Origin of the sequence: Brochothrix campestris FSL F6-1037 (genome assembly GCF_000525915.1) — a bacterium.
Lineage (GTDB): Bacteria > Bacillota > Bacilli > Lactobacillales > Listeriaceae > Brochothrix > Brochothrix campestris.
In genome coordinates this window covers 1-51,773 of the sequence record NZ_AODH01000044.1, presented here as the reverse complement: position 1 = coordinate 51,773, position 51,773 = coordinate 1, and the positions used below count along the sequence as shown (strand labels likewise).

At 42.5% G+C, this 51,773-nt stretch carries 50 protein-coding genes, 5 pseudogenes and 1 riboswitch; of the genes and pseudogenes, 4 read left to right on the top strand and 51 right to left on the bottom strand.

The features are described from left to right. Window positions 1-370: 370 nt before the first annotated feature. The 24 genes and pseudogenes from rny to BCAMP_RS09660 form a co-directional block, all read right to left on the bottom strand. Window positions 371-1,933 (bottom strand): ribonuclease Y, encoded by a 1,563-nt coding sequence (gene rny / locus BCAMP_RS09765; protein ID WP_035315285.1) that lies wholly within the window; start codon window positions 1,931-1,933, stop codon window positions 371-373. A gap of 373 nt (window positions 1,934-2,306) precedes the next feature. After that, window positions 2,307-3,353 (bottom strand): recombinase RecA, encoded by a 1,047-nt coding sequence (recA, locus tag BCAMP_RS09760; RefSeq protein ID WP_035315284.1) that lies wholly within the window; start codon window positions 3,351-3,353, stop codon window positions 2,307-2,309. 160 nt (window positions 3,354-3,513) lie between these two features. After that, a pseudogene (locus BCAMP_RS09755) lies at window positions 3,514-4,739 on the bottom strand (competence/damage-inducible protein A). A gap of 144 nt (window positions 4,740-4,883) precedes the next feature. Further along, on the bottom strand, window positions 4,884-5,465 hold the full coding sequence (gene pgsA, locus BCAMP_RS09750; protein ID WP_035315282.1) for a CDP-diacylglycerol--glycerol-3-phosphate 3-phosphatidyltransferase: 582 nt from the start codon (window positions 5,463-5,465) through the stop codon (window positions 4,884-4,886). A gap of 54 nt (window positions 5,466-5,519) precedes the next feature. Beyond that, window positions 5,520-6,164, bottom strand: coding sequence for a DUF4115 domain-containing protein (locus BCAMP_RS09745; RefSeq protein WP_084038778.1), 645 nt, complete (start codon window positions 6,162-6,164; stop codon window positions 5,520-5,522). Window positions 6,165-6,175: 11 nt separating this feature from the next. After that, a pseudogene (locus tag BCAMP_RS15115) lies at window positions 6,176-6,370 on the bottom strand (helix-turn-helix domain-containing protein); the annotation flags it as partial. 448 nt (window positions 6,371-6,818) lie between these two features. Then, on the bottom strand, window positions 6,819-8,060 hold the full coding sequence (locus BCAMP_RS09740) for a M16 family metallopeptidase (RefSeq protein ID WP_035315277.1): 1,242 nt from the start codon (window positions 8,058-8,060) through the stop codon (window positions 6,819-6,821). A 1-nt stretch (window position 8,061) separates the two neighbouring features. Beyond that, a complete protein-coding gene (locus tag BCAMP_RS09735; protein ID WP_035315276.1) occupies window positions 8,062-9,318 on the bottom strand; it encodes a M16 family metallopeptidase in 1,257 nt (418 codons plus the stop codon). 11 nt (window positions 9,319-9,329) lie between these two features. Next, a pseudogene (locus BCAMP_RS15110) lies at window positions 9,330-10,754 on the bottom strand (DNA translocase FtsK); the annotation flags it as partial. Window positions 10,755-11,899: 1,145 nt separating this feature from the next. Beyond that, on the bottom strand, window positions 11,900-13,945 hold the full coding sequence (locus BCAMP_RS09725) for an HAD-IC family P-type ATPase (RefSeq protein ID WP_232217973.1): 2,046 nt from the start codon (window positions 13,943-13,945) through the stop codon (window positions 11,900-11,902). Then, entirely contained in the window at window positions 13,878-14,228 is a 351-nt protein-coding gene (locus BCAMP_RS14455) for a hypothetical protein (RefSeq protein ID WP_232217972.1), read from the bottom strand. The genes BCAMP_RS09725 and BCAMP_RS14455 overlap by 68 nt, the downstream gene beginning before the upstream one ends. Before the next feature lie 459 nt (window positions 14,229-14,687). Continuing rightward, window positions 14,688-15,761, bottom strand: coding sequence for a histidinol-phosphate transaminase (hisC, locus tag BCAMP_RS09720; RefSeq protein WP_035315287.1), 1,074 nt, complete (start codon window positions 15,759-15,761; stop codon window positions 14,688-14,690). Window positions 15,762-15,792: 31 nt separating this feature from the next. Beyond that, window positions 15,793-16,113 (bottom strand): phosphoribosyl-ATP diphosphatase, encoded by a 321-nt coding sequence (gene hisE / locus BCAMP_RS09715; RefSeq protein WP_035315275.1) that lies wholly within the window; start codon window positions 16,111-16,113, stop codon window positions 15,793-15,795. Then, a complete protein-coding gene (gene hisI / locus BCAMP_RS09710) occupies window positions 16,100-16,453 on the bottom strand; it encodes a phosphoribosyl-AMP cyclohydrolase (RefSeq protein WP_035315273.1) in 354 nt (117 codons plus the stop codon). Before hisI ends, hisE begins: the two co-directional genes overlap by 14 nt. Continuing rightward, on the bottom strand, window positions 16,450-17,208 hold the full coding sequence (gene hisF, locus BCAMP_RS09705; protein ID WP_035315271.1) for an imidazole glycerol phosphate synthase subunit HisF: 759 nt from the start codon (window positions 17,206-17,208) through the stop codon (window positions 16,450-16,452). Before hisF ends, hisI begins: the two co-directional genes overlap by 4 nt. Further along, window positions 17,198-17,923 carry a 1-(5-phosphoribosyl)-5-[(5-phosphoribosylamino)methylideneamino]imidazole-4-carboxamide isomerase gene (gene hisA / locus BCAMP_RS09700; RefSeq protein WP_035315269.1) on the bottom strand — a complete coding sequence of 242 codons (726 nt, stop codon included), beginning with the start codon at window positions 17,921-17,923 and terminating at the stop codon, window positions 17,198-17,200. Before hisA ends, hisF begins: the two co-directional genes overlap by 11 nt. After that, a complete protein-coding gene (hisH, locus tag BCAMP_RS09695) occupies window positions 17,896-18,522 on the bottom strand; it encodes an imidazole glycerol phosphate synthase subunit HisH (RefSeq protein ID WP_035315267.1) in 627 nt (208 codons plus the stop codon). The genes hisA and hisH overlap by 28 nt, the downstream gene beginning before the upstream one ends. Then, on the bottom strand, window positions 18,522-19,106 hold the full coding sequence (hisB, locus tag BCAMP_RS09690; protein ID WP_035315265.1) for an imidazoleglycerol-phosphate dehydratase HisB: 585 nt from the start codon (window positions 19,104-19,106) through the stop codon (window positions 18,522-18,524). Before hisB ends, hisH begins: the two co-directional genes overlap by 1 nt. A 4-nt stretch (window positions 19,107-19,110) precedes the next feature. After that, window positions 19,111-20,397 carry a histidinol dehydrogenase gene (gene hisD / locus BCAMP_RS09685; protein ID WP_035315264.1) on the bottom strand — a complete coding sequence of 429 codons (1,287 nt, stop codon included), beginning with the start codon at window positions 20,395-20,397 and terminating at the stop codon, window positions 19,111-19,113. Continuing rightward, window positions 20,394-21,035, bottom strand: a complete 642-nt coding sequence (hisG, locus tag BCAMP_RS09680; RefSeq protein ID WP_035315262.1) for an ATP phosphoribosyltransferase — start codon at window positions 21,033-21,035, stop codon at window positions 20,394-20,396. Before hisG ends, hisD begins: the two co-directional genes overlap by 4 nt. A gap of 11 nt (window positions 21,036-21,046) precedes the next feature. Next, window positions 21,047-22,213: an ATP phosphoribosyltransferase regulatory subunit gene (hisZ, locus tag BCAMP_RS09675; RefSeq protein ID WP_035315261.1), complete on the bottom strand. Its 1,167-nt coding sequence runs from the start codon at window positions 22,211-22,213 to the stop codon at window positions 21,047-21,049. A gap of 278 nt (window positions 22,214-22,491) precedes the next feature. Continuing rightward, on the bottom strand, window positions 22,492-22,935 hold the full coding sequence (locus tag BCAMP_RS09670; protein ID WP_035315260.1) for a C40 family peptidase: 444 nt from the start codon (window positions 22,933-22,935) through the stop codon (window positions 22,492-22,494). Window positions 22,936-23,066: 131 nt separating this feature from the next. Beyond that, window positions 23,067-23,774: a hypothetical protein gene (locus tag BCAMP_RS09665; protein WP_035315259.1), complete on the bottom strand. Its 708-nt coding sequence runs from the start codon at window positions 23,772-23,774 to the stop codon at window positions 23,067-23,069. Between the two features lie 83 nt (window positions 23,775-23,857). Then, a complete protein-coding gene (locus BCAMP_RS09660; protein ID WP_035315258.1) occupies window positions 23,858-24,466 on the bottom strand; it encodes a helix-turn-helix domain-containing protein in 609 nt (202 codons plus the stop codon). Window positions 24,467-24,664: 198 nt separating this feature from the next. Here BCAMP_RS09660 and BCAMP_RS09655 point away from each other — a divergent pair, with 198 nt between their 5' ends. Continuing rightward, the gene (locus BCAMP_RS09655; protein WP_035315256.1) at window positions 24,665-24,880 is read left to right on the top strand and encodes a KTSC domain-containing protein; all 216 of its coding nucleotides are present in this window, start codon (window positions 24,665-24,667) and stop codon (window positions 24,878-24,880) included. Between the two features lie 135 nt (window positions 24,881-25,015). Here the strand turns inward: BCAMP_RS09655 and BCAMP_RS09650 are convergent. After that, window positions 25,016-25,947, bottom strand: a pseudogene (locus BCAMP_RS09650) (L-lactate dehydrogenase). Window positions 25,948-26,355: 408 nt separating this feature from the next. On the opposite strand from BCAMP_RS09650, the gene BCAMP_RS09645 reads away from it, so the two are divergent. Continuing rightward, complete coding sequence (locus tag BCAMP_RS09645) at window positions 26,356-27,993, top strand: lactate permease LctP family transporter (RefSeq protein ID WP_035315254.1); 1,638 nt, start codon at window positions 26,356-26,358, stop codon at window positions 27,991-27,993. A gap of 667 nt (window positions 27,994-28,660) precedes the next feature. Here the strand turns inward: BCAMP_RS09645 and BCAMP_RS09640 are convergent. From BCAMP_RS09640 to BCAMP_RS09540, 22 genes and pseudogenes are all read right to left on the bottom strand, one after another. Then, complete coding sequence (locus tag BCAMP_RS09640) at window positions 28,661-29,113, bottom strand: cupin domain-containing protein (RefSeq protein WP_035315253.1); 453 nt, start codon at window positions 29,111-29,113, stop codon at window positions 28,661-28,663. A gap of 14 nt (window positions 29,114-29,127) precedes the next feature. Further along, the gene (eutH, locus tag BCAMP_RS09635; protein WP_035315252.1) at window positions 29,128-30,219 is read right to left on the bottom strand and encodes an ethanolamine utilization protein EutH; all 1,092 of its coding nucleotides are present in this window, start codon (window positions 30,217-30,219) and stop codon (window positions 29,128-29,130) included. Next, window positions 30,209-30,523, bottom strand: a complete 315-nt coding sequence (locus BCAMP_RS09630; RefSeq protein WP_035315251.1) for a EutN/CcmL family microcompartment protein — start codon at window positions 30,521-30,523, stop codon at window positions 30,209-30,211. The genes eutH and BCAMP_RS09630 overlap by 11 nt, the downstream gene beginning before the upstream one ends. A 16-nt stretch (window positions 30,524-30,539) precedes the next feature. After that, the gene (locus BCAMP_RS09625) at window positions 30,540-31,160 is read right to left on the bottom strand and encodes a hypothetical protein (protein WP_035315250.1); all 621 of its coding nucleotides are present in this window, start codon (window positions 31,158-31,160) and stop codon (window positions 30,540-30,542) included. Continuing rightward, on the bottom strand, window positions 31,160-31,801 hold the full coding sequence (eutD, locus tag BCAMP_RS09620; protein ID WP_035315247.1) for an ethanolamine utilization phosphate acetyltransferase EutD: 642 nt from the start codon (window positions 31,799-31,801) through the stop codon (window positions 31,160-31,162). The genes BCAMP_RS09625 and eutD overlap by 1 nt, the downstream gene beginning before the upstream one ends. Window positions 31,802-31,890: 89 nt before the next feature. Next, on the bottom strand, window positions 31,891-32,166 hold the full coding sequence (gene eutM, locus BCAMP_RS09615) for an ethanolamine utilization microcompartment protein EutM (RefSeq protein ID WP_156921215.1): 276 nt from the start codon (window positions 32,164-32,166) through the stop codon (window positions 31,891-31,893). Window positions 32,167-32,232: 66 nt separating this feature from the next. Continuing rightward, window positions 32,233-33,681 (bottom strand): acetaldehyde dehydrogenase (acetylating), encoded by a 1,449-nt coding sequence (locus BCAMP_RS09610; RefSeq protein ID WP_051457024.1) that lies wholly within the window; start codon window positions 33,679-33,681, stop codon window positions 32,233-32,235. After that, window positions 33,678-34,169 (bottom strand): BMC domain-containing protein, encoded by a 492-nt coding sequence (locus tag BCAMP_RS09605; RefSeq protein ID WP_035315245.1) that lies wholly within the window; start codon window positions 34,167-34,169, stop codon window positions 33,678-33,680. The genes BCAMP_RS09610 and BCAMP_RS09605 overlap by 4 nt, the downstream gene beginning before the upstream one ends. Before the next feature lie 15 nt (window positions 34,170-34,184). Then, the gene (gene eutL / locus BCAMP_RS09600; protein ID WP_035315244.1) at window positions 34,185-34,838 is read right to left on the bottom strand and encodes an ethanolamine utilization microcompartment protein EutL; all 654 of its coding nucleotides are present in this window, start codon (window positions 34,836-34,838) and stop codon (window positions 34,185-34,187) included. An 18-nt stretch (window positions 34,839-34,856) separates the two neighbouring features. Beyond that, window positions 34,857-35,618: an ethanolamine ammonia-lyase subunit EutC gene (eutC, locus tag BCAMP_RS09595; RefSeq protein WP_408605192.1), complete on the bottom strand. Its 762-nt coding sequence runs from the start codon at window positions 35,616-35,618 to the stop codon at window positions 34,857-34,859. A gap of 162 nt (window positions 35,619-35,780) precedes the next feature. Further along, the gene (locus BCAMP_RS09590; protein WP_035315241.1) at window positions 35,781-37,145 is read right to left on the bottom strand and encodes an ethanolamine ammonia-lyase subunit EutB; all 1,365 of its coding nucleotides are present in this window, start codon (window positions 37,143-37,145) and stop codon (window positions 35,781-35,783) included. Window positions 37,146-37,166: 21 nt separating this feature from the next. Beyond that, complete coding sequence (gene eutA, locus BCAMP_RS09585; protein WP_035315240.1) at window positions 37,167-38,597, bottom strand: ethanolamine ammonia-lyase reactivating factor EutA; 1,431 nt, start codon at window positions 38,595-38,597, stop codon at window positions 37,167-37,169. Window positions 38,598-38,684: 87 nt separating this feature from the next. Then, window positions 38,685-40,094, bottom strand: coding sequence for a sensor histidine kinase (locus BCAMP_RS09580; RefSeq protein ID WP_035315239.1), 1,410 nt, complete (start codon window positions 40,092-40,094; stop codon window positions 38,685-38,687). Further along, window positions 40,087-40,659 carry an ANTAR domain-containing response regulator gene (locus BCAMP_RS09575; RefSeq protein WP_035315238.1) on the bottom strand — a complete coding sequence of 191 codons (573 nt, stop codon included), beginning with the start codon at window positions 40,657-40,659 and terminating at the stop codon, window positions 40,087-40,089. The genes BCAMP_RS09580 and BCAMP_RS09575 overlap by 8 nt, the downstream gene beginning before the upstream one ends. Window positions 40,660-40,693: 34 nt before the next feature. Next, a complete protein-coding gene (locus BCAMP_RS09570) occupies window positions 40,694-41,020 on the bottom strand; it encodes a BMC domain-containing protein (RefSeq protein ID WP_198015770.1) in 327 nt (108 codons plus the stop codon). A gap of 206 nt (window positions 41,021-41,226) precedes the next feature. Then, a pseudogene (locus BCAMP_RS09565) lies at window positions 41,227-42,359 on the bottom strand (1-propanol dehydrogenase PduQ). A gap of 132 nt (window positions 42,360-42,491) precedes the next feature. Further along, window positions 42,492-42,671, bottom strand: a complete 180-nt coding sequence (locus tag BCAMP_RS13595) for a hypothetical protein (RefSeq protein WP_198015769.1) — start codon at window positions 42,669-42,671, stop codon at window positions 42,492-42,494. Then, window positions 42,663-42,807, bottom strand: a riboswitch (adenosylcobalamin (AdoCbl) riboswitch). It overlaps the preceding gene by 9 nt. A 66-nt stretch (window positions 42,808-42,873) precedes the next feature. Continuing rightward, window positions 42,874-43,437, bottom strand: a complete 564-nt coding sequence (locus BCAMP_RS09560) for a cob(I)yrinic acid a,c-diamide adenosyltransferase (protein ID WP_035315235.1) — start codon at window positions 43,435-43,437, stop codon at window positions 42,874-42,876. Further along, the gene (locus tag BCAMP_RS09555) at window positions 43,421-43,873 is read right to left on the bottom strand and encodes a EutP/PduV family microcompartment system protein (protein WP_035315234.1); all 453 of its coding nucleotides are present in this window, start codon (window positions 43,871-43,873) and stop codon (window positions 43,421-43,423) included. Before BCAMP_RS09555 ends, BCAMP_RS09560 begins: the two co-directional genes overlap by 17 nt. Next, on the bottom strand, window positions 43,870-44,592 hold the full coding sequence (locus BCAMP_RS09550; protein WP_035315233.1) for an ECF transporter S component: 723 nt from the start codon (window positions 44,590-44,592) through the stop codon (window positions 43,870-43,872). The genes BCAMP_RS09555 and BCAMP_RS09550 overlap by 4 nt, the downstream gene beginning before the upstream one ends. After that, complete coding sequence (locus tag BCAMP_RS09545; protein WP_035315232.1) at window positions 44,586-46,208, bottom strand: ABC transporter ATP-binding protein; 1,623 nt, start codon at window positions 46,206-46,208, stop codon at window positions 44,586-44,588. Before BCAMP_RS09545 ends, BCAMP_RS09550 begins: the two co-directional genes overlap by 7 nt. Next, entirely contained in the window at window positions 46,187-46,957 is a 771-nt protein-coding gene (locus tag BCAMP_RS09540) for a CbiQ family ECF transporter T component (protein ID WP_269479288.1), read from the bottom strand. The genes BCAMP_RS09545 and BCAMP_RS09540 overlap by 22 nt, the downstream gene beginning before the upstream one ends. 366 nt (window positions 46,958-47,323) lie before the next feature. Between BCAMP_RS09540 and BCAMP_RS09535 the strand changes: the two genes are divergently transcribed. Further along, entirely contained in the window at window positions 47,324-47,722 is a 399-nt protein-coding gene (locus tag BCAMP_RS09535; RefSeq protein WP_035315230.1) for a DUF4430 domain-containing protein, read from the top strand. Window positions 47,723-48,171: 449 nt separating this feature from the next. Here BCAMP_RS09535 and BCAMP_RS09530 read toward each other — a convergent pair whose 3' ends face one another. The 4 genes from BCAMP_RS09530 to BCAMP_RS09520 form a co-directional block, all read right to left on the bottom strand. Next, window positions 48,172-49,599 carry a 6-phospho-beta-glucosidase gene (locus BCAMP_RS09530; protein WP_035315229.1) on the bottom strand — a complete coding sequence of 476 codons (1,428 nt, stop codon included), beginning with the start codon at window positions 49,597-49,599 and terminating at the stop codon, window positions 48,172-48,174. A gap of 130 nt (window positions 49,600-49,729) precedes the next feature. Next, window positions 49,730-50,404: a MurR/RpiR family transcriptional regulator gene (locus BCAMP_RS09525; RefSeq protein WP_051457023.1), complete on the bottom strand. Its 675-nt coding sequence runs from the start codon at window positions 50,402-50,404 to the stop codon at window positions 49,730-49,732. Between the two features lie 68 nt (window positions 50,405-50,472). After that, window positions 50,473-50,649, bottom strand: coding sequence for a hypothetical protein (locus tag BCAMP_RS13590; RefSeq protein WP_156921213.1), 177 nt, complete (start codon window positions 50,647-50,649; stop codon window positions 50,473-50,475). A gap of 14 nt (window positions 50,650-50,663) precedes the next feature. Then, window positions 50,664-51,326, bottom strand: a complete 663-nt coding sequence (locus BCAMP_RS09520) for an HD domain-containing protein (protein WP_035315228.1) — start codon at window positions 51,324-51,326, stop codon at window positions 50,664-50,666. A 190-nt stretch (window positions 51,327-51,516) separates the two neighbouring features. Here BCAMP_RS09520 and BCAMP_RS09515 point away from each other — a divergent pair. Then, window positions 51,517-51,773, top strand: a 257-nt coding sequence (locus tag BCAMP_RS09515) for an ROK family protein (RefSeq protein ID WP_035315227.1), incomplete at its 3' end; no start/stop codon positions are given.

Genomic DNA, 51,773 nt, shown 5'->3' with positions numbered 1-51,773 from the left:
GTTTGGTTACCGTAACTTTTCAAATTTCAGAAACAGGATTCTACTCGGATTCAATCATAAACGCATCGCTCCCAACTCGTAATTAATTGACTCTTTTACTGTCTTTTAATACGCGAAAACCTCAATAATAAACGTGCAGCGTCATGACGTTTGTGAAGGCGACTCTAGCGGGAAAAGTGCCCGCTGAATACCCCAAGCGGAGCGCAGAAGATGAAGGGTCACCCGCAGAAAGCGTCCTTCACATTAGGAATGACTACAAAAAAAAGCAGCTACCAAAAAAGGTAGCTGCAAAAATGACTTATTTTACTAAATTTTGAATAACAACACTATCTGACATAGAGCCATTTTTAAATGGGGTCTTTTTCATATCTTATTTAGCGTATTCAACCGCTCTCGTTTCACGAACAACTGTCACCTTAATGTGACCTGGATAATTCAATTCATTTTCGATTGATTTACGAATGTCACGTGCCAGACGAATCGATTCTAAATCATCGATGTCTTCTGGCTTAACAATGACCCGAATTTCACGACCAGCTTGAATCGCAAACGCTTTTTCGACTCCTTTGAAACTTTCTGGAATCGCTTCAAGACGCTCTAAACGATGAATGTAATTTTCTAACGTTTCACTACGCGCACCCGGACGAGCTGCTGATAAAGCATCAGACGCTGCCACAAGGATAGAGATGATTGATGTTGGCTCAGTATCACCATGATGCGAGGCAATCGCGTTGATAACTGTTTCATGTTCTTTATACTTAGTGGCAAGTTCGACACCAATTTCAACATGACTGCCTTCAATTTCATGGTCAATCGCTTTCCCGATATCATGGAATAAACCAGCTCGTTTAGCAAGCGTAACATCTTCGCCTAACTCACCCGCTAAAATCCCACTTAATCGTGCGACTTCAATTGAGTGATTCAAGACGTTTTGACCATAACTTGTACGGTAACGAAGGCGACCTAAAATTTTAATAAGGTCAGGATGAACTGCGTGTAACCCAAGCTCAAAGGTTGCTTGTTCTCCGAGTTCACGAATGTGTTCGTCCACTTCTTTCCGTGCTTTATCAATCATTTCTTCGATTCGAGCAGGATGGATACGACCATCTTCTACTAATTTTTCAAGCGCGATACGGGCAATCTCACGACGGACCGGATCAAAACCTGATAAAATAACAGCTTCGGGTGTATCATCAATGATTAAGTCGATCCCTGTTAATGTTTCAATCGTACGAATGTTACGACCTTCACGCCCAATAATACGTCCCTTCATTTCATCGTTAGGTAGGTTAACAACCGATACTGTTGTTTCTGATACAAAATCAGCAGCAGAACGTTGAATCGCTAACGATAATAAATCTTTGGCTTTCTTATCGGCCGTTTCTTTCGCATCATCTTCGCTTTCCTTAATCATCACAGCCATATCGTGTGATAACTCTTTTTCTGTTAGCGTTAAGATTTCATCTTTAGCTTGGTCTTTCGTTAAAGCCGAAATGCGTTCAAGTTCTTGGCGTTCATTTTCGACCAATTGTTCAACTTGAGCTTTTTTCTCTTCGATTAGTTGTTGTTTCTGAGTTATTTTTTCCTCTTTGCGTTCAATTGTTTCCTCTTTATTTTCTAAGGACGTGGTTTTACGATCAAGGATTTCTTCACGTTGTAATAAACGCGTTTCTTTTGTTTTAATTTCAAAACGACGTTCGCGAAGTTCAGTCTCAGTTTCAGTTCGATAGCGTTGATTTTCTTCTTTAGCTTCTAAAAGCGCCTCTTTCTTCAAAGTTTCAGCTTCTTTTAGCGCATCCGCTTTAATGTGCTCCGCCGTTTTACGGTTAGCTTCCATATCACGTTGATTCGAATTATTCGCTATTTTTCTTCCTACAACAAGACCAATGATCAAGAAAAGGAATACGAGGATGATGTCAATTACGTAGGTCATACATTCACCTCCATTCTTATTCTTTTTATAATTCATGTCAAATTGTCGGCTGACTTATTGTACAGCGCACTACATTAATGATTAGCTATGTAAAATAATTTAGCTTTAAATTATCTTACAATTTACATTATACCGATAAAAAGGTAATTTGTGAAATAAATAATGCTATTTATCTCTTAGTTTTACCTTTTTTTTTTGAAATAGTTTCTTTGTCTGACTCAAATGCATTTAATATTAGTATTTTACGACGATGAAACCGCTTAACATCGCCTTTTTTTAAAAAATTTCAGATGAAATACTCGTTGTCCAAATATAACTGATAAATACAAAAAAGAGTGTCGTAAATCACGACACTCTCAGCTAGAGAATCAGCTTATTCGTCATCTTCCGTTGCGTCGGTCTCATCTTTACCTGTCGCAGCTTCTGGCAACTCAGCACCGATACCATATGCATCACGCACTTTTTCATAAATCGCTAAACGATCTTCAGTATGTTCACGTAAATATTGCTTCGCATTTTCACGACCTTGACCAATACGTTCGCCTTCATATGAGTACCACGAACCACTTTTAACAATAATATCGTGTTCAGCGGCCATATCAACGATTTCACCTTCGCGTGAGATTCCTTGTCCGTAGACGATGTCAACTTCGGCAATACGGAATGGCGGAGCGACCTTGTTTTTGACAACTTTAATACGCGTCTTATTACCGATGATGTCAGTGCCTTGTTTTAATTGCTCTGCACGACGTACTTCTAAACGAACAGATGCGTAGAATTTAAGAGCACGTCCACCGGGTGTAATTTCAGGGTTACCAAACATAACACCGACTTTTTCACGAATTTGGTTGATGAATAAAGCAATTGTTTTTGATTTATTGATTGAACCAGATAATTTACGAAGGGCTTGAGACATTAATCGCGCTTGTAAACCAACGTGCGAATCACCCATCTCGCCTTCGATTTCTGCTTTAGGCACTAAGGCTGCCACGGAATCGATAACAACGATGTCAATTGCACCTGAACGAACAAGTGCCTCACAAATTTCGAGCGCTTGCTCACCCGTATCAGGTTGAGATAACAGTAATTCATCAATGTTCACACCTAGTTTTTTTGCATAAGCTGGATCAAGGGCATGCTCTGCATCGATAAAAGCAGCTGTACCACCTTTTTCTTGTACTTCTGCAATGGCATGGAGAGCAACCGTTGTTTTACCAGAACTTTCTGGACCATATACTTCAATGACACGGCCACGTGGGTAACCACCAACACCTAATGCCACATCAAGTGCTAACGAACCACTTGGAATTGTTTTTATATTTGTATCAGTTTTTTCACCTAATTTCATAATAGAACCTTTACCAAATTGTTTTTCAATTTGTTTCAATGCCTGATCTAAGGCCGCTTGACGATTATCCAACCTATTTCCTCCTTCGTATAAAAACGAAATTTGTTTTGCTATACCTTTAACTATAAACGTTTTCACTTTTAATTACAAGCAAAAAACGAACGTATATTCGCTTTTTTGAAATATATCGGCAATTAAAATGATGATTCCCTGTTTTAAATATGTCATTGCCTTAAGAGAAACGCTGATTCAAGAGCCAAAAGGCTTGTTTTACAGCCCGCTCACGATTAGACTGGCGGTCGCCATTGAAGTGATATAAATGAGCAGTCGTCTCTGTTTTTGTACTAATAGCAAGCCAAACCGTTCCAGCTGGGTGTCCATCTTGGCCACCTGGACCAGCGACACCGGTGAAACTAACACCGATATCCGCTGGGTGCGAAGACGGATTTGCTCTGCCATTGCTTGCGCACACCCTTTGCTAACGACACCCTCACGCGCAATCAATGCTGCATCCACCCCTAATAAGTCGGTTTTCAAGGATGTTGCATAGGTGACCATCCCCCCTTTAAAAATAGTAGAGACACCTGCATGATTAGCAATGGTCGCTTGAAACAAGCCTGCCGTTAAACTTTCAGCAGCCGATAGCGTCAGTTGCTTCTGTTTTAATTGCTCGATAACACGCGCTTCCAGACCTGTTTCGCCATAGCCATAAAAGAAGTTGCCGACTAGCGCTTGCACCTCTGCTTCCATTTCATCGAGTAAGACAGCAGCTGTTTTCAATGGATTGGCGACTGCACTAATGCGTAGACTGACCTCATACGTACCAGCATAGGTTGCCAGTGTCGGATTCGTCTGGTTCGTAATTAATGTATTTAACACGTCTGCTAACCGCGATTCACCAATTCCGTAAAAACGCAAGACCCGTGATGTAATTGGTTGAGTTGCATTACGTGTTAGATACTCTGCGATAACATGCTCGAACATCGGTTTCATTTCGCGTGGCACACCCGGCATTAACACATAGGTAATTCCTTTGTCAACAATTAGCATACCGGGCGCAAATCCGGTTTTATTAGCTAAGCTAGTTGCACCTTCAAGCACATCTGCTTGTCGTAAATTATTGGACGTCATCGCTTGTTGACGCCCTTCAAAATGTTGTTGTATTTTTGCAAGAGCAACCGTATCTTTAACTAAAGAGCGCTGTAACAGGCGGGCTAACGTCTCTTTCGTGATATCATCTTGTGTCGGTCCCAATCCACCAGTAACGATAATTAAGTCGGCGCGTTGTTGCGCTTGCTTAAAGACAGCTGTTAAACGTTTATCGTTATCTCCTACCACTGTTTGGTAATAGAGATTATGCCCCGCATCGGCTAATTTCTGAGCAATAAACTGCGCGTTCGTGTTAACAATTTGTCCTAATAAAAGTTCGGTACCGATTGCAATTACTTCTGCGTTCATCGTATGGACTCATCTCCTTACTTCCTCTCTTTTTATTATAGCAGTATCTAAAAAAAGTCGCTACACCAGGAGGTGTAGCGACTTGAGACTAAAGAAGAACACTGTTATCCTTCGTCGTTTGTAACAGAAATACGAATAACTGACTTATTTAAAACCATCGCTAAACACATGACGGTTTTGATAAAAATAGTTAACGCCCGATAAAACTGTAAAGAATACACAGACATAAAAAATGATTAAATCAACTCGAATACCTGTTGCTGCAAACGGAAAATTACTGAGCATTAATAATGGGATGGCAATTAATTGGGTGAACGTTTTTATTTTACCCAACATGTTGGCGGCATTCACTTCGCCACCTTCAGCTAACAACAGACGTAAACCAGTAATTGCTAATTCACGTGAGACAATAATTACCACTGCCCATGATGGAATGATGTCGGCACCGACTAATGCGATAAAAGCGGCCATGACGAGCAACTTATCAGCTAATGGATCAGCAAACTTACCAAAGTTAGTTACAAGATTGTATTTACGTGCTAAGTAGCCATCTAACCAATCTGTAATCGACGCAACAATAAAGACGATGGTTGCAATTAAATGTGCGACTGTAATTGTTGCACCTAAAACAGTAAACTCTCCCCAATTAAATGGTATTAAAAAAAGCAGTAAAAAAATCGGAATCAGAAAAATACGTAGAACGGTCAATTGATTGGGAATATTCATTATAATTTTCTCCTTTGAAAAAGGAGTGACGTTAGAGATAGCCACTCCTCACAGTTATTTTTGCTTGAATTCAATCGTGATGTTTTGTGTTATGGCATCTGTTGCAAACTCAAGTTTCTCATCATTAATGCTCATATTCAAGCCTTGCGAATTACCAATTGTTACATTTAAGTTAGTTGGTTTTACTAATTTAATTTCTTTTTTATCGCCAGCCGCTAATAGCCCACTCTCGACAGCTTCACCGGTGTTGGTTGTAATTGAATTCCAGCTATCGCCACCTGTAGCTTCAATCGTCATCGTCAATTCATCAACACTAGCTGCCTCGACAACGTAATTCATCGAACCAGAATTAGCTTCAGGTGCTGTAATCGTCACTTTATCTGTTTTTTCATCAGTTGACTTTTCCTTTGATGCTGATTGTTCCGTTTTAGAGGACTCTTTTGTTTTAGTTGCCTCATCGATTGAAACACTTGTTGCAGGTGTTTGATCAACAACGGCATCATCCGAGTTATTCCCTTTAACATACATCATCAGCCAAATCCCACCGATAACCAGCACAATTAATGCCACAACAATCAGTTTGAAACCTTTGCCTAATAAGAAAACTGGTAATTCACGTGGTTCTTTTTGATTGTTTGCGCGTGTCACTTCTTCGACCGCCGCTTCCTTAACAGGCACTTCTGCACGGTACAACGTCATAGCCTCATCCGCGTTTAAGCCAACAACTTCAGCATACGTACGTATGAATGCGCGCGTATAAAAGTCTCCTGGTAAAACATCGAACTTACCGCGTTCAATTGCTTCTAAATAGCGTTTTTGGATTTTTTGTTTTTTTGCTGTAATTCGTCCAAAGACATGCCTTTTTCTTTACGATTCTGTTTCAATAAACTCCCTAGCTCACTCATACTTTTCACCTGCCATAGCTTCGTTATTTTTAAATCTCTCCAGCTTGCCTTATCTAACGCAAGTATAACTTACTTACCGCACTTAATCGAGTAATTACAGTTAGACATTCCGTTGTTGATAAACGAGCTAAATCGTTCAATCTGACAATTTTCAACGACAATGCAAAGACAGAGGGAGTTGCTTTCGTTAAGCTCAATCTCGTATCTTTTCCATACGTTTTCAATCATTTTTCATTAAAGTTAATTTCAAACAATCAGCTTCAATCGATTTATATGTACGAATAATTCATCCACTTAAATTCACTTGTTTTCGATTGTATCTTTTTCAATACTGATCTTAAAAAAGTATATTTCACCTTGATAAACTAGCATTTTATCTAAAAATTGCACTGTCTATATTTTAGCACGTCCGCTTGTTCTTGTCACTTTTAAGTTAATTTAAACGCGACTATTTTTGTCCTTTTATCATAAAGAGTAACGGTGTAGGATTCCCGAACAACTCCTCGGCTAAAATTGTTAAATCATTTAATGAGATTTGTCTGATAATTGTTAAAAAAATCGCAGCATCAGCCTCTTTCAATTGATTTTCAACCAACCACTCACTGTAGGCTTCATAATCATCAGTCATTGTAACTAATGTGCCGATTAATTCACGTTTTGCGCAGTCAAACACGTATGGATCGAAACAGTTCTTAATTGCAGACATTGTTAAGCTCGCAGTTAGCGCACGAACACTTTTTTCATCACCAGTACCCATTAGCAATAAATAAGAATAGGCATCTTCATATACAAAATGACTGCTAAACGATTCATCAATGATACCTTCTGCGTATAGACGAGTATAGGTTTGCGATAGCGGACTCAGAATCACATCAGTCAGCAATTGACGTGTTAAGACAGCTTTTATATAAGCCGCTCCCCGTGTTCTTTGTGCCTGCCATTTTAGTCCAAGCGCAAATTTTGGCAACTGAATCGGCATTGTTGTGGTTGCACCTTTTCCATCAAGTACGACTTCAGGACTGCTAATATAGCCAACTTCCCCGTCCCTCGTTGGTCGTAGCCATGTTTTAGACTGCTCACACATCACGCGGTATAACTGCTCAGCTTGAAATGGACCCGTTATTACCCAAGTGAGTTGTTCCGGTTGATACATCATCGCTTGTACTGCCTCAACTTGTTTTAGTGTCATCTTCGCAACATCTTTTTTTGAGCCGGTTATATCCACCGCCATTGCTTGCCCAGGAAACAGCCCTGTTAAACTCATCTGTGTTAAAACAGAATAGACGTCATCTTCATACATCTCCTGCTCTTGCAAAATAATGTTGCGTTCATGCGCAACATCAGCGTCAGTCCACCGTGGTTGCAACAACATTTGACCTAAGTAGTCAACAAGCGGATGTATGTCACCTGTTGCTAATACAGTATAAGTCGTCATCGTCGTTGTTGTGTAGGCGTTAATACTTGCTTGTCGCTCTACGAAAAACTTACTAATATCTTCTTCATTAGACTGAAACATCATATGTTCAATGAAGTGGGCCATTCCGCTTAAAACAGGTTTCCCCTGCCATTCTAAACGTGTCGTTGAGCCATAAGGGACACTGACCTGAATATAACTATGATGCGCCGCTGGTTTCTCAACAAAAATAACCTTCATCCCATTAGGTAGTGTTTTGGAAAGTTCTTTTTTCAAATTAGTACTCCTTTTTAGTTAGGCAGAAACTGCCTTTATACTGCCATTGATTCATTAAATTTGTGATATCTGCTGGCGTGATTGTTCCGAGCTCAGCCTGCCATTGTGCTAACGTCATCGTATAAGGCAGTAATTGCCGTGAAAAAGCAATGTCATTTACACTTTCAACATCGTCTAGTTCTAACTGTAGGTCATGCCACAAAGCCGTCTTTGCCAGTTCTAATTCAGATAATTGGATGTTTTCTGCCATTTGCCGTTGTTGTAGTTTCATCGTTTCTAGCGCTTGTTCAACCGCGTCGTCGTCAACACCAGCAACTGCATAGGCCAACTGTTTCGTAACATTGAGACTGCCGTAAATGTCATAGGCTAACTGTGCTTTTTCGCGCACTTCATTGAAAAGACGTGAATGACTATCGACTGCCCAAATGTAGTAGCCTAGTTGTAACCGCACACGGTCGCGTTGTGAACATATGCGCGGTACTTGATACATTATAATTACCTTCGCTTGTGAGACATCATGAGTCTGCTTTTGTTCTCCGAGGGGTGTTAACTTACTGTCGCTAAAAGTTAGCGGCCTCACTGTTTTCGCCTGCCCATGTGGGAACTTCATTAAGTGTTTCGTAATCATCGGTAGTGAGACATCCCCCGTGACTGTAATTAACTGCTCATCAATCGTCAGCATTTCACGGTGTGTTTCGGCAATATCAGTTAATGTTAAATCCGCGATATCTTCTTTAACACCGATCGTATGGTAGCGGTATGTATCGTTTTCAAAGGCCGTCTGCAGCACTTGCTCCAAGGCTAAGTCACCCGGATCCTCTTTAATCATTTCAAAACGATTGCTTAACGTCTCTTTTTCGCGTTCAAACAAAGCCGTTGTTCGTTCGTTTTCAGTAAATAACGGTTGAAATAAGGTGTCCTGTAAAAAGCACCAAACATCTTCTTCAAATGTTTCATCCGCTATTAATGAAGGGTTAGCATAGGTTAACGTACAATGAATCAAATGACAGTTCCCACTTTTTTCGACGGTAGCATCTAAAGCTGCCCCATATAAATACGAAAGTCTCTGTTGAAAGGCCGATAAGGTCGAATACTTTAAGCTAAGACCTAACCAGTTGGCAAGTAAGGAACGTTTTGTCAACGTCTCACGTTCGAGTGGCGCTTTAAAATGCCACGTGACTGTAATCTGATTAAATTGTGTCGTTTGTTGTAGCAAAACAGGGTAGCCGTTAATTAGGATTGGGATTTGTTTCGTCATGTCAATCTCCTTTACACTTGCTCTTGAATGGGCCATTCGGTTACATTGACACGTCGTGGTTTACTACCTTCATGTGGACCAACAATACCACGATTTTCCATTTCATCAACGATGCGAGCGGCACGGTTATAGCCGATTTTAAACTTGCGTTGCAACATTGAGACCGAAGCCGCTTGTTGCTTAATAAACATTTGAACAGCCTCATCGAATAATTCGTCATCCGGCTCTGCTTGATTGGCATCTATTTCGTCGGGAATCATTTCTTCCTGATACTGTGCTTTTTGTTGTTCGATGCAGGCGTCTACGATTGTCTCGACTTCTTGATCGGATAAAAATGCCCCTTGAATTCGGGTTGGCTTCGACGCATCAGCTGTTTTAAAGAGCATGTCACCCATGCCGAGTAATTTTTCACCGCCGGACATATCCAAAATCGTACGTGAATCAATCGACGACGATACCGCGAATGAAATCCGGGCAGGAATATTTGCTTTAATAACACCAGTAATAACGTCGACTGACGGACGTTGAGTGGCAACAATCATATGAATGCCTGAGGCACGGCCCATTTGTGTAATGCGCATAATCGCACTTTCAACATCATTTGAAGCCACTAACATTAAATCAGCTAACTCATCAACTATTGTTACAATATATGGCAATGGCACTTGTTTTGCCGTTTCTGTTTCATTATGTTCCGCTACAATTTCATTATAACCTTCGATGTTGCGCACACCATAGTGTGAGAACAAATCGTAGCGCCGTTCCATTTCACCAACAACCTTTTGTAAGGCTTGCGCAGCTTTTTTAGGATTGGTAACAACTGGCGTCAATAAATGTGGTACGCCATTGTAGACACTCAGTTCGACCATTTTCGGATCGATTAACATCATTTTGACTTCATGTGGTTTCGCCTTTAATAAAATACTCGTGATGATCGAGTTTATACAAACAGACTTCCCGCTCCCGGTTGCACCTGCCACGAGTAAATGAGGCATTTTATTGAGACGTGCCATGACAGCCTCGCCTGAGATATCACGGCCTAAAGCAAACTGCAATTTTTCAGCTGGATTGTTTTTCGGGTTATCTTCTAAAATCTCACGTAAGGTCACCATCGCGACATTTTGGTTGGGGACTTCAATCCCGATGACTGATTTACCAGGGATTGGCGCTTGAATACGGACTTCTTTTGCAGCTAAAGCAAGGGCGATATCATCTGTTAAATTAACGATTTTACTCACTTTCACGCCCACTGCCGGTTGCACTTCATACTCTGTCACTGCTGGGCCAAGGTGGACTTCTGTTACCTTCGCATCAACACCGAAACTTTGGAACGTTGCTTCCAACACTTTGATATTCTCATTAATTTGTCGTTTCTCGTCACTTTGATCAACAAATTTAGTCGGATTCAATAAGGTCGTACTTGGCAACTGATAGTCAGTTTCGACTTGTGGCAAATTAAAACTATCAGCCGCAGTCGGTTCTGCTAAAACAGGATCTGTTGTTGCTTCTGTAGTGGCAGGCGTTGGACGCATATCAGGCAAGGGGCGTTGTGGCGTTTCATTCTCGTTGAATGTTTTTATCCGTGGCGGCTCTGAAACATGCTCATTGACGGCTCCTTTATCATCTTGCTCATTTGAAGCCACTTTTGGAACACGTGGTTGCGAGACAGATTTGGAAACGTTGGCTGCATTGCGCCATTGTTTGACATAACCTGACACCCATTTGACGATGAATCGCAAGACGTCACGCGGAGAATGATCAGTTAGCAATAACACACCTTCAATCAAGACTAAGCCTACTAACAGGTATGTTCCGATTGCACCAAATAAAAAGTAAGTGAGCGTGACGAGTAATGCCGCCACAAAGCCACCACCTACTTGAAAGAGTGAAAGTTCGTCTAGTCGATATAAATTAACTTGTTGTGTGCTAATTTGAAGAATATTTACATCACCGACAATTTTTGGTGTCACAATCGCGGTATGATAACTAATCATCACTGCAAATATGATTAGAAAGAGTCCGATAAAATGAGCCTTAAAAAGGGCTGGCCATTGTCGTTTTACAATAAAATGAATACCTAAAAGTGCGAGGAAAACCAGGGTAACATGGGCAAATGTACCTGTTAAGATAACTGCCCCTTCAAATAAAAAGCGTCCGACAAAGCCGAACTGTCCGATACTAAAAACTACCAATATAATTAAGATAATCCTACCGTTTCGAAACGTAGGGGCATTTTATTCAAATCCATAACCTTCTTTTTTTTTATTCGTGCTGCGTTTTGACGCTTTCTTTCGTTGCGTGCGCTGTTGAACCAAATTGGTCACCTTCTTCTATCATAATAACTACACTAATATTTACTCCTCATTATACCATATTATCCGCTGAACAAAAGCGATTGTATTGCACATCAAAACGTTTGCAAAAAAAAAAACGACCCGCAAAGTAGTCGTTCTAATCTTTTGTGAAATCACTAGTTAAACCCTCACCTTGTCTAATGTCAAAAAAACGCATCAACAGAAAATGGTCGAGAGCTTATTTACTCCAATCACTGTAGTTTAAATTGCCTTAAACGAACTTTTAGTTAATTTTTCAACAAGCGTTTCATCACCTTTTTTAAACTGTAAAATAACGGATACACCGTCACCATTAATGGGACATATAGGAGGGCTAACTTTATTTGGAAGAGGTTTTCTAAAGCGAATAGCTTGCCGAAAAAGATAAACAACAACAAGAAAGTCGCTGCTAGCGCTGTAATCATTAAAATAATACGGTAGTTCAACGGACGCGCAACATAACTTAACGCCATGAAACAGACCATTCCGGTCATCCAGACCGTTAAGGTTGATGTAGCCGCATAGGACCAATTCAGCTGCTGACCGACGACTAAGATAATCATCGCATAAAGCACAACACTTAGTCCACTTGCCAAAGCTGGTTCAAGCACATTGCGTAAGAAGCGACCTTTTAAAGGGGCCACGTTAGGACGGAGTGCTAATAAAAAGGATGGAATCCCGACAGTCAAGGTACTAATGGGACTTAATTGAATCGGTTGAAACGGATAAGGTGAGGAAATAAAAATAAACAAGAGCGCCAACACAATCGAATAGATTGTTTTTGTCAAATAGAGTGAAGCCACTCGTTGAATGTTATTAACGACCTTTCGCCCTTCAAGGACAACGCCAACCATTGCATCAAAATTCGAATCCAGCAATACAAAGTTAGAAATCCCTTTGGCTGCATCACTCCCGTTGGCCATCACAATACTACAATCGGCTTGTTTTAACGCTAGAATGTCATTGACACCATCTCCGGTCATCCCGACAGTGTGACCATTTGCTTGTAACGCTTCAACTAATAATCGTTTTTGCTCAGGGCTTACCCGGCCATAAATCCGATTTTTTTCGACCAGTTGCTGATAATCTGTCTCAACAGGGAGTTTACTCATATCAACTGTTTCGCTCACATTATCAACGCCTGCGCGTTTTGCAATTTGACTGACAGTTTGCGGGTGATCACCCGAAATTATACAAATATCGACTTTTTCCGCTTTAAAATACGCTAACGTTTGGGGTGCCTCTGCGCGGATGTCGTCTTCTAGATAGAGTAAACCAAGCAATTGCAACTGTGTTGGCAATTGGTGGCCTACAAGTGTTTCAGACGATTTCGCAACGGCTAACACCCGTAATCCTTGGTGAGTGGCAGCTGTCATCGCTTGGGACTGTTCCGAAGTAAATGAATTAAAGATATATTCCGGTGCACCAATAACAAAACTAGCTCCTTGATAACTCACCGCTGACCATTTACGAGCCGACGAAAACGCAATAATTTGTTGTGGTTCACCCCAGTCAGCCGTCGCTTTAAAATGAGACATTAAAGCGAGACCAGTCGCATTGTCCTCATTGAGGTCATGCGCAACTTGACCAACGGTGGCTTTTAACGTATCAAGTGAGATATCATCCCCCGGTTTAATTGTTTTCACCTGCAATTCACCGCTTGTGAGTGTTCCTGTTTTATCAAGGCATAAAATATCCACTCGAGCGAGCGTCTCAATTGACCCCATCGTTTTAACGAGCACTCGTTTCCGCGTTAATCGCACGACACCTAAGGCAAGCGCCACCGACGTCAATAAGATTAACCCTTCAGGAATCATGCCCAGCACCGCTGCAGAAGTGCCTAAAATGGCTTGATTGAGTTCTGTTTTAGTAAAGATACTCGTCATGAATAATAATGCGCCAATCGGAATAATGCCGAAACTCAACACCCGAATAATTTGTTTCATCGTCCGTATCAGTTCGCTATAGATGCTTTTTGATTGTTTTGCTGCTAACGTCAGCTTGGCAACATAGCTTTCTTGCCCAACATGTGTCGCCTCAATCAGAGCGGTACCACTGACAACATAACTGCCGGAGTATACAATATCCCCCACCGTTTTAATGATTGGATCGGCTTCTCCAGTTAACTGTGATTCATCGCATTCAAACCCACGTGTATATGTAACAATGCCATCCACACAAATTTGTTGTCCACGTTTAATGGCAATCAAATCATTTTTAACGACCTCATCCTGAGCGATTTCTTGCGACTGAGCATTGCGAATAACGTTGACTTTCGCTTGATTGAGCAGCATTAACTGATCGATGTTTTTTTTTCGCCCGCAGTTCTTGAAAGATACCAATCGCGGTGTTAAAGAGAATAACACCTAGAAAGAGAAGGTTTTTAAAACTCCCCGTATAAATAATAAAACCACCGATCACTAAATTGATGAAGTTGAATAACGTTAAACTATTTTCTAACAGTATTTGTTTTAAACTACGAGTGGTTGGCTGCAACAGTTCATTAACATCGCCACGTACACGACGTTCTTCTACCTCTGCTGTAGAAAGACCTGGAAATTCGCTAGGATTAATCATTGGCGACCCTCCCCTTTTTTTAACGCAGGTAATAACCCCTAAGTTACCCTGTTCATGTGTATATTATATCAACTATTGGACGTTATACCAAACATCAATATGGAAAAGTAAAATTACTCCGTTAGAATTGTACAAATTGGTCGATTATCCTTAACATCAAAAAAACAACCCATTAGGTTGCTTCAGATTTTAGACAAAGTCGGATTAAACGACTTTATCTTTCATATGCTATGACAGTGACTTTGTTTACGAGATGATAAGACTGAATAGAAACGCTGTTATTTCCTCTAGTTCAATCAACCAGAAGCTGTCACCTTTCAGAAAATGGCAGCGACGGTAAATAGTCGCCTTCATTTCTCTTCCAAGCTGTATGCTTCCAACCGGTTGATTTTACTTTCGTTCTAGGCACTACGCGCGAGTAAGTCGTAACGACCTAGAACAGCGTTTATCTTCACTTAATTACAAAACCGCTTCAAGCGCCGCAATACAGCCTGCATTTTCACTTTCGCTCCCGATGGTCACACGTAACCACTCAGGACGTAAACCTGCTCGCACAATAAAACCTTTTGCCAACAACGCATCAAAAACAGGTGCCGTTGCTTGACCAATCTTAAAAAAGATAAAGTTTGCTTGTGAGGGATAATACGCAAACCCTTTTGCTTCGAGATAGTTGACCCACTGCGCTAAGCCAGCACGATTTGCCGTCTGGCAGTCTGCAATGAATTTCTGATCGGCTAACGCGGCAACGGCTGCCGCTTGAGCAACACGTGACGTATTGAACGGGAGACGAACGATGTTTAATTTAGCACAAACGGCCGCTGAACACGCGGCAAAACCAATTCGTAATGCGGCAATGCCATACGCTTTCGAGAAAGTACGCATGACCATTACATTATCGAAACGTTCAATCAAAGGCATCGAATCAGGGAAGTCGTCGGCCACAACATATTCAGCATAAGCCTCGTCGAGAATGACCAATACCTCGGCCGGCACTGCTGTCAACAAACGGTCTAAGGCCATCGCATTAAAATACGTACCCGTTGGATTATTAGGGTTGCATAACCATAAAATTTTAGTGTTAGCATCAACAGCCGCCAACATCGCGTCTAAATCATGTTCACCCGCTTCATTGACCGGTACTTCTTTAACGGTTACCCCTTCGATGTTCGCATGCAATGCATATTGTGAAAAGGTCGGCGTTGCCTGCACAATATTATCGCCTGCAACGAGGAGCGTGCGGCTGACAATCTGGATTACTTCGTCGAGACCAGCTCCAATTACAAGTTGATGCGGTTTGACTGCATAAAACGCCGCCAACTCAGACCGTAATTCAGCCGCGTAACCATCAGGGTATAATGCCGTCTCGTTTAAGGCCTTTGTCGCTGCGACTTTCACCTGTGCCGAACAACCAAACGGGTTTTCATTCGAGGCTAGTTTGGTAATCGTCTCCAACCCTAATTCCTGTTGTACTTCTTCAATTGGTTTACCAGGCTTGTATGCCTGTAACTCACCTAAACTTGCTTTCACCTTAATTGTCATGATGCCTCACTCCTCTGTTTGCTATTTATAACGTATCGATTGCTTTACGATCCGTTGTTTTTGATAGTTTACCCTCGCGACTTTCTAATTCAGTCGCTAGTTCAGCCAAGCTAATGTTTTTCTCGGCTAATAAAACGAGCACGTGGTACGTCAAGTCAGCCACCTCAAGCAAGATTTCTGCCTTGTCATCATTTTTGGCTGCAATCACGACTTCCGTCGCCTCTTCACCGATTTTTTTCAAGATTTTATCTTCGCCTTTATCGAATAAGTAGTTCGTGTAACTGCCGACTTTAGGCGTTGTTTGACGTGCCCGTATTTCGGTCATTAAACGATTAATTGCTTCCATTTTCAACGCCCCCTTCACTGGCTGTAAAACTGATATTATTAAAGAAACATGAGGTTGCACCAGTATGACACGCACCGCCACCGAGTTGTTCGACCCGAATCAGCAACGTATCCTCATCACAATCACTCGTGATGTGTTTGACGCGTTGATACTGCCCACTCGTTGCTCCTTTATGCCACAATTCATTACGGCTACGTGAATAAAACCACGTATGACCGCTCGAAACTGTTAATTGATAAGCCGCTTCATTCATATAACCTAACATTAATACGTCACCACTGACGTCATCGACTATAATTGCCGGAATAAGACCATCTTGCTTATTAAACGCTAAACTCATAAGTTACGCACCGCCACTCCGTTAGCAGCCATTGCTGTTTTCACCTCAGCAACACTCACTTCACCATAATGAAAAATCGAAGCGGCCAAGGCAGCATCCACTGTTGTTTGTTCAAAGACATCGACGATATGTTGCGCATTACCACAACCGCCTGACGCAATGACTGGAATCGCTACTGCCGCCGTAATCGCTTCTAACAAAGCGATATCATAGCCATCCTTTGTGCCATCCTGATCCATACTCGTTACTAACAACTCCCCGGCACCTAACGCCTCGACCTCTTTGACCCAGTCAATCACGTTACGCCCTGTTGCAATCCGACCACCGCCTGCATAGACATCCCAATGACCGTTTTCTTTTTTTGCATCAATCGCCACAACAATACATTGAGAACCGAATTTTTCGGCTCCTTCACGAATCAATTCCGGTGTTTTCAATGCGGCTGAATTCAATGAGATTTTATCAGCTCCCGCTTGCAACATCGCTTTCATTTCGGCGACTGACGTAATGCCTCCTCCAACGGTTAGGGGGATAAACACCTCAGCAGCCGTGCGCTCTACCACATCAATCATCGTTCGGCGTTGTTCGTGTGTTGCCGTAATATCAAGAAACACCAGTTCATCAGCACCCGCTAAGTTGTACTGTTTGGCGATTGCAACGGGGTCACCGACATCTTGCAAATCAACAAAGTTGACCCCTTTAACGACGCGACCATCGGTAACATCTAAACAGGGAATAATTCGTTTACAAAGCATTGCCAGCCACCTCCACCACATCTGCCATCGTCAAGCGTTGTTCATATAAAGCTTTACCAGTAATTGCACCGTATAACCCCAAAGCGGCACAGGCTTGTAAATCAGCCTTTGAGGAGACACCGCCAGAGGCAATCACAGCTATGCCACCGAGTTGATTCATTGCCTCCAATTGCTCAAGATTAGGACCGGTTAGCGTGCCATCACGCCCAATATCGGTAAAGACAATTAATTTCACACCGCGTGCCTTCATTTCCCTTGCCAAGTCTAAGTAACTAACGTCACTCGTTTCGAGCCAGCCTTCAGTAGCAACGAGACCCTCACGAGCGTCAATGCCAACGACAATCCGCTCAGCACCAAATGTTTCGATTGCAGCACTTACAAGGGCCGGATCTTTTAAGGCGATTGACCCTAGAATCACACGGCTGACGCCACGATTTAGTAGGATGGCGATGTGTTCCAACGTGCGAATGCCACCGCCTAATTGAACGGGTATGTTAATCGCAGCTACGATTGCTTCGATTACTGCTAAATTAGCCGACACCCCTTGGAAGGCACCATCTAAGTCAACTAAGTGTAAAAAGCGAGCACCCTCTGCTTCGAATTGTTTGGCCTGCGCGACCGGATCAGGATTTACGACGGTTTGTTGAGCGAAATCGCCTTGATAAAGACGAACACATTGACCATCTTTTAAATCGATTGCTGGGAAGATGAACATTTGACCACCACCTCTTTAAAGTATTGGAGGACCTTGAAGCCCACGTCCCCACTTTTTTCTGGATGAAACTGCGTGCCGTAAACATGTTGCTTTTGGACGATTCCAGGTACTTGTACGCCATAATCCGTCTTTGCGACAACATATCGCTCGTCCGTCTTTGCGTAATACGAATGCACATAATAGACATTTTCGCCATCAAGCGGAGCAAATACTGTTGCTGGCTTAACGTGTAACTGATTCCAACCGATGTGTGGCACTTTTAAATTTGACGGAGGTAATCGTACAACCGCCCCGGGGATTAACCCAAGACCGCTTGTCTCCCCATACTCACTGCTTGAGTCGAATAACAGTTGCATCCCCACACAAATGCCGAGCAACGGTTTGCCTTCAGACACAAGTTCTTTAACAAGCACTGCTAAGCCGCGTTCCTCGATGTTGGCCATTGCTCTGGCAAAGGCACCGACTCCAGGGAGGATCAGCCCATCACAGCTACGGATAACCGCATGATCAGCTGTAATCACATGTTCGAGGCCAATATGAGCCAATGCCTTTCCGACACTCTTTGTGTTGCCTGTATCGTAATCAATTACAGCGATCATTACAACACCCCTTTCGTTGAGTTGACTCCTGTAATATTGGAATCGATTGTAACTGCTTCGCGCAAGGCACGACCAAACGCTTTGAACAAGGCTTCAATTTTATGATGTGTGTTCACTCCGTATAATACTTTCAGATGCAAGTTCATTTCGGCATTAAAGGCAACCGCTTGAAAAAATTCTTGTACCAATTCCGTATCGAATAAGCCAAGCTTTGGATTGGTGAAAACAGCGTCACAGACCATGTAAGAGCGACCGCTTAAATCCAAACTGACTAAGCCAAGCGCCTCATCCATCGGCACGAACTGCGAACCGTAACGGACAATCTGTGCCTTGTCGCCTAACGCCTGCCGTAAACATTGTCCTAAAACAATACCGACGTCTTCGACCGTGTGATGCGCATCAACTTCTACATCGCCTTCAGCCTTCACAGTGAGCCCAAAACGGCCATGTTTGGCAAACAGGTGTAGCATGTGATCAAAAAACGGGACACCTGTATCAATTGTAATCGTTGCACCCTCATCTAAATTTAACGTTAAAGCGATGTTTGTCTCGCCTGTTTGACGATTAATCGTTGCTGTTCTCATCCTTTTATTCCTCCTCAAAACGGATAGCGATGGCACGAGCATGTGCATCGAGTCCTTCTTTTGTTGCTAAGTAAATCACATCATCTTTATCACGGGCGAGCGCTTCCTTTGTATACGAAATGTAGGCTGACTTTTTACAAAAATCATCGACATTTAAACCCGAGAAGAAACGAGCCGTACCACTCGTCGGCAACACATGATTCGGGCCGGCTAAATAATCGCCCAACGGTTCCGACGCATACGCTCCGAGAAAAATCGATCCCGCATGCTTAATTAGTGGTAAGTACTCAAACGCCCCTTCAACCTGTACTTCTAAATGCTCTGGCGCAATCGCGTTAACAATCGCAAACGCCTCTGTTAACGACGAAGCAATAAAGGCGGTGCCGTAACTGTCTATCGCTGCCTTTGCAATCGCTGCACGTGGTAAAGTGATTAATTGACGCTCGATTTCAGCCGTTACGGCAGTTGCTAACGTTTCTGACGTCGTCACCAATAAGGCCCGCGAACGAACATCGTGTTCAGCCTGTGACAAGAGATCGGCGGCGATGTAACGTGGATTAGCCTGTTCATCCGCAATCACAACGATTTCAGATGGACCAGCAATCATATCAATACTCACCTGCCCATACACTTGCTTTTTAGCGGTGGCAACGTACATATTCCCAGGTCCGACGATTTTATCGACTGCTGGCACTGATTCCGTGCCGTAGGCGAGAGCGGCAATCGCCTGTACACCACCTAAGGCATATACTTCGTCAACGCCCGCAATTTTGGCCGCTGCTAAAATGTATCGATTTACACCCGTTTTACCCGGTGGTGTTACCATCGCAATCCGAGGCACACCCGCAATTTTAGCCGGGATGACATTCATTAACACCGATGATGGGTATGCCGCTGTGCCACCTGGGACATAAACACCTACCGCTTCGAGTGGACGGATTAACTGGCCGCGGATAATGCCACTTGCGGGTGTATCCATAAAGCTCGTCCGTTTTTGCTGCTCATGATACGACACAATGTTACGCTGCGCATGTTCAAGTGCCGTAATAAAGGCGGGTTCAACTGCGGCATAAGCCGCATCGATTTCTGTTTGCGCGACACGGAACCGTGGCAGTGTTAAGCCATCAAATTGTTCCGTATAGGCGTGTAGGGCCGTATCGCCATCTGCGCGTACCGTTGCAATCATTTCACTCACCTGGCGCTCGATTGCCTCAATGTCAGCCGTTTCAGCCGTTTCCCAATCAGCTAGTAACTGTTTGGCACCGCTCGCATTTGTTTGAATCTGTTTCATTCTGCCTCGCCCCCTTGTTGTAAGTAAGCATCCAACTGGTCAATCAAATTAAAAATCGGTGTTGTTTGTTTTTTCAAAGCCGTCCGGTTGACGATTAAACGCGCGGAGATCGGTGCCAGTTTGTCAAATATAACAAGACCATTTTCACGTAAGGTTTCACCTGTTTCAACGATGTCTACGATGGCATCAGCTAACCCTAAAAGCGGGGCAATTTCAACCGACCCTTCAATCTTGATGATTTCGACATCCTGACCTTTCTCACGAAAATAGTTGGCCGCGACGTTCGGGTACTTTGTTGCAATCACTTTACGGCGCGGACTCGTTGGCTCATAACTAGCAACCGAGGCAAGGCAAAAATCACAGGCACCGAACTGTAAATCGAGCATTTCATAATCATCTTTACCATTTTCTAGCAAGACATCTTTGCCAACAATCCCAATATCGGCCACGCCGTGCTCAACATAGGTTAAAACATCGACTGCTTTTACTAAAATGAAACGGATGTCGGTGTTGGCACTTGTTAAAATTAATTTACGACCCTTCTCGCGTACCTCTGTGCAATCAATTCCTAGTTGTTCAAAAAGGGCAATCGTTTGTTTTTCTAAGCGACCCTTCGTTAATGCTATTGTAATACTCATACGTTCTCCCCCTATACCTCGATAACTTCTATCCCTGTTTCACTGTATGCTAGCACCCGTTGAAACTGATGCTCACGTGCATACGTAAGCGACTCTGTTAACGTTGCGCATAAGCTTAATTCCGTCTGTGGTGTCGCTGTTAAAGCCGCGACTTCACAGGCATACACATCGTAATGAACAAGTGTGCGAATCATTTTATTCGTTGGACTCACCGGTTCGTGTTGTTTCAAGCGAACCACTTCGTCAAGGTTAATGCCCAAGCCAACAGCCGTACGCTTCTCGCCCCCAAACCGTTGAAACAGTTCATCGTAGCGCCCACCGCTAAGAAATTCTTGCGCCGACGTGTTTGTATAGCCTCTAAAAATAACGCCCGTATAATAATCAAACGTTTGCACCATCCCTAAATCGACTGATAAATAACGGCCGTACCCCATCATTTCGAGCTGTGCAATCAATTGACCCATTCGTTGCAGCGCAGCTTTGATTGTTGGTGATGTCGTTAATGCAACCGCCCGTTTAATCGTCGTAGGTGTGCCAAACAAACGGGGCAATTGCAATAACAAAGCTTCTTCTGCTCGGTATTGTTTCGCAAACTCGCGCATTCCTGATAAACTCTTTGATTCGAGCAAGCTCGCCAACTGTTGTTGGGCCGCTGCGTCCAGTTGTAACTCCTTCGTTAAAGATTGATAAATGGCCGCATGACCAATTTCAATCGTTACATCGGTAATTGCCAACACCTTGAACATCTCAATCACACTGGCAACCGCTTCAACCTCGGCCTTTAACGGATCCCCACCAATAATTTCAATCCCACTTTGCATTTGCTCATTGTTTTTGCCAGTGAATTCGTCATACACCCTAAAAACCTTACCACTGTATGTTAATTTCAATGGACCTTCTAACCCAATCGTTGAGACAACGCGACCAATCGGCAAGGTCATATCAGGACGCAAGGCTAGGGTGCGGCCGCGTTTATCAAAAAATTGATACAAATGCGGATCACGTTCATCAAGTGTATTCGAAAAAATCTCCTTATATTCAAACGTCGGTGTTTCAATTTGTTGATAGCCGCGTTGATAAAAACTGCTCAAAATTGCATATGACACCTCTGTCATCCGTCGTGATTCATCAAATAATTTATCCCTCGTACCATACGGTAACGCCCGATTCCAACTCATATTACCCCTCCAACTTTCGTTATCCTTTATCTTGTTACTATAGTACCGTACTAAAGCGTTTTTAGCAACCCTTCTTTTAAATATATAATTGCAAATATTCAGACTTTTGTCAAAATAAAAAAAGAACTGACAGTATCTGTCAGTTCCAGATTGGAGACAAAATTGAATTAACCCGCTTTTAATTCCGAACAAACTGCAAACTCGCTTCTTGCGACGGTAAATAGTCGCTGACCTTTTCCCTTCCAATTTATTCGAAGTTGAACGAGCTGCTTTCGCTTTTATTTTACAACGCGTTTAGCAAATGTGGGTTTATAATATTTAATCGCTGTTACTTTTACCTTATCACCTGGTTTTGGCGCATGTATCATTTGACCATTACCGATACAAACCGCGACATGATATGCTGCTTTTTCACTCCCGTAAAACAACAGGTCGCCAGCCTTAACTTTCGAAACCGCAATTTTTTTCGCTTTCACCTGCGCCTGTTGTTGCGAGGTGCGTGGCAGTTTATTATTAACGGCCTTTTTATAAACGTATTGAGTTAGGCCCGAACAATCAAACCCTTTAGTTGTTGTGCCACCAGTTTTATATTTAACACCGATTGTTTTTTTTGCCTCTTGTACAATTTTAGTTTGTTTTGATACAGCTGCTGAAGTTGGTTGGACGGGTGTCGTAGCCGTTAGCACGACCACAAGTGTAATCACTGCTATAAAGAATTTCACGTCTTATCCTCCTAGCTCCTAATGATGTTTATTTTTTAAATTATAACATCGCCATGTTACAAACATGTTGCAATTGTACGTATATTACGTATCCTTTTTGCACTATCTTTATACTGATAACACTTGTTTTTTTATAAAATACTATTTAGTCGCAGTAACCATTCATGGGTAACTAACCGTGGATAAATTAAAATTTGCTTTGCATCCTTATTATTTAACTGATAGTTTGTAATGATAAAATCTGTCCGCTGTAACACTTCTTTTCCTGATTCGACGATTTTCACACAGACACGCTTCCCATAATAAGCCTCAATTAGCGCTTGTAACTGTCGTTGCTTATAATGAGGAAAACTGGCATGAATGAGCACCTTTTTAACCTCAATTAACCGGTATTCGAGTTGAAAATTTCGATTTAGCTCATCAATATAAGCCAGCATAAAATAACGTTGTTGTTCACTCGTCTCCAACAAAAGACTGTTTCGCTCCAGGAGTTCTTCAACGATCTCATACCATGGAAAATGTGTCTGCCACTCCCTCAAACGTTGTTCAGAGCAATCGTCGACAACATACAAAACGTCTCGTTTATATAAATAATGCCATCCTAAGACTGTCACAGCAGCGAGTTTCGCTGCCTCAGGCAACTGAGCAAGTCGTTGTCGCTCAGCAAACTCATCAATGAGTGATACGAGTGCTCCTCTTAACTTATCGCTAACTTTAAAGTCTGCCACAGGCATTATGCCACACAAAAAATAACGTGGGAGTAATTGCGCCATCATTTCATCTGTCATAAACATTTGAAAATGATGATTCAGCACACGTCTAAAAAAAGCATAACCCAACCACTTTCGATAGGCCGCTTCCTCATAATATATATTATCACAATCATCAAAATGCCCTTGTCGCAGACGAATAGCGGCTGCAACTAAAAAAAAAAATAAGCACTAGCGACTTCTCCCTCTCCTAGTTGGATATCGCTAGAAGAACTAACATTACGGAAAAACTCACTATATAATGATTCTTGTTCCAATTTTTGCGTGCTAATATCTGTTATTGCCACTAGTTTGAGTAATTTTTGATAAAACTGTCGAACCGCTCGCTCAACCCCCATCATTTTAATCTGTGAATGGGATAAAATTAAACGAAAAGGCAGTTTTCGCCTGTGAAAATACGCATTCCATTTCCGGATGATACTCCGTACCCACGACTCTGACGTGTAACAACACTCGGCCACGCTTTTAACAGATGGTTCCCCCTCAAGCACAGTTGCTAATAACATTATCGCTGATGACTGTTTAATTAAGCATTGTCGAATGTATTCAACATCGACTTGATGAGTTTTCACCAACTGAACGTTGTTATTGTTTATCTCGATAATTTGACTTAACTCATTGATTTCTGATATATCTTGTAGCAGGATAAATTTACAACACACAATCCGTTGCATCACTGCCGTTAAACTCAGATCTTGCTGTTGTAATAAGGTGAGTAAAGTGAGTTTACGAACGAGATGTTTTTCCAAAATGACATCCATGTCGCCCTCCTCTATTCATTTTAATCGGCACTTGACTGATTACATATCCAGTATAACGAGCACTTTTTACCATGTCGACTAATAAAACAAAAAGTGGCTAACTCCTTATTATTAACTAGTAATTTTCTGAATTTTTTAAAATTCAACTAGCTATTAATTAAATACATGGTATAGTTAAAGTGAGTGGAGGTGAAATATATGAACATGCATCCTGTTGTTTCAGAAACAATCAGTAGTATTGGATATAACCAAACAAAACAAGAATTACATGTTAAATTAGCAGCCACAACATACGCATATTTGAATGTACCTTCTTATATTTTCCAAGGACTGATGTCCGCAGCGTCAAAAGGAGAATATTATAACGTTTACATCGAAAACAGCTTTGAATTCCGATCAGTCGTTGAAGCGTAAAGATATATCATAATCTTGAGTCCAAATGGATTCAGGGTTTTTTTTGACCTTAATCTGAAAAAAAGACCCCGAGACAATCGCTTTTTAAGCGGATGCTTCGGGGTCTTTTTTGAACGATTACTTTGAAAGAACGTTTTATTCAGCGTCGATTGGAATAAATGAATCGTCTAAGATTTTACGTAAAACAGCTGCAGAATTTTCCATTTCTGCCTGTTCTTCTGCATTCAATGGGACTTCGGCAATTTTTTTAATTCCGTGAGCACCAACAACCGCAGGTGTACCAATGTAGACGTCTTTAAGACCATAGTTTTCGCCATCCATGTAAACACTTAATGGTAACACAGCATTTTCATTGTTTAGAATCGCACGTGTAATACGAGCTAATGCACTGGCCACACCATAGTATGTTGCACCCTTACGTTCGATGATGTAGTAGGCTGCATCACGAACCTCTGACAAGATTTTTTTCTTTTTTGTTCTTTGCATAATTCACCAGTCCATGCTTCAATTGGTAAGTTCCCAATACGGATGTTTGACCATGCGATGAATTCTGAATCACCGTGTTCACCCAATACATAACCGTGAACACTACCCGCTTCAACATGTACAAGCTCAGCTAATGTTTGACGTAAACGAGCTGTATCGAGTGACGTACCTGAACCAATAACGCGTTCTGGAGGGAATCCTGTCCATTTCATTGTTGCGTATGAGAGGATATCAACAGGGTTTGCTGCTAGTAAGAAGATGCCGTTAAAGTCTGTTTTCATGATTTCATTTAATATTGATTTTAAAATACGGAGGTTACGAGACACGAGTTGCAAACGTGTTTCTCCTGGTTTTTGGGCGGTTCCAGCTGTTATACAAATAATATCTGCATCGCCACAATCTGAGTAATCAGCTGAATATACTTTCATTGGTGATAAAAATGGTAAGGCATGTTTTAAGTCTAATGCATCGCCTTCTGTACGTGCTTTATCTACATCTATAATACCTAGTTCGTTACCGATACCTTGGTTTACTAATGAGAATGCGTATGCTGAACCAACTGCACCGTCACCTACTAAGATTACTTTTTTTGTTGTTTGGAATTTTAATTGTCATTGTTATTCCCCCTGCATTTGTTTTTGTAATTTACACCCTCATTATAAGTTTAATCGATACTATAAAACAACATGATAATACATTTTTCTGCATAAAACACATTAGATATGAACAAGATGTGTCCACCTTCCAATATTGACACACCAATGATTGAAAGCGTTTTTACAAGTATTTAGATTGTCACTTTTTAGACATTTTCTATGCATCCCTATTACAATAACATTGATAGCGTTTTCTTTCTTTCTTTTTTTATAAATTACGATTTTAGACTTATTTCCCTCATCTATATATATAGTCTTACATGTATACTTATGTAGTAAAAGATAACTACATCTTTGAACATATCTTACAAATAGAATAGGAGTCGATTATTAATGAATGAATGGATGCAAATTTACAATCCATTAGACAACATCGCGTTATCAGGCATCGTCGCAGCTTTGCCAATCATCACCTTTTTACTTTGTTTAACTGTCTTTAAATTACAAGGATACATTTCAGGTCTTATCAGTATCATCGTGGCTGCAATTATCGCAATGACTGTTTATGATTTCCCCATTCAAAAGGTTTTTGGTGCAACAACACTCGGTGTCTTATCAGCCATCTGGCCAGTTGCTAGTATTATTATCACTGCCATCTTCCTCTATAAATTAACTGTCAAAACCGGTTATTTTGAAATCATCAAGAGTTCGATTACTTCGGTAACAGCCGACCAACGGATTCAAGTTATTATCGTAGCATTCGCCTTCGGAGCTTTCCTCGAAGGGGCGGCCGGATTCGGTGCACCTGTAGCGATTACAGCTGCAATATTAGTTGGTTTAGGTTTCAAACCACTTTATGCAGCGGGCCTTTGTTTACTCGCCAACATCGCAGGTGGAGCCTACGGGGCGATGGGGATTCCCGTATCATCACCAGCCCTTTTAACTGGCTTAGATGCGCTTGACGTCTCTGCTTACACATCTGTCTTAATGCCAATTCTTTCTATTATAATTGTGTTCATTTTAATCTTCGCGATTGATGGTTTCAAAGGGATTCGTCAAACGCTACCAGCTATTTTAGTCAGTGGCGGTGTATTTGCCGGCGTACAATACTTAATCCTCAATACGATTGGACCGGCTCTCGTTGATATTTTCGCGGCACTTGCAAGCCTAATCGCGCTCATCATTTTATTACGTTTTTGGCAACCAAAAGATATCTATCGTATCAATAAAGCCGAAAAAGTCACACCGCTTGAACAAAAAACAAACTATTCAATGACACAAATCATTTTCGCTTGGTTACCATTTATTCTTTTAACTGTTTTTGTAACCGTACTTAACTTGAACCCAGTTAAAGCTTTATTCGCAGCTGGTGGCCCGTTAGAGAAACTGATTTTCTTCATTCAAATTCCGGGTCTACATAACACCGTTATTCAATCCGCACCAGTTGTTGAAGCTCAAATGACAATGGCCGCTATTTTCAAACTTGATTTATTTACCAATACAACAACCGCCATTGCTTTAGCTGGGTTGTTAACGATGATCATCTTCAAAGTAAGTTTCAAAACGTATAAAGACACGGCAATCGAAACCGTCAAAGAATTATGGCGCCCAATCTTAACCATCTGTAGCGTTTTAGCACTATCATTTATCTGTACATACTCAGGAATATCTGCCACAATGGGGATTGCACTTGCAAGTACAGGTAGCTTGTTCCCACTATTCTCGCCAGTACTTGGTTGGTTAGGTGTATTCTTAACAGGTTCTGTCGTTAATAGTGGCTCATTATTCGCGCCACTGCAAGCGGTAACCGCCACTCAAATTGGTGTCGACCCTGCCTTCCTGGTCGCGATTAACGTCCTCGGTGGCGACATGGCTAAAATGTTATCACCACAATCAATTGCTGTTGCAACCGCTGCTGTTGGACTCGTAGGTCGTGAAAGTCAACTCTTCAAGTTCACAGTGAAATACAGCATATCTTTCTTAATTATCGTTGGCTTGTTCAGTCTTTTTTACTCAATGATTTTTATGTAGCATTACAAATGAAACAGACTTCATGTTCTTTGGAATTCTATTACAGTGACTTTTTTACGAGATGATAAGACTGGATAGAACGGCTGTTATGTCCTCTAGTTCAATCAACCAGAAACTGTCACCTTTCAGAAAAATGGCAACGACGGTAAATAGTCGCCTTCATTTCTCTTCCAACCGGTTGATTTCACTTTCGTTCTAGGCATGACGAGCGAGCAAGTCGTAATGACCTAGAACAGCGTCTATTTTCAGTCCGAAACAGCGCCCTTCATATAAGAAGGGCGCTGTTTTTGTGTATAGCTTTTAATTTGAACAAGCTGTGCTTTAGATGTCTGCCAAACAGACGGTGTATCTGTGTGGGAATGCCTCTACACCCCTTTTAAAAACGGGCAGATTGTAGACAAAGTTAAATCAAACTGCTTTTTCTGTAAAAAGTGGTCAAGCGACTTGGCTACGAGATGATAGCGCTGAATCGAAATGCTGTTATCTCCTCTCATTCAATCAGCAAACTTCTATGATGTTTCATGGAAAAGTAGCGTCGGGAAATAGTCGAGATGTTATTTTCTCCAATCACTGCAGTGTAGAACGGCTTTAAATTACTTTCGTTCTAGGAACGTCGAGCGAACAAGTCGTAATAACCTATAACCGCGGTTATCTTCAGTCTCAAGGGTTAATTTTCTTTTTGTAACCAGTCTGCTGGATAAGTCACATAAACGAAACGGGCATCACCTGTTACTGAAAATTGAATCGCGCTCCCTTTAGGGATTAAGAGGATTTCACCTGGTCCTGCGGAGATGGTTCGTCCGTCAATGATGACATCTAAACGACCCTCAATAATATAATCAATTTCATCGTAGGCCAGTTCCCAGTCAAAAGTTGTGTCCCTCATTACCATCAATCCACAGCCTAAGCGAGGACTTTCAGTTAACGAGACCAAGTCTTTACAATAGACAACATCCGAGGGGTTTCCTGTATCTAAACGATCATCTTCTGAAACATCTAATTGCGGTAACTTAATCGCGATTACGCCACTGGGATCGACCTGACGATCCGCTGCAATCCCTTTTTCTAACAATAGTTGACGAACAAGTGCTTCAATCGCACTACGGTCTAGTTGAGTCATAACATTAACCTCCGTTATTTTTTAGTTGTTTTCAGCATGCGGTTAGCCATGTACATTGCCACAAAAATGGCTGTAATCCCACCAACAATTTTACCGACCATCATCGGAAAAATCATTGATGGAGCCACGCCCGCTGTAAATCCTAAATGATCCCCTAATACAAATGAAGCAGAAACAGCAAACGCGACGTTAATAATTTTACCGCGGTTATCCATGTCTTTCATCATTTGAAACATCGGAATACTGTTCGCTAAAGTTGCCACCATCCCTGCGGCTGCGATATCATTCATACCGAGTACTTTTCCTAACCCGAGCAATTGTTTTTTGAACACTTTCGTAATCACAAACACTAAGCAGAAAGCTCCAGCTAAGGTTAAGGCGATACTCCCGACAACTTCAATCCCTTCAGTAACGGGTGTCAAACCTTTAATAAGTGTCACATCAAGCAATTGTTGGGTTGCGCCGATTGCTAAGCCTAGAATTGCGACAACAACGACACCTTTACCAAAGACCGTGAATCCTTTAATCATTGCATCAGGCTTAAACCAAAGGCCTGCCATTATAATGAGGGCAACTAACACAATTGGCACAAGGTTGTGTAACAACATCCCGATTGGGAAGCCTGCCACAAGTCCTCCAATTAAACAGCCGAGCGGAATGGTAATTAAACCACATAACACACCGGTTGCTAAATACTGATTATCTTCTTTTTTGATGATACCAAGTGCTACTGGAATCGTAAACACAAGTGTCGGCCCCATCATTGCACCTAAAATCGTCCCCGCAAACAGACCGGCTGCTGGTGTTTGTGCCATTTCAACAGCGAGGTTAAAACCACCCATGTCATTCGCTAGTAATGTTGTCGCAAACATCGCTGGATCTGCCCCTAAAAAGCTATAAACAGGCACAATGACTGGACTTAATATTTTGGCTAGTATGGGTGCAATTGTAATAATCCCGACCATCGATAAGGTCAAGGCGCCCATTGCCATAATACCTTCTTCGAACTTTTCACCTAAACCAAATTTATTGCCAATGCATTTATCAATCGCACCTAAGATCATAAATAGCACCATGATGTACATAATAATTTCATTAATACTCATTGTTTCCCTCCTGATTGGTGATGTTATTTGTATGTGCTGCGCCACGATCGACAGAGTCGATAATACCAATAATCATTGCATCGACCGGCACCTGTTCATTTTCTGCCCCTGCGCGTGCGGCACTACCTTCAGTCACGAGCACTAAATCATCTAAGCCTGCTCCAACTATATCAGCGGCGACGAGTGACCGTTTGGCACTCGTTTGTTCGTCTGTGATGACCGCGACAATTAAAAAGGTCATGCCGTTTAACTGTTCGTGTTTGCGCGTAGACCATAAACTTCCGGTTACTTTTCCAATTAGCATAATCTGCGACTCCTTTCTACGTAAACGTCAACATAATCTTATTTTCCCGTAAATAATCGTGTGCCAATGCCGTCACGATTGTCTGTTGTGAGCAGCTAATTTCTGTTGCCCCCTCCGCGACGAGTGCCTGCACGCGTTGTGCTGTTAACACCGCTTTCGGCGCTCCTGTTGAAAACAACTTTCGTTTGAGGCGTTGTTGTAAAATCACTTCACAGCATTCATTGCGCGTGACGAACGTGACACCGTAACGTTCAAGTGTCACGTTAATCTGTTGCACTTCTTGATACAGAGCATAGCGTGCCGTTTTACGTATGCTCGCTAAAACGGTCTGACTCGTTAGCATGATGAGTGGTTTTCCCGCTAACAAATGCTCACACAACGTTTCTTCGCCTGCTTGTGGCACGATTTTCGCAAGTCGAGCTAACCGAGTTAACGGCAGTAGCCCACACAATATAACGTCGGCCTCGTCCGTAGCACAACAAGATGTCACACGAAACACCGCGCTTAGGCGAGCTAACTCCGTCGGGTTTAAAGTTGCCTCCAACACGAGTAATACGGGCTTATCCTGTTGTTCAAGACGGCTCATTAGCACGTCAGTCACCTGCGTAACGAGTGCCTCAAACACCGGCCCATTCATTACAACCCACTCTTTTTAAGCACTTCACCACGACTACCCGGTTTTAAACCACAGGCATTGGCTTCGTCATAATCGATATGCATCGTTGTTGCAAATTTATCACTGACACGAATGACGACATCATCAAAAATAAGCGGGCGATAGCCATCGATTTTAACTTGGACAATTTCACCCTTTGTTACCTTAAAACGACGCGCATCTTCTTCCGTCATATGAATATGACGTTTTGCTACAATTAAACCAGTTTTTAAAATCACACTGCGTTCGCCATTAATGAGCACGATGCCCGGTGTTCCTGCGATGTCACCTGATTCACGTACTGGCACACGTAAACCGAGTGTCGTCGCATCAGTCGCACTAATTTCAACCTGAGACGCTTGTCGTTCTGGTCCTAAAATCACGACATTTTGAAATGAATTTTTACCACTAGCAATCGTGATTCGCTCTTTGCACGCATATTGACCTGGCTGTGATAAATCTTTTGCCTTTGTTAATTGATAGCCTTCACCGAACAGCGCATCGATTGTTGCGCGATCAAGATGCACATGACGGCCTGAGCCTTCAACAAGCACGGTGTTAGTTGTTATCTCTGGTTGAATTCGTTTGACGATTTCATCCACAAGTTGTTCGATATTTGTCATTTTCAAGACCTCCAATTCAATAAAAAAATAGAAAGGGTCTGGATATACTGACCCTCCATGCCCTTTCTATCGCGTTAACTTCTCACTACTTATAAAGATTTTGGTAAAATCGCATCAACATCTGTATGAGGGCGTGGAATAACGTGAACAGATAATAGTTCACCAACACGTTCACAGGCTGCTGCACCAGCATCAGTTGCCGCTTTAACAGCACCAACATCTCCACGTACCATTACTGTTACTAAACCGCCACCAACTTGTTCTTTACCGATTAATTGCACGTTAGCTGCTTTCACCATTGCGTCTGCTGCTTCAATTGCTCCAACTAAACCTTTTGTTTCGACCATTCCTAATGCGTTATTCATAATATAATTCCTCCTATTAGTTGTGTATTTATTAGTATAATAAGGTGACGTACGAGACGCTCCTTATTAATGTAATCGTTCTAAGACTTTCTCAATCAAGCTATTAATTAGTTCTTCCTGCGCATCATTTGTTGTTGCAGGTGTTTCGCCGCGTAATTCTTCAAGTTCACGGACACCATAGGCGATACGGCGAATGTTGAACAGGTTTGTAGGGCTAATATTATCTGATGTTGAACTGCCACCAACTGCACCACAGCCTAACGTTAAGGCCGGCATAAGGTTCGTTGTCGCGCCAATGCCACCTAAGGCACCAGGTGTGTTGACTAATAAGCGTGACACCGGTTTATGCAAGGCAAACTCGCGAATGATTTGTTTATCCTCAGAGTGAATCACCATCGTATGACCGGCACCTTCTTGGTTTAAAATATCGATACAAAGCGCACAGGCTGCTTCAGCTGTTGCCGTTGTATAGAAGGCTAAAATCGGTGCGAGTTTCTCACGCGAGTAAGGTGCTTTTGGTCCTACCCGTGTTTCTTCAGCAATGAGCACGCGGGCTGTTTGTGGAACGTTTAAACCTGCTAAATCGGCAATTCGCTGCACTGACTTCCCGACGATTTGTGGATTCATCGTACCATTTGCCCGCATGATGAATTGTTCCAGCTGCTTCGCTTCGGCCACTGATAAAAAGTAGCCCCCTTGCTGTTCAAGTTCAGCCACAACAGCTGCCTTACTTACTTCTTCGACAACGATAGATTGTTCAGATGCACAGATTGTTCCGTTATCAAACGTTTTTGAATCAAGGATGTGTTTGACTGCCTGTTTAATGTTAGCCGAGCGTTCAATAAAGGCCGGTCCGTTACCAGGTCCGACACCAATTGCTGGCGTACCTGATGAATAGGCTGCTTTGACCATTGCCGAACCACCTGTTGCTAATATAATCGCCGTATCATTATGCTTCATTAATTCGCTCGTGCCTTGCATTGTCGCCTTACTCATACAGCCGACTAAACCTACGGGTCCGCCCACGCTTTCAATTGCTTCGTTAATAACGGCAATTGTTGCCAAAATACTGTTTAATGCATTTGGATGTGGCGAAAAGACAATACCGTTACCCGCCTTGATTGAAATAAGTGCTTTGTACATCACAGTTGACGTTGGATTGGTTGAGGGAATCAAACCAGCAACCACACCCATCGGAACAGCTACTTCCATTATGCCAGTAGTTGTATCGTCACTTAAAACACCAATTGTTTTCATATCTTTGATTTGTTCAAAGACCACTTTTGAACCGAAGGCATTTTTAATCACCTTATCTTGCCAAAGACCAAAGCCAGTTTCTTCGTGTGCCATCTTCGCTAATGGTTCACGTTGATCATAACAGGCGTTGGCAATTGCCCGACAAAGATCGTTGATTTTTTCTTGCGGATAGCTAGCTATTTGTTGTTGGGCTGCTTTAGCGGCAGCTAACAAATTGCGTACTTCTTGAATTGATGCCAAGTCTTTATCTAATATCATTTATCTTCACCACTTTCATTATGAGCGAGTAACGCATCGATTAAAGTTTGCTTGTTGGCGAATTTAATATCGCCTTTTTTAATGCGTTTCACTTGGTTTTTTAAGGCCATTTTGCGTAATTGTTCAACCTTTAACTGTTTTAATTGGTCGTAAGCAAAGACGCGCTTAGGAGTAGTCGCTACAACGTCTGGTTGTTTTTTTGCAACGTCTGGTTGTTTTTTTACAATTAACTGTTGTGTCTCTGCATCGAGGCGGGCTATGACATGACTTGCTACAAGGCAACCGAGTGCTTCAGCTGCCATGCGACCACTCTCAATCCCAGCGGTTACCGCACCGACATCGCCCATCACTTGAATCGTTGTTAAGCCACCACTAATGACTTCAGCCTGAATCAATTCGACTTCTGCCGCCTTAACAGTTGCATCGGCTGCCGCTACTGCCCCAAGATAGCCACGCACTTCGATAAGGCCTAACGCTCTATTTTCCATCATTATCGCCACCTTCTAATAGTTAAGCGGATTGGCTGCCACGTCGATAACTGCACGTTCAAATGCATCACAAGCTGCCTTACACGCTGATTGAGTTCCTGTTAACAAGGCGCCACCGAAGTTTGTTTCTGATGGTGGGCCATAAAAAGCAGCTAAACTGACATCGGCTGCCTTTAAGGCAAAATCGAGCGCATAGATGGCTTCCATTGGCGGTGCGATTAAATAGGCCACCGCTTCTCCTTCAGTAATATTTGCCTCTTTTGCTAAATGCGAGCCTGTTCGGGCAATACAATAAGCTAAATAGGGCACGGAATCGTCAGCGTTGGCAGAGATGAATGAGGGGCCATTTTCAATCGTTGCTAACGCAACATCCAATCCACTTGTGACCTCAGCTGGACTCGGCCCCGCAATGATTCCAATCACTTCTCCTGCTAATTTCGTTTGAGCATTGCCCGCGCCACCGTAAAAACTTTTTGCGTAAACGACGTCAACCGGAACAGCTTTGGTCGCTTCATCTAACGCGATATAAGTGACATCATCACAGTCGGCTGTAATAATACCAAGACTACGTTGTGATGAATTAAGGTTTAATTCTTTAGCCATCGCCTCATCGACATTCGAAATAATTTTAGCGCTCAGTACTGTCGTTTTTAATCGATCTGCTTTCATTCAAAATCCCTCCGCTCTTTAGGCTTCTTTTAAATCAATTCCAGATTTTTTCTTATCGAGCATTTCCTTAATAAGTTCAGCGACAAATGCTCCGGCTTCAACTGGTGGTGTTCCACCTTTATGAATATTTGAAATCACGGTACGACGTGCTTCAGGCATACCGACTGTTGGACGGTATGCAATATACGCACTCATCGATTCAGCTGTTACTAGACCTGGACGCTCACCAACAAGTAAACAAACAACATCTGCATCGGTTAATTCACCGATTTTATCCATTGCCGGTACACGACAATGTTTCACAAACACAACCTTTGCAAAATCAAGGTTATACATTTTTAACCCTTGCTTGATTGAGGGTATAATATCACGAATATTGGCACCAATCGCTGCTGAACTCAGACCATCACCGACGACAATTTGTATTTTGGCACTTTTTGTTGTATTCGCCACGATTTTTTGGCACATTTCATCTGAAAAAACACGACCGAGGTCAGGTCGAGTGACATATTCATCTTTATCACGACAAACTGTTTCCGTTGAGATAAATTGCATTTCTTTTACGAGTTCTTCATCGACATACGAGAAAACGGCATCTTGCGCCGCCGCATGATCGGCACGGAAGCGTAAAATTGATTGCGTTTTATAACGAGTGCCGGCACGCCATAAACCAAGACGAGCAGGTGTAAACTGTTTCATCTTCATGTAACCCGCCTCGTCATGAGCATTCGGTACGAAAAATTGTTCTTTGATGATGACATCCGTAATATCAGGAATCATCCCTTCTCCAACGTCCGCAACTGTAGGTTGATATGTCGTTGCTGTTGCACTCTCATCGCTCGCTATAGCAGTAACTGGTGTTTTTTTATCATCAGTCATTTCGGTCAATATCTCTTCAATCATCTGTTTCAAGTCTTTTTCGTTCACAATAGTCACCCTTTCTTATTTAAGAAAAATTGAAGCGTCGCCCGCACGGCTTGTTAATTTACCGTTTTCGCTCAAGCCCATCTTTTCCATCCATTGATCGAATTCACTAATCGGCTTCAGGTTGAAGGTATCTCGTAAGGTTGCTGTTTCATGGTAACCGGTTGTTTGATAGTTCAACATGACATCGTCACCATGAGGAATTCCCATGATGTACGTACAGCCAGCTGCTGTTAACAACACTGATAAGTTTTCGATATCGTTTTGATCTGCCTTCATGTGATTCGTGTAACACACATCGACTCCCATTGAAATACCGGTTAATTTACCCATGAAGTGATCCTCTAATCCGGCACGGATAACTTGTTTTGAATCGTATAAATATTCGGGTCCGATAAAACCAACCACTGTATTGACTAAAAACGGATCGTATTTCTTCGCGAAACCATAACACCGCGCTTCCATTGTTACTTGGTCGCAGCCGTTGTGTGCATCAGATGATAACTCTGATCCTTGACCAGTCTCAAAGTACATCACGTTTGGTCCTGCTGCCGCCCCAGTATCTAAGGCTAATTGCTTCGCCTCACTAATGGTTGAACCGTCAAAGCCAAAGGCAGTATTTCCTTTTTCAGAACCAGCAATCGATTGAAAAACAAGCCCAGTTGGTGCGCCTTGGCGCATCGCTTCCATCTGAGTTTTAACATGGGCTAAGACACAGGTTTGTGTTGGAATATCCCACTCTGAGCGGAAATCTTCAAATCGATGCAAGATACGTTTCACACTTTCAGTTGAATCATCAACCGGGTTGAGCCCAATCACCGCATCACCAATCCCATACGATAGCCCTTCCATTAATGAGGCCATGATGCCATCAGGGTCATCTGTTGGATGATTCGGTTGTAATCGCGCCGAAAAAGTTCCTGCACGTCCAATCGTTGTGTTGGCAGTTTTTTCGATATGGATTTTTTTAGCGGCTACAACTAAATCAAGGTTTGACATTAGCTTCGTAACGGCCGCAATCATTTCAGACGTAAGACCTCGAGAGATATGTTTTATATTAAAATCAGTCGTATTGTTATCGAGTAACCATTCGCGCAGTTCTTCGACTGTCCAATTTTTAATGCTTTCATAAATACGTAGGTTGACTTGATCAATAATAATCCGAGTAACCTCATCTTTTTCATATGGTACTGCAGGGTTGTTAAAAAGATCTTTTAATTGTAACTGGGCTAAAACTACTTTAGCAGCCACCCGTTCTTCAGCGGAATTTGCTGCTACGCCTGCGAGACGGTCACCTGATTTTTCTTCATTCGCTTTAGCCATTACTTCCATTACAGTTTGAAAGGCATACACTTTTCCAAATAAACTTGTTTTCAAAATCATCTTGTTTCCTCCTTATAGAACTTAATTAAAAACCAATGTTTTGACGATGACAGGTAGTACTTTCCCTGCAGCCACTGGCAGACCAATGTCGATGTAATCACCATTTTCGACCCGAACGCTATCGAGACATACGAATGGATAACCACGTGGCAAATGAGCATACAACGATTGACCTAATGCCTTCGCCATATCTTGCTCGACGATGACAATTAATGGCAACTGTCGTTGTAGCAAGGGTGCAACCCCTACAACGATTGACTCGGCTAATTTGGTGATTCGCTTGAAACTCGGACTCCTTTCACCAACAAACCCCAAGGCGACAACCTGCGTCTCGTCATCCGTACCAAACCACTTGAGTTTATCGGTTATTTGAGTCGCTAAAGCTGCCGCTGGTAGGGCTGTATCAGCTCCGTTGAGTTTCAATACTGGTAAGTTACGCAGTGGCAAAACATCCGTGGTGTAGGTAATGGTACTGCCGCTAATTTCAGCCGTATGGGAGCCTGCCCCAACGACAGTTGCCCGAATCGTTTCAAGCGCTTGAACAACCGGTAAGTCCGCAAAGGCGTCGTCAGTTGCAATCGCCCACCCTAAGAGCAACCCCATATCACCGTATTTAAACGGGTCCGAAGTTAGTGTCGTTGAAATGCAATCCGCCACTCCACCTGAAAATGAGACAGCGGCAATTTGTTCGGATAAGGCTAACCCCTTATGCGTCATCGACTGTTCGTAATACGGACTTCGTTCACCTAAGCCAATGCTATTGGCTAAAATGCGCGCCATGACACGCGCAAGTGGTTCGAGATTCGCAACCGTCGCGACCATCCCTTCCGTTATTGCCCAATCATTCGCGGCGATAATGCGCTTGATTTTCGCTGTAATAAAAGTGATTTCATGGCTGATAGGATCGATTTTCACGAGCCGACCACCGATGTCAAAGCAGGCGGTGTCTTCAACCTCACCATCATAAAAGACAGCTAAGTTTGTCGTCCCACCTCCAATATCAAGGTTAACAACCCGCGTCAGTTGCTCTGCTGAATAACTAGCCGCCCCAGACCCTTTGCCAGCAATAATACTTTCAAGATCGGGACCAGCCGTAGCGACAACGAAGTCACCCGAAAAACCACTTAAGGCTTCGAGTACAAGCGCTGCATTGTCTTTACGTGCGGTTTCACCCGTAATAATAACGGCCCCCATCTGAATCGCAGCTTTATCAATCCCTGCCTTGGCATACTGTTGCGAAACAAAGCGCTTAATTGCCCCTGCATCAATCACATCTTCTGATAGCAACGGGGTAAATAAAATATCACTGCGAAAAATGATGCGTTTTTTCGAAATTGTAATCCGTGGTACGCTGAAAGCTGATGCTAAGTTTTCAATCGTTAATTCCGATAGCACGAGTTGTGTTGTCGACGTACCTAAATCGATTCCGACTGTTAACATTGTTTCTGACATAGTCTCACTCCTCCAAAAAAAAGATGCTTAAAGAAAGCCCAAACGTGTAGGTTTGGTTCGTTTCTTCAAGCATCTTTGCATGAATTCTTAAACGTCACTGTTTAAGGTGTTTTTGAAAAGGATTCGGGTTGTTGTCCCCGTCTTTTTCGATTCAATTGTCAATTGACCGTCGAGTTTCTCGGTCACATAACTTTTAATTATCATCAAGCCAAGACTCGACTGTCCAGCCGTTTTCACATCATATCCTTTGCCTTGATCCGCGACACTAATGGCGATAATCTGTTTTTGTTCACTGACCTCGATTACAACTTCACCAGCGACTCCATCAGCATAAGCATGATCATACACATTTTGGAGCAACTCATTCATTACGAGCGCAATGCTTACCGTTTGTTGCCCGTTTAAATAAATAGATTGGTTCATTTTAACCTTCACCTTTAACGGTTTCAGTGGGGCAAACAACCGTTCCATATTTTGTACGAGTGACATTAAAATGTCAGTGAAATCCAGCGAATCCTCGACTTGCACCGATAGCAGTTCATGCGTTTGGGCAATCACAACCATCCGATTAATGCTTTCTTGCAATGCGATTTTTGCTTCCTCACTGTCAACTCGTCGCCCCTGTATCCGTAGAAGTGACATAACTGCCTGCAAATTATTTTTGACACGGTGATGGATTTCACGAATCGCGACGGACTTTGAGATGATTTCCGCTTCTTTTTGGCGCAAATCAGTTACGTCACGAATAATCATATAGAGTTGTCCGTCATGTAGCGACCAAATTTTCTTAATTGAGAGGTGGTAATTGCCATAAACAATCGATACCTCTCGCCGATCCCCTTGCGTCTTCCGCTCCCGTTGATAGAGTAAAAAGTCATAGGTTGTACCGTCGAGCGCTAGATTATCGTAGTGAATTCCTTGAATCGATCCGATATAACCAATTTTTTGATAAAGCGAGACTGCTGCCTTATTGGCTCGTGCTAACATACCTTCACTGTTAAAAATCAACAGTTCATCCGTCAACTCATCGGCCACAAACGTCTCTTCATCATCATTAAATACCGGCGCTAAAATGGTGTGTTCCTTTTCATATGCCTCATGTGAGTCCTCTTCAACGATCATGACACCAATCGTCCGAAAACGATTGCGAATCGGATACACCCGCTGTACAATGAGACGTTGCTCTTGACTATTGGCATAAAGATTGACTGAGTTTAAGCTCGTCCGCAGTGTGCGATACACACCCGGCTCATCTTTTTGCTTTGCCTCTAAGCCGACGACGGTACTTGTATAGAGCGAGGCTCCCTCGCGCGGTGGCTGATGGAATACGACAACCGCTTCATTCGTTACGCTATTTAAGACATCGATAAAGACATCAAAGGCGCGATAACGTAAGGATTGTTCGATTTCAGTCGCAACCCGGAGCAACTCATCAACATCGGCTGCCGTTAATTCCGTTTGAGTTTCTACCAACCGTTTCATTTCCGCTTTATTCATCGCTCATCACGATCAGTTCGGCAATCTCACTCATACGGCAACGTTTGTTCATGCTCAATTCACGAATTGTTTTATAGGCGTCATCCTCTGTCATTTGTTCGCGTGCCATCAAACACCCCTTTGCTTTTTCGATGATTTTACGCTCATCAAGTTGCAGACCTAACTTTACAATTTGTTTGGTTAATTCGCTTGTTTCCCTGCCTTTGGCAATCGCCATTTCAACGGTCGGTACCAATGATTTTTCGTGCAACGGTTTTACTAAATAACCGATTGCTCCCGCTTTTTTTGCCCGGTTCGTATACTCTTCATCACTGAAGGCCGATAAATAGACGATCCCTTTTGCAAGCTTGTCCGTGATGATTTTTCGACCGGCCTTCAGTCCATCTAAGATTGGCATTTCAATATCCATAATGATTAAATCGGGCGTATGTTTTTTGCAGGCCTCTATTGCTTCAAACCCGTCGGCGGCTTCTGCTACGACATCGTAGCCTGCCTCTTCCAATACTTCCCGAATATCTAGTCTTGTAATAGGTTCATCATCGACTACTACAATGCGTCCATTCATTACGTCACGTCCATTTCTATCAATTTATTAGTCATTAAGTGCGTGTGATTGGTGTACCTGAAAAACCAAGGATGGTTTCTAATCCGGCCAACACGGCTGTAATTGCAGCCTCAACCGACGAAACGTCACCAGTAACCACTACTGACCCACTAAAACGATCGATAAAACCGATTTCAACAGCGCTCGCCTTTGTTGCAATATCAACAGCAATAATAGCTGCCTCACTCGGTGTGATTGTTAAAATACCAATCGCCCCATAATTAGCTTCCACTAAACCTAGTTTTGTATAAATCGTGCGATTAGGACTCGCGATAATATGTGCAAGTGTTACTTGTTTCCCCGGCACATATTCTTGAATCATCCGTTGTGTTTCCTCCACTTGCGCTCACCTCTTATTGGCAATTAAAAAGCTCCTAAAAAACACCATGACGCAAGCGCCAGCTGTTTATTAGGAGCATCATTGCTCGTTTATACGGTACGTCTTTGTACCTCAATAACACCATTATAGTAACGCTTACATCAGATGTCAAGCATCGCAAGACAGTTAACGCTACTCAATTTGATTTTTTAGCTAATTTGACGAATTATCGACACAACTTCGGTTTCAGAAGGACAGCGGGGATTAGTTGCTGTACAGCGATCCACGAGCGCATCAGACGCAATTTCAGCGATAACTGCCTCTATCTGTTCATCGGTAATCCCACACCCCTTCAACGTCATTGGCATTGCCAACACCTGTGTGAGTCTTTTCACTTCACGGATTAAACTTTTCACGCCCACGCGAGTATTGCTAGCTGATAAACCGAGTAACTTTGCCAAATGAGCATAACGAACAGCCGCCCGATTCGTTGGGATTGTTTGTTCCTCCGTAAGTTCACTGTTGTAGGCAATAATTGCCGGCAATAGCACCGTATTTAAACGGCCGTGAGCAATATGTAACTTCGCCCCGGCTGCATGTGCAATCCCATGGTTCAAACCGAGCGACGTCATATTAAACGCCATCCCTGCCATTGAAGAAGCGACATGCATTTGTTCACGTGCCTGTAAGTCCGCTCCATTTTGATACGCTTGTGGCAAATGAGCGAACACGAGTTGTACGACTTTTTCGGCTAAGGCATCAGCCATCTCATTGGCATTGGTGGAGACATAAGCCTCTAGGGCATGCGTCAAGACGTCCATTCCCGTATCTGCTGTAATATGCGGGGGCACGGATTTCACTAAGGCTGCGTCCAAAATCGCCACATCAGGTAGGATGTCATCGGTCACTAATGGATATTTAACACCTTTAGCGGCACTCGTAATAATCGAAAAATTTGTTACTTCTGAACCGGTACCACTCGTCGTCGGTAGCACAATTAAAGGCAGTGCGGTCATTTTATTCACCACTGTCGCAAAGTATTTCATTGCTTTAGCCGCATCAATCGCCGAACCACCACCGAGTGCAACCATTAACTCTCCTTCGAACGCTTGCATTGCTTCAATCCCAGCAACGACTGTTTCAATCGGTGGATCAGGGGTAATCTCACTAAAACTGCCGTTGTATTTGATGAATCAAAGTGTACCATCACCTGTTCTAACAAACCCGATGACACCATGAATGGGTCTGTGACGATAAAAATCTTTTTGTTCGTATATGTTGCTAACGCTTCTAATGCCCCTTCCCCTGTATAAATGGTTGTTTGCATCTGTAATTTTTTCATTTCATTTCCTCCTTCGATAACTACTGCTGACGATGTAAAAAAAAGAAGCTTCAAAGAACCGTCAAAAGACGGCCTTCAAAGCTTCTCTGCTTATTAGACATACATCATCGTATGATACGTATTTAATTAGGGTTACACAACAAAAAAGGGCAACGCTTCAAAACTGCCTCGTTTTGAACCACCCACTGCAGCGAAGGTGACGTGCCCATTGCTTTTTATCTTGCATGCACACCGTTGTGCCCGGTAGAGATAACCTGGTACACCTGTTACGCTGCAAAAAACAATGGGCTTTTTCACTTGACGAAAAAACATCCTGTTTTACCTCGAAACAGTCCGTAACAGTGACGATGCAAAAAGACCTGGCTTAAAGTACGCATACTTCTTACAGTGGCGGGACCGCGTTGGATTTACACCAACTTCCATTTGACATCGTCAACTTACTTCGTTTACCTTACCGCAGTTAGTTCTTTCTAACTACAGCAAGTCTATCATGCGCAGTCTGATATTTCAACTATTAAAAATTATGAAACACCTTATCGCTGTTTTGATAAAAGACATCAGCTGTACCCTGGCGTGCATTGACAGCTCGCGCGACCGCATAAAAATAATCTGATAGACGGTTGATGAACCGTAAAACAGCCGTATTAATTGTATCTGTTGCCATCAAACCGACAATGTGACGCTCGGCACGGCGGGTCGTCGTCCTTGCAATGTGCAATAATGACGCATCCAACGTCCCCCCCGGAATGATGAACTGTTCGATTAATGGCGGTTCTGTCGCATAGACATCGATTCGACCTTCGAGCCATGTCACCTGAGGTTCCACTACGCGATAGTCGCGGTGACCATCCGGCGTCGCTAAGTCCGTGCCGCAATCAAACAACACTTGCTGAATCATTTCAATATCATAACGAATGTCGCTGTGTAAGGGATTGACTTGGATGAGGAGATAACCCAACCACGAATTAAGTTCATCAATTGTACCATATGACGCAACCCGTTCTGATGCTTTGCTAACCGTGCGACCGCCAACTAACTTTGTGTTGCCGGCATCTCCTGTTTTAGTGTAAAGTTTCATCTTCTTCCTCCTTCAAGTAACTGAGTAATTGTGCAATTCCGGTTTCATCCACCGCTGACAGACAAAAGAGCTGTTGGGCACCTGCCTCGCGTAGGCGTTGTTGAAGCTGTTCAATTTGTGCGCTCGAAGTGGCCTCATCGCTTTTTGAAACGATACCAATGATTGGTTTATTGAAAATACCACCAAATCCGGGTGCAAAAAGTTGTTCCTCATCGCTGACGCTTTGCATTAAGGCGACGACATCTGCCTCAGCAGCTGTTACGGATAAGGCGCTATAATACTGACGGTGGAGCATGTACTCACCCGGTGTATCAATCATATCGGGGTAGAAGGCGACAGCCTGTGTTTTATCATAGTTTAAAGCGAGGCCTTGTAAACGCTGTGTCAAAGTCGTCTTGCCACAGCCGATTGGACCGATAAACATTACTTTTTTCATGGTTCACTCCTCCCGTCATCACGTGGTAACACGAGACCATATTTCAGTTGAAAACGACGGATTATTTTGAGAAAGGCGGTCGTAAATACAGCCAAAAAGAAGCCATTTCCTAGAGCGTGCATTAAATCAAAGCTCGCACTTGCTAAATTTGCCGTCCAGAGTGCCTCCCAGGTTAACGGTCGGACATAGATGAGTGTGTAATGTAAATTCAACAGCCAACCGTATAAAAAGGCGACGACAAAACCAAAGCCAATAAGCAACGGTCGTTTTTGTAACAACGGTGTTTTTCGTAACAAACCAGCTGTAAAACCAATCAATCCCCAAGCTAACATTTGCCACGGTGTCCACGTCCCTTGACCAAGTACAAGATTGGAGACAAGGGCGACACTTGCACCGACTAAAAAGCCCGATTCCGCCCCAAAAGCAATCCCACAAATAATGACAAAAAACGTGACAGGTTGCACATTAGGGATAACGACAAAAGGTAAACGACTGGCACTTGCAACGGCAATTAGCACCGCTAAAAAAACCATTTCTTTCGAACTGACACGGCGGCTCTCGAAGCGAGAAATAAACAATAGCAACACGAGTGTTAAAATAATGAAACTGAGGAGAACATAGTTTTTTTCAGTGACGAAAACCGTATAGCTAAACACGGCAATTAAGACGAGAAAGACAAGCGTTACTTGCACTGACCGCCGGTTAAAATAGGCTACCATACTGCGGCCACCTCCTCCCATCGTATTGCTGTTGGTAATTGCTGTCGTACCAACCGGTTAATTGCTGTCGTATAAAAAAGATTATTGCTTAAAAACTGCTTGGGTTCATCACTTGCACTAATTTTTCCATCAAATAAAAGCACACAGCGATCCGCAACCTCCGCCACAAAATTAACATCATGGGTCGCAATCATTAAACTAACACCACTCGCTTTCAAGGCCCGCAATTGCTTGACGAGAATCGCCTTGCGTTGTGGATCAATGCCCTTAGTCGGTTCATCGAGCAGTAGCACTTGAGGATTCGCCAACAAGAGCAGAGCTAAGGCAACGAGCTGCTGTTCTCCACCACTACAATCATGCGGATTCGTCTGGGCTATCGACTCGATTTCAAAACGTGCGAGCGTCTGGTCCACTCGCTTATCAATCTCAGATAGACCGATTCGTTTGCAAGCTTCCGTTAACTCCTCGCTAACAGTGTCATAGAGGAAATGTTGACCCGGATTTTGTGCCAAATAGCCCACTTGAGTAACCGTTCGTTGCTGACGTACCTTGCCGTGAAAGCACACTTGACCACGACGTAACGTAGCCATCCCTGCGATCACCCGCAATAAGGTCGACTTTCCTGAGCCGTTCCCTCCTAGTAGGGCTAGACACTCGTGTGCATGTAAGGTGACATTGAGATGCTGTAATACCCACTCACCCTTAGGTTCGTACGTGAAATAGCCGTGCTTCACTGCCAACACACTATCTTTTGCTGGTGCTGATGTTGCCTCAAGCATCCTATGCTTTGCTAATGTTTGTGGCAATTGGCGACGAGCTCCTGCCAACGTTAATGGCAAATTGGCGGTCGTCTTTGTTTCGAGAAAGAGGCGCGTGAGTGATGGGATAAAAGAGCGATAGGCCGGCATTGAAAATAACTGCTGAAAGACCACCGTGGGAAGATTGTCCGCAATCAACCGTCCACCCGCCATAAACAGCAGACGATTTGCCAATTCAGACACACCCTCTAACTGATGTTCACTCATAATTATGGTCATGTTTAACTCCTCATGCGCCCGCTTTAATATATCAAAAAATTCACGGGTCGCAATCGGATCGAGTTGAGCCGTTGGTTCATCTAAGACAAGTAAACGCGGTTGTAGCAGCAAGACCGCAGCCAAGTTCACCAACTGTTTCTGACCACCAGATAACTGTTCGACCGCTGTATGTAAGAGCTGTTCTAATCCTAGAAAACTAACAATTTCAGCAATTTTACGACGCATCTCAGCAGGCTTACACCCCACATTCTCGAGCGCAAAAGCCAACTCTTCAATCACTGTATCACACACCAGTTGTTGATCTGGGTCTTGCATAACAAACCCAATTTGTGATACGGCTTCTTCACTGTCTAACGATTGCAACGCTTGACCGTCGAATGTTACACTGCCTTTGCGTGCGCCGACTGGAAGTAATTCTTTTTTGAAGTGGCGGAGCAAGGTCGATTTACCACTACCCGACGGACCTGCAACCACAATAAAATCCCCTTCATTCACCGTCACATCGATATCCGTTAAATTTAGTTGCACCGATTGCAAGTAGCGAAACTGTAGCTGTGTTATTTGTGAAAGAACCACCATAGACGATCCATCCCTTCAATTATTATTGGTAAAGCGACAAGCAGACCGCTCACACTAAAGAGCAACACACCCAGCCAACTAACTGCTAAAGGCGATGTTAACGGATAAAGCGTGAACTGCCCCTGCTCTTGAAAATAGCAGAGTCCAATTGTTACGACTAACATTAAACTGGCAAGAACAACATCACGTCTACTTATAAGATAGTGCTGGTAATGCGTCCTTTTTTTTAAGCCATACCCTCGGGCTGACATACTATCAGCACTGACGAGTGCTTCTTCTAAACTGCTGACGAGTAATGCCTTGACGAGTAAGCCACCATTGTGCAAACGCGCTTTTAACGAACCGGTTGCTACCGAGACACCTTGTACAGTTTGGACTGCCTGTATCTGTTTCATCCGACTTGTAAATAATTTCAAAAAACGCAAACTAATCAGCAGTAACAGTGTAAACTGTGGCAGCCGCTTGGCACCAAGCAACAATAACTTCGCCGAACCGAGCATCTGATTGAGAAGGATGAAAAGTAAGAGTAAGCAAAGATACGATAAAAAATACAAACCTCCTGCTACTAACGCTTCTAATGTAAAAGAACGACTGAAGATAGTCCATAAGACGATTGAACCATTCTGATTAAAGAGCACATTCAGCATAATAATCGCTATCCCCATCCAAACACTTAGCTTTAAAAAACGGCCGATTTGCTTGTAGGAAAGATAAAAAAAAACAGATAACGAACAAAATGAGTGCTTCACTGATAAGTAAAATGGGATGTAAGTACACCATCGTCACAATCATCACACAAATAAAGTAGAGTAGATTGACGATGGGGTGATAGCTTTCGAACACCAGTTTAATAAGAAACGCTCCTTTCGTTGAAAACGTCGTATTTTAGACATATAATGCCTTATCAAAAAAAAATGAAGCACCAAACTATCGATGTCAACCATCGGGAAATTTGGGCTTCATTGCCATACGTGTTACTGTACACCATTGTACAGATCGCTTAAAAAGATAGCTTTATCATAGCCCTTTTTTTAGCATTTGTCAATTTGCTAGTTGCTTTTAAAAACATTTTCCCCTACACTGTGGATGTATTCAAACAAAAAGGGGGTATCACCATGAAAAAATCATTCAAAACACCGTTTCTTATTTTAGTTTCTCTTTGCTTACTGTTTGTACTAAGCGCATGTTCGTCCAACAAAGAAACCGATAAAAAAGCGACAAACACCACAGAAACAGCGACAATTACCTTACAACAAGAAGGCAAACAAATCGCCAAAAAAGACGTGTCGTTTGCAACCGAAACATCGTTATTAGACATTATGAAAGACAACTTCACCGTTGTTGAAAAAGATGGTTTCGTAACGAGCCTGAACGACGTCGTCCAAAATACCGATAAACAAATGTACTGGTTATTCACAATCAATGACAAAGAAGTAACAACTGGTGCTAACAAAACAACCCTTAAAAAAGGCGATAAGGTATTATGGAAATTAGAAGAAATGGAAATTAAGTAACAAAAGTGAAATCAGCTCGTCAAAAGCAACTAAATTGGCGGCTTTGAGTATTCGGGTATTTGTGCCGAAACGAAAAGGCGAAATTCAGACAGCCTTTAGCTGATTGAACTGGAAGAACAAAAGTACTTTAAAGCCGGTTTAAACGGCAGTGATTGGAGAAAATAACGTCTCGACTATTTACCGTCGATGCGTTATTTTTGAAATCACCCAAGTTTAGGCTTTAAATACTAGAAGAACAAAAGTACTTTAAAGCCGGTTTAAACGGCAGTGATTGGAGAAAATAACGTCTCGACTATTTACCGTCGATGCGTTATTTTTGAAATCACCCAAGTTTAGGCTTTAAATACTAGAAGAACAAAAGTGAAACAAAAATGACTTCAGCTTGTTCAACTTCTCTAACTCAAAAAACGTGTTCTCTTCCATCAATTGGAAAGGAACACGTTTTTTGATTATAAATGAGCGCCATTACTCGCGACGACTTCTTTAAACCAGTCAAAACTTTTTTTCTTCGAGCGTTTCATCGTACCACTGCCATCATCATGTTTATCGACATAAATAAAACCGTAACGTTTTTTATATTCGCCTGTTCCAAACGAGACACAATCAATACAGCCCCAAGGCGTGTACCCCATTAAATCAACACCATCGAGTGTCACCGCTTTGATCATTTCTGCAATATGCGCCTTCAAATAATCAATCCGGTATTGGTCGTTGACACTGCCATCTGGCTCGATCTCATCGACTGCACCAAAGCCATTTTCGACAATAAATAAGGGGATTTGATAGCGTTCATACAACACATTTAACGAATAGCGTAATCCGACTGGATCAATTTGCCAGCCCCAGTCCGATGCTTGCACATGTGGATTAGGAACCGTCCCTTCAAAATCAGCAGTTGTCTCCTCGTCCTCGAAATGTGCACGCACCGTTTTAGACATGTAATAACTCAGACCGATGTAATCAACCGTTCCAGCCTTAAGTACTGCTAAATCATCGGCGGTAATATCGATGTTAAAGCCTTTTTGTTCCCATTCCTTGTAGGCATAACTCGGATAATAACCTCGTACATGCACATCACTGAATAAGTAACGGTCATGCATCGCTTCAACCGCTAACATGATATCATCAGGATGACATGAATAAGGATAGAGCGGCACAATCGCCATCATACAGCCGATTTTCAGATCAGCCTTGATGGCATGACCTAATGCAACAACCTTCGCACTCGCTACTAATTGATGATGCACCACTTGATACATTGTTTCTTCTGGATTCGGCTCGTTGTTGAACACAACACCCGAGTTCGTATAGCCGAACAATGGCACATCATAACTTTTTTGATTGTTAATTTCGTTAAAGGTCATCCAATATTTGACCTTATGCTGATAACGTTGCAATACAACATCTGCATAATGCACGAAGAAATCAATTACCCTGCGATTTTTCCAGCCACCATAGGTTTTCACCAAATGATTTGGCATCTCAAAATGAGACAATGTAATGACCGGCTCAATGTTGTATTTTAATAACTCGTCAAATAAATCATCGTAAAACTGCAAGCCTACTTCGTTCGGTTCAGCTTCATCACCTAACGGAAAAATACGTGACCATGCAATCGATGTCCGAAAACATTTAAAGCCCAGCTCCGCAAATAAAGCAATATCTGCTTTATAGTTATGATAAAAATCCACTGCTTCATGATTGGGATACATATATTTTTCTTCAATCGCGGTGGTAATGATTCTGTCTACGCCGTGCGCACCACCTGTTAAAACGTCAGCAATGCTTTCGCCTTTGCCAGCTACATTCCAAGCACCCTCAACTTGATGGGCCGCAACAGCACCACCCCATAAGAAATCCTTCGGTAAGTTTGTCATCATGTTCCTCCTTCATCAATAAGCTTATGTGTTAAGCATAGCAAAAAAACGCTCCGAAAGAAGCGTTTTCATTGTTTAAAACACAAATTTTTCTTTAAAGATACATGTGCCATCGCTGAAACAAGTTGTATCATTTATGATGTAATCGACGAGCGATTTCTTCAATGATAAACACAACCGGCACCTGACTTGCCATGTTGTAACTGCCTTCCAACCGGTCGTTCGTCATGTTATAAGCAATCGTTTCAACTGACATCCGCCCAATCGTCGCATTTTCACGATTGGTAATACTAATAATCCGCGCCCCATTTTGTTTAAGCCGATCGATTAATACCACTGTTTCTTTTGTTTCACCACTGATGGATAACGCAATCACCAATGTCCCTTGATTTAATTCTTCCAGCACAGGATAATAAGGATCTTCTAAGTACGAACTGTAACGGCCGTTCATTGAAAAATAACGGGCACCGTATTTCGCAATTGCACCCGATGTGCCAATCCCCACAAACACAATTTGTTGCGCAGTTTGAAGTGATTTCACAATACGTGTGATTTTAGCTTCAAATACTGGATTATTAATATAACTAAAATAATTAATCATCGCTGTTATCGCATTTTCTGGCTCTTGTTGTTCTAATTTTTGCTCAAGTGCCATTTTATAACGGTAACGAAATTCAGTATAGCCTTCACAGCCACATTTTTTACAAAACCGCATCACCGTTGAACTCGAGACATGAACCGCATCTCCTAATTCACGCACTGTCATTTCAAGAACAGACCGTGGTTTTTTTTTGAATGTATTCATAGAGTACCATTTCTAAGTCATTGAATTTTTGAATGATTTCATACGTAAACATCCCCACATCACCTCATCTATTTCTTCGTTGATTGATTGCCTTTGCGCGTGCGCAAAATGCCCTCTATAATAAAATAAGCGATGACAATCCCCGCTAAAATAAGACTACGCGTATAGCCTATTTGACGCTGAAAAATAAGCGCTGCCAACATCACTAATGTTAAAAAAAACTTTGTAACAGTTAAATTTTTCATTCTTTTCTCCTTTATTAACGTTCGCCCTGCCATTCAGCGAAAAACTGTGTTAAGTATTCTTCCAAAAACGCATGACGTTGTGCAGCTTTCATTTGCGCAGACGGCGTATTCATCAATGATTTTAAACTTAGTAATTTTTCATAAAAATGCATAATCGCTGTATCCTCACCGTTACGGTATTGTTCGAGGGTAAGGCGTTCACGTGGTTGCTTCTCAGGCAGATGCATTGGCCGCCCCTTAGCACCTGTATATATCATTGTGCGCGCAATGCCAATCGCACCGATTGCATCTAACCGATCAGCATCTTGTACGACCTGACCTTCGAGGGATAAGACCTTACCTTCATTAGCGCCACCTTTAAATGACATATCCTGAATGATCGCTAGTATCTCTGCGCTATCACTGGCATTCACCTGTTGCTCCACTAACCAAGCGACTACTTCACCTGTCGCAACAGCCTCATCAGCCACTAACTTATCATCGATGACATCATGTAATAACGCGGCCATTTCACAAATAAACCGATTGGCCTTTTCAGCCGCGGCCAGTGAAACCGCCAGTGTGCGAACGCGTTCAATATGCCACCAATCGTGACCGGTGGTGTCACCGGCGAGCTTTGATTTAACAAAATCTTCTGTTTTTTCAAGAATAACTTGTTCACTTTGTGTCTGTTTCATTCGGGCACCTACCTTTTATCAAGAACCTTTTTTCTTTATTATACGTGAGAGTGACTTTAAATGGAATAGCCTATTACAGCTTAAAAAGGTCATTAAGTACTATCAGCTCTAAATCTTTTTTTAAAAGTATAGTCTTTTGTGATATAATTGAAACGCTTACAATAATTACATCCTAAAGGAGCTGGATAACATGTTACTAGGCGCAATTGAAGCGGGCGGCACAAAATTTGTTTGTGCCGTTGCTGATGAAAACCTACAACTGCTTGAGCGCATCTCATTACCGACGACCACACCAACTGAAACATTAGCGGCCGTCTTTGCTTTTTTTGAACCGCATCAACTTGATGCTTTGGCGATTGGGTCCTTTGGACCGATTGACGTCAACGAAGTTTCACCGACCTATGGCTCGATTTTAGCAACACCAAAAATCGCGTGGCAACAATTCGA

Bases quoted from the DNA above. Each gene is read 5' to 3' on its own strand.
- BCAMP_RS13595 (WP_198015769.1), bottom strand. From the start codon at position 42,671: ATGTTTTTTCGTCAAGTGAAAAAGCCCATTGTTTTTTGCAGCGTAACA.
- BCAMP_RS09605 (WP_035315245.1), bottom strand. From the start codon at position 34,169: ATGGAAAATAGAGCGTTAGGCCTTATCGAAGTGCGTGGCTATCTTGGG.
- BCAMP_RS09655 (WP_035315256.1), top strand. From the start codon at position 24,665: ATGAACATGCATCCTGTTGTTTCAGAAACAATCAGTAGTATTGGATAT.
- eutA (WP_035315240.1), bottom strand. From the start codon at position 38,597: ATGTCAGAAACAATGTTAACAGTCGGAATCGATTTAGGTACGTCGACA.
- eutD (WP_035315247.1), bottom strand. From the start codon at position 31,801: ATGACAAATATCGAACAACTTGTGGATGAAATCGTCAAACGAATTCAA.
- eutH (WP_035315252.1), bottom strand. From the start codon at position 30,219: ATGAGTATTAATGAAATTATTATGTACATCATGGTGCTATTTATGATC.
- BCAMP_RS09640 (WP_035315253.1), bottom strand. From the start codon at position 29,113: ATGACTCAACTAGACCGTAGTGCGATTGAAGCACTTGTTCGTCAACTA.
- eutC (WP_408605192.1), bottom strand. From the start codon at position 35,618: ATGATTCCTGATATTACGGATGTCATCATCAAAGAACAATTTTTCGTA.
- BCAMP_RS09745 (WP_084038778.1), bottom strand. From the start codon at position 6,164: ATGACGTTGTACCGTGCAGAAGTGCCTGTTAAGGAAGCGGCGGTCGAA.
- pgsA (WP_035315282.1), bottom strand. From the start codon at position 5,465: ATGAATATTCCCAATCAATTGACCGTTCTACGTATTTTTCTGATTCCG.
- hisI (WP_035315273.1), bottom strand. From the start codon at position 16,453: ATGAGTTTAGCGTTTAATAAGCAAGATGGTCTTATTCCGGCAATTATA.
- hisB (WP_035315265.1), bottom strand. From the start codon at position 19,106: ATGAGAACAGCAACGATTAATCGTCAAACAGGCGAGACAAACATCGCT.
- BCAMP_RS09580 (WP_035315239.1), bottom strand. From the start codon at position 40,094: ATGAATAAAGCGGAAATGAAACGGTTGGTAGAAACTCAAACGGAATTA.
- hisH (WP_035315267.1), bottom strand. From the start codon at position 18,522: ATGATCGCTGTAATTGATTACGATACAGGCAACACAAAGAGTGTCGGA.
- BCAMP_RS09575 (WP_035315238.1), bottom strand. From the start codon at position 40,659: ATGAATGGACGCATTGTAGTAGTCGATGATGAACCTATTACAAGACTA.
- BCAMP_RS09555 (WP_035315234.1), bottom strand. From the start codon at position 43,873: ATGAAAAAAGTAATGTTTATCGGTCCAATCGGCTGTGGCAAGACGACT.
- hisD (WP_035315264.1), bottom strand. From the start codon at position 20,397: ATGAAACAGATTCAAACAAATGCGAGCGGTGCCAAACAGTTACTAGCT.
- BCAMP_RS09545 (WP_035315232.1), bottom strand. From the start codon at position 46,208: ATGGTGGTTCTTTCACAAATAACACAGCTACAGTTTCGCTACTTGCAA.
- BCAMP_RS09645 (WP_035315254.1), top strand. From the start codon at position 26,356: ATGAATGAATGGATGCAAATTTACAATCCATTAGACAACATCGCGTTA.
- BCAMP_RS09560 (WP_035315235.1), bottom strand. From the start codon at position 43,437: ATGAAACTTTACACTAAAACAGGAGATGCCGGCAACACAAAGTTAGTT.
- BCAMP_RS09725 (WP_232217973.1), bottom strand. From the start codon at position 13,945: ATGCTGCTCAATCAAGCGAAAGTCAACGTTATTCGCAATGCTCAGTCG.
- BCAMP_RS09535 (WP_035315230.1), top strand. From the start codon at position 47,324: ATGAAAAAATCATTCAAAACACCGTTTCTTATTTTAGTTTCTCTTTGC.
- BCAMP_RS09520 (WP_035315228.1), bottom strand. From the start codon at position 51,326: ATGAAACAGACACAAAGTGAACAAGTTATTCTTGAAAAAACAGAAGAT.
- BCAMP_RS09735 (WP_035315276.1), bottom strand. From the start codon at position 9,318: ATGACGAAACAAATCCCAATCCTAATTAACGGCTACCCTGTTTTGCTA.
- BCAMP_RS09525 (WP_051457023.1), bottom strand. From the start codon at position 50,404: ATGAATACATTCAAAAAAAAACCACGGTCTGTTCTTGAAATGACAGTG.
- hisZ (WP_035315261.1), bottom strand. From the start codon at position 22,213: ATGAGTTGGAATCGGGCGTTACCGTATGGTACGAGGGATAAATTATTT.
- hisE (WP_035315275.1), bottom strand. From the start codon at position 16,113: ATGGAAGCAATTAATCGTTTAATGACCGAAATACGGGCACGTCAAACA.
- hisF (WP_035315271.1), bottom strand. From the start codon at position 17,208: ATGCTTTGTAAACGAATTATTCCCTGTTTAGATGTTACCGATGGTCGC.
- BCAMP_RS09550 (WP_035315233.1), bottom strand. From the start codon at position 44,592: ATGGTAGCCTATTTTAACCGGCGGTCAGTGCAAGTAACGCTTGTCTTT.
- BCAMP_RS09570 (WP_198015770.1), bottom strand. From the start codon at position 41,020: ATGATTCAAGAATATGTGCCGGGGAAACAAGTAACACTTGCACATATT.
- rny (WP_035315285.1), bottom strand. From the start codon at position 1,933: ATGACCTACGTAATTGACATCATCCTCGTATTCCTTTTCTTGATCATT.
- BCAMP_RS13590 (WP_156921213.1), bottom strand. From the start codon at position 50,649: ATGAAAAATTTAACTGTTACAAAGTTTTTTTTAACATTAGTGATGTTG.
- BCAMP_RS09530 (WP_035315229.1), bottom strand. From the start codon at position 49,599: ATGACAAACTTACCGAAGGATTTCTTATGGGGTGGTGCTGTTGCGGCC.
- hisG (WP_035315262.1), bottom strand. From the start codon at position 21,035: ATGAGTATTACAATAGCATTAACGAAGGGTCGCTTAGAAAAACAAACG.
- BCAMP_RS09625 (WP_035315250.1), bottom strand. From the start codon at position 31,160: ATGAATGGGCCGGTGTTTGAGGCACTCGTTACGCAGGTGACTGACGTG.
- eutM (WP_156921215.1), bottom strand. From the start codon at position 32,166: ATGAATAACGCATTAGGAATGGTCGAAACAAAAGGTTTAGTTGGAGCA.
- eutL (WP_035315244.1), bottom strand. From the start codon at position 34,838: ATGAAAGCAGATCGATTAAAAACGACAGTACTGAGCGCTAAAATTATT.
- BCAMP_RS09610 (WP_051457024.1), bottom strand. From the start codon at position 33,681: ATGATATTAGATAAAGACTTGGCATCAATTCAAGAAGTACGCAATTTG.
- BCAMP_RS09630 (WP_035315251.1), bottom strand. From the start codon at position 30,523: ATGCTAATTGGAAAAGTAACCGGAAGTTTATGGTCTACGCGCAAACAC.
- hisA (WP_035315269.1), bottom strand. From the start codon at position 17,923: ATGTTCATCTTCCCAGCAATCGATTTAAAAGATGGTCAATGTGTTCGT.
- BCAMP_RS14455 (WP_232217972.1), bottom strand. From the start codon at position 14,228: ATGATTAATCCTAGCGAATTTCCAGGTCTTTCTACAGCAGAGGTAGAA.
- BCAMP_RS09590 (WP_035315241.1), bottom strand. From the start codon at position 37,145: ATGATTTTGAAAACAAGTTTATTTGGAAAAGTGTATGCCTTTCAAACT.
- BCAMP_RS09660 (WP_035315258.1), bottom strand. From the start codon at position 24,466: ATGGATGTCATTTTGGAAAAACATCTCGTTCGTAAACTCACTTTACTC.